Source organism: Candidatus Allofournierella excrementavium, from assembly GCF_048526665.1.
In the GTDB taxonomy this organism is placed as follows: Bacteria; Bacillota; Clostridia; order Oscillospirales; family Ruminococcaceae; genus Allofournierella_A; species Allofournierella_A excrementavium.
In genome coordinates this window covers 112,357-157,852 of record NZ_DBGFPE010000035.1, presented here as the reverse complement: position 1 = coordinate 157,852, position 45,496 = coordinate 112,357, and the positions used below count along the sequence as shown (strand labels likewise).

Genomic DNA, 45,496 nt, shown 5'->3' with positions numbered 1-45,496 from the left:
TTGGCGTCAGCCAGCAGCACCTCGCCGACGTAGCCCTGGAAGGTCTCGATCCAGGCCACCAGCGTGTCCGCAATCAGCGGACCCACCCAGACCTGCGAGATCTGAAACACCAGGAACATCACCAGCGCGAAGATGGGAATGCCCAGCCAGCGGTTGGTGAGCACCGCGTCGATGGCGTCGCCGGTGCCCTTTTCCCGGGTGAGCACCTGGCGCTTTTCCACCCTGCTCACCAGCTGGTTCACAAAGGCGAAGCGCTGCCGGTCGGCCTCTTCCACCGCCTTTTTGTCGGTCAGGTCCACCTCACCCTGCGTGTAGGGGGCCTTCTGCCCCTTGCCGTAGAGACCCGCCGCGGCGGCCACCACTTCCCGCAGGCCGGTGCCCGCGGTGGAGACGGTGGGGATGACCGGGCAGCCCAGCGCCGCCGAAAGGGCGGCGGCGTCGATGGTGGTGCCCTTTTTCTCGTTCATGTCGTTTTTGTTCAGCGCCACCACCACCGGCACCCCCAGCTCCAGCAGCTGGGTGGTGAAGAACAGGCTGCGGGAGAGGTTGGTGGCGTCCACGATGTTGATGATGGCGTCCGGGTGCTCGTGGCGCACATAGCTGCTGGTGATGCTCTCCTCCGAGGTGAAGGGCGACATGGAGTAGGCGCCGGGCAGGTCCACGGCCACCAGCTCCTCCCCGGCGGGGCAAAAGCTCTTCTTGATGGGGTGTTCCTTCTTTTCCACGGTAACGCCGGCCCAGTTGCCCACCTTCTCGCTGCGCCCGGTGAGGGCGTTGTACATGGTGGTCTTGCCGGAGTTGGGGTTTCCGGTCAGAGCGATTCTCATAAGCGGTTCCTCCTGTCATGCTCAAAGCCCCGCAGGGCGTTCTATCGCAAACGCCGGATGGTTAGCCAAGGCTAACCACGGGGCGCGGCGGTCCGTACAAATGCGCGGGAAAAGCCCCCTGCGTCAAACGCAGATGGCCCCGGCCAGCTGTTCGTCGATGGTGTAGCGCCCGTCCTTGATGGCCACCACGCAGCCCCCTTTCAGGCGGGAGACCACGGTGATGGGCTCGCCGGAAAAGCACCCCAGCGAGAACAGAAAGGCGTCCATCTCCTCGTCGTCGGTGTCGATGGCCCGGATGATGTATTCCCGGCCGGTGTCGGCGTTGTTCAAGGTCATGTTTTCACCTGCCTTCAGCGGAACACGGTGCGGCGGCACCAGTGGTTAGATGGCGCTAACTCCACCGCCGTGAAAAAGCCGGCAGAGCCGGCCGGGCGTTTCGTTAGTCAACGCTAACTTCTACCTGATGATACTCCATCGCAACGGGTTTGTCAATCCCTTTTTGCAAAAAAAGGCGGCCCGGAGCCGGGCCGCCCTGCGTGGCGCGCAAAAAATCACTTCACCTGCTGCTGGGTGATGCAGTGGATGTTGCCCCCGCCGTAGACCACCTCGCGGGTGTAAACGCCCACCACCTTCCGCTCGGGGAACATGGCCTGCACCTGCTCCAGCGCCAGCGGGTCGTTCTCGTCGCCGTACTGGGGCACGATGACGCCGCCGTTCACGATGAGGAAGTTGGCGTAGGAGGCGATGCACACGTCCCCCTCCCGGCGGGGCAGGCTGCCCTCCACCGCGTCGATGGCAAACCCCGCCCCCAGCCGCACCGGCTGTTTGGGCAGGCAGAGCTTGTGCACCTTCAGCCGGCGGCCCTTGGCGTCGGTGGCCCGGCACAGGGTCTCGTAGGCCGCCCGGGCCGGCGCGTAGAAGGGGTCGGCGGGGTCGTCGGTCCAGATGCAGGCCACCTCCCCCGGCTTCACGAAGCAGGCCACGTCGTCCACATGGCCGTTGGTCTCGCCGGGGTCGATGCCGTCCTTCAGCCAGATGACCTTGTCCACGTTCAGATATTCTTTCAGCTGTTCTTCGATCTCGTCCTTGGTCATGTGGGGGTTGCGCCCCGCGCTGAGCAGGCACATCTCGGTGGTGAGCAGGGTGCCCTCCCCGTCCACATGGATGGAGCCGCCCTCCAGCACGAAGCCGGGGGTGTGGTAGCTGTCGATGCCCTCGATCTCGCAAATCTTGCGGGCCACGGCGTTGTCGCTCGCCCAGGGGAAATAGCACCCGTCCACAAGGCCGCCCCAGGCGTTGAACTCCCAGTCGACGCCCCGCACCTCGCCCTTGTCGTTCTTCAAAAAGGTGGGGCCGCAGTCCCGGCACCAGGCGTCGTCGGTGCTCATCTCCACCACCCGCACCTCGTCGGGCAGCTGGTTGCGGGCGTTGGCGTACTGGGCGGCGGAGACCAGCATGGTCACCGGCTCGAAGGCGCTGATGGCCCGGGCTACTTCAACAAAGGCCTTCTGGGCGGGCTTTGCGCCGTCGCGCCAGGTGTCCGGCCGCTCGGGCCAGATCATCCAGATCTTCTCCTGGGGCTCGAACTCGCCGGGCATGCGAAAGCCGTCTTTTCTCGGGGTGCTGCGGATGCGCTTTGCCATGTTTTTCCGCTCCTTTCAGGGGGTCCTGCCGTTATTCTATACCAGCGCCGCGCCCGGCACAAGACCGGACCGCCGCCGGGGCAAAGTTTTTTCAAAAAGGGGCTTGCTTTTTGTGCCGCGCCGTTGTAGAATGAAAAAAATTTGCAAAGGAGGACCCCCTTCGTGAAGAAACTGATCAGTCCGCTCGATCTGACCACGCAGGAGATCGACGAGCTCCTCGCTCTCGCCGACCGAATCATCGAAGACCCCCAGGCTTTTGCTCACAAGTGTGACGGCAAGATCCTGGCCACACTGTTTTTTGAACCCAGCACCCGCACCCGTTTGAGCTTTGAATCCGCAATGCTCAGTCTCGGTGGCAAGGTGTTGGGTTTTTCTTCGGCCAATTCCAGCTCTGCCGCCAAGGGTGAGAGCGTGGCCGACACCGTGCGCACCGTGGAGTGCTATGCCGACATCATCGCCATGCGCCATCCCAAGGAGGGCGCTGCCACCGTGGCCGCTTCCAAGGTGGACTGCCCCCTCATCAACGCCGGCGACGGCGGCCACCAGCATCCCACCCAGACCCTCACCGACCTGCTGACCATCCACCGGCTGAAGGGCCATCTGAACAACCTGACCGTGGGCCTGTGCGGCGACCTCAAGTTCGGCCGCACCGTCCACAGCCTCATCCGCGCCATGATGCGCTATGAGAACATCAAGTTCGTGCTGGTCAGCCCCAAGGAGCTGCAGGTGCCCGACTATATCCGCGACGACCTGGTGCGCAGCGGCTACGAGTTCGAAGAGGTGGAGCGCCTGGAGGACGCCATCGGCAAGATGGACATCCTCTACATGACCCGCGTGCAGCGCGAGCGCTTCTTCAACGAGGAGGACTACATCCGCCTGCGGGACAGCTACATCCTGGACAACGAGAAGATGAAGCTGGCCAAAGAGGACATGATCGTCATGCATCCCCTGCCCCGCGTCAACGAGATCAGCGTGGAGGTGGACGACGACCCCCGCGCCGCCTACTTCCGTCAGGCGAAGTTCGGGCGCTTCGTGCGCATGGCCCTTATCCTGAAAATGCTGGAGGTGGAGTAAATGCTGAACATTGACAGCCTGGAAAAAGGCGTTGTGATCGACCATATCGAGTCCGGCAAGAGCATGGAGATCTACCGCGTGCTGGAACTGGACAAGCTGGACTGCAGCGTGGCCATCATCAAAAACGCCCGCAGCAAGAAGTCCGGCCGCAAGGACATCATCAAGATCGAGGACCGCATCGACATCGACCTGGACGTGCTGGGCTTCATCGACCCCAACATCACCGTCAACATCATCGACGGCGGCCACATCATCGAGAAAAAGCACCTGCAGCTGCCCGAGCGCATCGTGAACGTTGCCAAGTGCAAGAACCCCCGCTGCATCACCAGCGTGGAGCAGGAGCTGGACCATGTGTTCGTGCTCACCGACCCCGAGAAGGGCGTCTACCGCTGCATGTACTGCGAGCAGGAGTATAAGCGCGGCTGAAAGCCCGCCGCCTCTGCCGCCCCGGCAAGCCCGGCAGAGCGCTGAACGGCTCGCCCGGCCCCCGTGTTTTGAACACGGGGGCCGCTTTTTGTTGAAAACTCCCGGCCCCTTTCCTCGTTGTGTGGAACAAAGGGGCTTTTCTTCTCTCTTTTTTCACAAAAACGCCGCAGGGGATGCTATAATAATACATTAGAAACGAAACCACCCCAAGGAGGGCCCCTTTATGCAGTGGACCGACATCAAGATCACCGTTCCCAAAGCCCAGGCGGAGGACGCCGAGGCCATCGCCACCGGCGTGTCCGGCGGCGGCATCTACATCGAGGACTATTCCGACCTGGAAGAACAGGTGGAGCGCATCGCCCACGTGGACCTCATCGAGCAGGACCTGCTGGACAAGGACCGCACCCACGTGACGGTGCATCTGTATCTCTCCCCCGACGAGAACCCCGCCGAGGTGCTGGACCTGCTGCGGGGCCGGCTGGAAGCCGCCGAGCTGGACTACTCCCTCGCCGCGGACGGCGTGGAGCAGCAGGACTGGGAGACCGCCTGGAAGGCCTATTACCACGCCCTGCCCATCGGCCAGCGGCTGGCCATCGTGCCCAGCTGGGAGGAATACCCCACCGACCGCATCGTCATCCGGCTGGACCCGGGCATGGCCTTCGGCACCGGCACCCATGAGACCACCGCCCTGTGCCTTGCCGCGCTGGACGAACTGGTCAAGGGCGGCGAGCGGGTGCTGGACATCGGCACCGGCAGCGGCATCCTGGCCATCGCGGCCCTCAAGCTGGGGGCGGCCGGGGCCGAGGGCGTGGACATCGACCCCATGTGCGTGCGCACCGCCGGCGAGAACGCCCAGCTGAACGGCGTGGACGGCAAGCTGAAGGTGCTGGTGGGCGATCTGTCCGACAAGGCCACCGGCAAATACGACATCATCACCGCCAACATCGTGGCCAACGCCATCCTGCATCTGGCCCCCTGCGTGCCCGCCCTGCTGGCGAAAGGCGGCACCTTCATCGCCAGCGGCATCATCGACGCGCGGGAAGAGGAAGTGTGCGCCGGGCTTGCCGCCGCGGGCCTCAAGGTGGCCGAGGTGCGCCGCCAGGGCGGCTGGGTGGCCATCCTCTGCAAGGGCGGGGTGTGAAAAATGCCCCACCGCTATTTTGCTTCGGAAATCGATGGCGCCACCGCCGCCCTCACCGGCCCGGACGCCCATCACCTGGGAAAGGTGATGCGGGCCAAACCCGGCGACGCGGTGATTCTGTGCGACGGGGCGGGCTTTGACTACACCGCCGCCGTCACCTCCGTGACCCCCGACCGGGTGGAGTTCGCCCTGCTGGAAAAGCGCCCCACCGCCGCCGAGCCCTCGGTGGAGGTGACCCTCTTCGCCGGCTATCCCAAGCAGGATAAGCTGGAGTTCATCGTCCAGAAGGCGGTGGAGCTGGGCGCGGTGCGCGTGGTGCCCTTCTTCAGCCGCTTCTGCGTGGCCGCCCCCAAAAAAGAGGAGCAGAAGAACGCCCGCTACGCCCGCATCGCCGCCGAGGCGGCAAAACAGGCGGGCCGGGGCCTCGTGCCCGCGGTGGAGCTGCCCCTGGACGTCAAGGACCTGCCCGCCCGCTTTGACCAGTTCGACCTGGTGCTCTTTTTCTACGAGGGCGGCGGCGAGAGCCTGCGCACGCTGGTGAAGGACCAAAAGCGCATCGCCCTCATCACCGGGGCCGAGGGGGGCTTTTCCCCCGAGGAGGCGGCGGCCCTCACCGCCGCCGGCGCGGTGCCGGTGGGCCTTGGGCCCCGCATTTTGCGCTGCGAGACCGCCCCGGTGGCGGGCCTTGCCGCGGTGATGACCCTGGCGGGCCAGCTGGAATGAGACTTCGCGGCGCATAGCCGCGCGCCTTTTGTGGAACACTACGGGTGGTTTTATACCACACATCGTTCTGCAAAGGAGCATCGTTTATGAAACGCATCGTGACCGTGGCGGCGGCTCTGGCCCTGACGCTGAGCCTCGCCGGCTGCTGGGGCGGCGACAAGCCCGCCTCCAGCGCAAAACCCACCCCCACCCCTTCCATGAGCAGCAGCGCCTCGGGCGGCTCGTCCATGGAAAGCGGCATGTCCGGCAGCATGGAGGACGGCATGGACAGCTCCGCCTCCACCGGCATGTCCGGCAGCGGCAGCCTTGCCGCCAGCGAGGGCATGGGCAACAGCGCCGTCACCTCCGGCAGTGCCGGCTGACCGCATCCGCCGGCCCGGCGCCTTTGGGGCGCCGGGCCGCACTCTTTGGGAGGAGCCTATGAACAAAAGCAAAAAACAGCTTGCCTCGGCGGCGGTGCTGGTGCTGCTGTGCGCCGGGTGCGCCGCGGCGGCGGTGGCCTTCCGCCACGAGATCTGGGCCCTCATCACCAGCCAGACCGCCCGGGACGAGTTTGTGGAGTGGGTGCGCTCCCACGGGGTGTGGGGCATGCTGGTGTTCCTGGCGCTGGAGGTGTTCCAGATCGTGGTGGCCGTGGTGCCCGGCGAGCCGGTGCAGATCATGGCCGGCGCGCTCTACGGCCCGGTGGGCGGGCTTGCCCTCTGCCTTGTGGGCATCCTCCTCGGCAGCACCCTGATCTATTACTTCGTGCGGGCCCTGGGGGCCAAAGCCGTGGACCCGGCGGTGCTGCACAAATACCGCTTTCTGCAGGACGAAAAGCGGGTCCGCAGCGCCCTGTACTTACTCTTTTTCCTGCCGGGCATGCCCAAGGACCTGCTCACCTACATCGGGCCCTTCCTGCCCCTGAAGCCCCGGGAGTTCCTGTTCATCTGCACCCTGGCCCGCTTCCCCGCCCTGCTGGCCAGCACCGTGGCGGGCGACAGCCTCTTCGAGGGCAACATCGTGCTGCCCCTGGTGCTGGGGGCGGTCACCGGCACGCTGGGCCTTGCGTGCATCCGGGGCGAGCAGCGCATCGTGGACTGGCTGCACCGCCGCCGCGACAAGCTGGCGCCCAAATGAGAAAAAGCCGCCCAAGAGGCGGCTTTTTTGCCGCGGCGGCCCGTTAAAAAAACAACGGCGGGCCTTTTCAAAGCAGGCCCGAATGTGGTACAATTTCCAAAGAAGCCAAAAAAAGAGGAGTGTGTCAAAATGGCTGAATACGTATTGTTCACCGAGTCCACCGCCGATCTGACGGCGGAGCTCGTGCAGCAGCTGGGCGTGGAAGTGCTGCCCATGCTTTTTTCCCTTGACGGCAAGGAATACAACAACTACCCCGACAACCGGGAGCTGGACCCCCATGCCTTTTACGACGCGCTGCGCGCCGGCGGCATGAGCACCACCAGCCAGATCAACCAGACCACCTTCGAGGAGGCCTTCTCCCCCGTGCTGGAAGCGGGCAAGGACATCCTGTATCTGGCCTTCTCCAGCGGCCTGTCCGGCACCTACCACTCCGCCTGCCTCGCGGCGGAGGAGCTGGCGGAAAAGTATCCTGAGCGCACCGTGCGGGTGATCGACACCCTGCAGGCCAGCATGGGCGAGGGCCTGGCGGTCTACTACGCCGCCACCCTGAAGAACGAGGGCAAGAGCCTCGCGGAAGTGGCCGATTGGTTCGAGGCCAACAAGATGCGGGTGTGCGCCTGGTTCACGGTGGACGACCTGATGTTCTTGAAGCGCGGCGGCCGCCTGGGCGGCGGCGCCGCTGTGGTGGGCACCCTGCTGGGCATCAAGCCGGTGCTGCATGTGGACGACGACGGCCACCTCATCGCCATGGAGAAGGTGCGCGGCCGCCGCGCCAGCCTGGACGGTCTGGTGAAGCACTTCGCTTCCAGCGACGTGCCCCCCGCCGAGCAGGTGGTGTTCGTCAGCCACGGCGACTGCCCCGAGGACTGCCAGTATGTGGCCGACCGCTGCAAGGAACTGGGAGCGAAGGAAGTGCACATCGGCACCATCGGCCCGGTCATCGGCGCTCACTCCGGCCCCGGCACCGTGGCGCTCTTCTTCCTGGGCTCGAAGCGATAAAAAAACAGAGCAGTCCGCCGCCCCCTGCCGGGGGCGGCGTCTGTGTATCCAAAAGGAGGAGCAGGATGGGTTTTACCGAAAAAACGCAGGTGTTTCTCATCGCCGCGTGGTACAAGGAACTGAACGAGGCCTTCGGCGAGCGGGGGCAGCGGGCCTTCGTGCTGGCCGTCAAGCACTACGCCCGCCAGCGGGGCGAGCGGATGGCCCAGCGGGCCGTGCGGGACGGCCAGGAACTGAACTACGCCTCCTACTGCGCCTACTGCGAGTGGGCGCCCTCAGAAGAGACCCTGGCCGGCGGCGAGGAGTGTGTGTCCCACCTGCGCAGCACCGCGCCGGACTATGTCTATGAGGTGTACCCCTGCGTGTGGTTCACCGCCTTCACCCAGCAGAACGCCCTGGAGGCGGGCCGGCTCTACTGCCGCCATCTGGACGAGGCCATCGCCCGGGCCTTCAGCAGCTCGCTGCAGTTCTACACCGTGGAGACCCAGCACTGCGCCGACCGGTGCGTGTTCTGCATCCGGGACGCGGGCTTCGGCCCGGACACGGTGGTGCAGCGCCGCACCGAGTACGTCAAGGGCTTCGACTACCACTGCGCCCACACCTTCTACGCCTTCGCCGAGACCGCCGCCGGCGTGTTCGGCCGGCCGGGCGAGGCCCTCGCCGCCCGGGTGCTGGCGGCGTTTGAGGCGGAATACGGCCCGGAGATGCGCCGGCAGCTGGAGGCCTTCGCCTCGGAAAACTTCGACCGCGCCTGAAAAAAGCAGAAAAGCGCTCCCCCGGCCGGGGGAGCGCTTTTTGTTTTGGTTTATTCCTTTTTCATCGAGCCCAGGCAGCCGAGGATGCTCTCGGCGGCGCTGAGCTTCATGGCCTCTTTCTCCGCGAAGGCCGCGTCGGCGGCGCTCCACAGGCTGATGGACCGCTTGGTGGCCAGGATGGAGCTGGCGCTCACGCTGAACTCGTCCAGGCCCCAGGCCAGCAGCAGCGGCAGCAGCGCCGGGTCGGCGGCGGCCTCGCCGCACATGCCCACCGGGATGCCGGCCGCCTTGGCCGCGGCGATCACGCTCTTGATGCTGCGCAGCACCGCTGGGTGGAACACGGTGTAGAGCTTCGCCACCTTGGCGTTGCCCCGGTCCACCGCCAGGGTGTACTGGGTCAGGTCGTTGGTGCCGATGGAAAAGAAGTCCGCCTCCTGGGCCAGCAGGTCCGCCACCAGGGCGGCGGCGGGGGTCTCGATCATCACGCCCACCTTGATGTCCGCGTCAAAGGGCTTGCCCTCGGCGGCAAGCTCGGCCTTGGCCTTTTCCAGCAGGGCCTTGGCCGCCCGCAGTTCCTCCACGCCGGTGACCAGCGGCAGCATGATGCGCACGTTGTGCTTTTCCGCGCCCGCCCGCAAAAGGGCCCGCAGCTGGGTCATATAAAGCTCCGGGTTATCCAGGCAGTAGCGGATGGCCCGGTGCCCCAGGAAGGGGTTCTCTTCCTTGTCCATGCCCAGATACGGCACGTCCTTGTCGCCGCCCACGTCCAGGGTGCGGATGATGACCTCGCCCCCCGCGAACTGGGCCGCCACCTGCCGGTAGGCCGCCAGCTGCTCTTCCTCGGTGGGGGCCGCGTCCCGGTCCATGAAGAGGAACTCGGTGCGGAACAGGCCGATGCCCTCCGCGCCCTTTTCCAGGGCGGGGGCCGCGTCTTCCGGGCGGCCGATGTTGGCGTAGAGCGCCACCGGGCGGCCGTCGGCGGTGACGGTGGGCTTGCCCAGATACTCCTTCAGCACCGCGCGCCGGGCCTCAAAGGCCTCCCGCCGGGCTTCGTAGTCCTTCACCGTGCGCTCGTCCGGGTCCACATAGACGTGGCCCAGCTCGCCGTCCATGGCGATCTTCGCGCCGGGGGCGATGGCCTCCAGCGCCCCGGGCACGCTGAGCACCGCGGGGATCTCCAGTGCCCGGGCCAGGATGGCCGAGTGGCTGGTGGCGCCCCCCGTTTCGGTGATGATGCCGGCAATGTTCTCCCGTTTGAGGCCCACCGTCATGCTGGGGGTCAGGTCGTGGGCCACGATCACCGTGCCCGCGGGCGCGGCGGCCAGGTCCTGGTCCTCACGGCCCAGCAGGGTCTTGAGCAGCCGGTCCCGCAGGTCGGCCACGTCGGTGGCCCGCTGGCGGGTCAGTTCGTCCTCCACCGCACTGAACATGGCGATGAAGCTGCCGCACACCGCGTCCACCGCAGCCTCGGCCACCGCGCCGCCCTCGATCTGCTCGTTCATCTGGCCGATCATGAAGGGGTCGGCCAGCATCATGATCTGGCCGGAGAGGATCTCCGCCGCGTGCTCGCCCACCTGGCTGGTCATGGCCTGGGCCATGGCGGCCAGCGTGTCGCTCACCGATTTGGCCGCCGCGGCAAGGCGCGCCTTTTCCTGTTCGGCTCCGGCGTACTGCACGCCGGACCAGTCCAGCTCCTGGGTCTGCACCACCAGAGCCGTGCCCAGGCCCACGCCCGCGCAAACGCCCGTTCCCTTCAGCATGTCGAACCTCTCCTTCCCTTTTTTGTGGTTACTCGCCCAGGCCGTTTTCGATCAGGCGCACGGCCTCCAGCAGGGCGGCCTCCTCGTCGGGGCCACTGCACTGCACTTCCACCTCGGTGCCGCACTTGATGCAGGCGGCGATGAGGTTCATGATGCTCTTGGCGTTCACGGTCTTGCCGTTCGCCACCAGATTCACGTCGCTGTCGAACTTCATCATGGCGTTGGCAAACATGCCGGCGGGGCGCATATGCATGCCCATGGGGTTGCGGATAACGGTTTTAGTCGAGACCATCTTTTTCTTCTCCTTTGTCTGTTTTGATAAAGACGGGGGGCGCTTGGGCCCCCCGCAGGGTTCAAAGGGTTCAGGCTTCCTTGTTCTTCTTCAGCACCGCCAGCAGGGCCATGCCCACGACGCTGCCCGCCACCAGGCTGATAACGTAGCCCAGCACGTTGGTGACCACGGGGAAGACGAAGATGCCGCCGTGGGGAGCCATCAGGCCGCAGTCGAAGACCATGGACAGAGCGCCGGCCACCGCGCTGCCAACAACGCAGCTGGGGATGACGCGCAGGGGGTCGGCGGCGGCGAAGGGAATGGCGCCCTCAGAGATGAAGCACAGGCCCATGATGTAGTTCACCACGCCGGACTTGCGCTCGTCGGCGGTGAACTTCTTCTTGAAGAAGGTGGTGCACAGGGCGATGGCGATGGGGGGCACCATGCCGCCCACCATGACGCTGGCCATCATCTGGTACTCGATGGCGCCCTGGCCCGCGCCCGCCGCAAGGGCGGTGGCGATGGCGCCGGTGCCGGTGACGTAAGCGGCCTTGTTGAAGGGGCCGCCCATGTCGATGCTCATCATGCCGCCCAGCACAGCGCCCAGCAGGATCTTGCTGGTGCCGCCCAGGCTGGAAAGGAAGCTGGTCAGGCCGGTGTTCAGCGCGCCGACGATGGGGCCGAAGGCACACATGAACAGGCCCATGAAGAGAACGCCCACCACGGGGTAGAGCAGGATGGGTTTGATGCCCTCCAGGCTGCGGGGCAGCTTTTCGCACAGCTTTTCAAAGGCCAGCATGAAGTAGCCGCCCACAAAGCCCGCCAGCAGCGCGCCCAGGAAACCGGAGGAAACGGGGTCGGCGGTGCCGGCGATGGTGGCGAAGCTGGTGCCCGCCGCGGCCATGCTGCCGCCCACGAAGCCCACCACCAGACCCGGACGGTCGGCGATGCTCATGGCGATGTAGCCCGCCAGGATGGGCAGCATGAAGTTGAAGGCCACGCCGCCGATGGTCTTGAAGAAGGCGGCGATGGGGGTGCCCATGCCGAAGTTGGCAGCGTTGTTGGGGTCAAAGTCGTCCAGCAGGAAGGCCAGGGCGATGAGGATGCCGCCGCCGATGACGAAGGGCAGCATGTGGGAAACGCCGTTCATCAGGTCCTTGTAGGTCTTGCGGCCCAGGGATTCCTTCACGGCGGAGGCAGTCTCCACGGTCTCGGCGCCGCCCTGGTGATGGTAGACGGGAGCGGAGCCCTCCGCCGCCTTCTTCACCAGTTCCTCGGCCTTGTGGATGCCGTCGCTCACCGGCACGAAGATGACGGGCTTGCCGTCGAAGCGGGCGGTCTCCACGTTCTTGTCGGCGGCCACGATGATGCCGTCGGCCGCGGCGATCTCCTCGGCGGTCAGGGCGTTCTTCACGCCGCCGGAGCCGTTGGTCTCCACCTTCACGGTGATGTTCAGGGCCTTGCCGGCCTTCTCCAGGGCCTCGGCGGCCATGTAGGTGTGGGCGATGCCGGTGGGGCAGGCGGTGACCGCCAGCACCCGGTACTCGCCGCCCGCGTTCCTGGCGGCCTTGGCGGCGGCCTCCTCGGCGGTGTCCACCGACTCAACGCCGGGCACGCCGGTCTCGCCGTACTTGGCGGCCTCGGCCTTGTCGATCACCGCCAGAAATTCCTCGGCGGTCTTGGCGGCACGCAGGCCGGAGGTGAACTCCGGGTCCATCAGCAGCACCATCAGGCGGCTGAGGATCTCCAGATGGAGGTTGCCGTCCAGGGGGGCGGCGATCATGAAGAACAGGTCGCTGGGCTGTTTGTCCATGGCGCCGTAGTCCACGCCCTGGGAAAGGGTCATGGCCGCGAGGCCGGGGTTCGAAACAGCGTCGCTCTTGGCGTGAGGCACGGCGATGCCCGCCTCGATGGCGGTGCTGCTCTGGGCCTCGCGGGCCAGGATGGCCTCCTTGTAGGCGGCTTTGTCCGCCAGGTGGCCGCCGGCGGCCTGCAGGTCGATCAGGGTGTCGATGGCGCCCGCCTTGTCGGCGGTCTGACCGCCCAGCAGAATGCTCTGGGGTTTCAACAGGTCTGTGATGCGCATGTTGTTCCTTCCTCTCTCTATTCTAAAAGCTAAGGCTCTGCCCGCTTTGGGTCAGCGATGGAATTGCGCCGGAAAGACCCGGCGCGGGGTGAAGTGCGCCAGAGGATCGGGGGCTGCCCCCGCCGCCTCAGCGCTGCAAAAGGGACTCGATCTCGGTCCGGGTGGCAAGGGTGTCGGAGAAGGCGGTGGCGCTGCCGCAGGCGGAGCCCAGGCGCAGCGCCCAGGCGTAGTCGCCCTTTTCCAGCCAGCCGGCCACGAAGCCGGCCACCATGGAATCGCCCGCGCCCACCGAGTTCTTCACCTTACCCTTGAAGGCTTCCAGCCGGTGCACATTGCCGCCCTCGTCCAGCAGCAGCGCGCCGTCGCCCGCCATGCTCACCAGCACGTTGCGCGCGCCCTTCTGCTGCAAAAGGCGGGCGCACTCCACGATCTCCTCGTCGGTGGAAAGGGTGCGGCCGAAGATCTCGCCCAGCTCGTGGTTGTTGGGCTTGATGAGGAACGGGCGGTAGGGCAGCACCTTCACCAGCAGTTCGCCGGTGGCGTCCACCGCGCAGAGCACCCCTTTCGGGGCCAGCCGCGCCAGGATGCGCTGGTAGATGTCGCTGGGCAGGCTGGCGGGGATGCTGCCCGCCAGCACCAGCACGTCGCCGGCGGCGAGGCGCTCCAGTTTCCGGAACAGCTCTTCCAGCGCCCCGGCGGGGATGGCCGGGCCCCGGCCGTTGATCTCGGTCTCAACAGAGGCCTTGATCTTCACGTTGATGCGGGTCAGCCCCTCGGGCAGGCGGATGAAATCGGCGCTCACCCCCCGGCGGGCCAGCCCCGCCTCCACGGCCTCGCCGGTGAAGCCCGCCACGAAGCCCAGGGCCACGCTCTTGAAGCCCAGCTGGCCCAGCACGCAGGAGACGTTGATGCCCTTGCCGCCCAGCTGGATGTCCTCGCTCTCGGTGCGATTCACCGCCCCCGGCTCAAAGGCCGGCAGGCGCACCACATAGTCCAGCGCGGGGTTGAAGGTCACGGTGTAGATCATTGGTCAGGTTCGACCTCCTTGATGATGGCATGTTTTGCGTAAACTTTGTCCGGCAGGCGGTCGGTGATGATGCAGCCCCGCTCAAGGGGGGCCACCGTCACCGCCGAGACGCGGCCGAACTTGGAAGCGTCCGCCAGGATGTAGCTCACATAGGCCTGGTCCATGGCGGTGGATTTCACCAGCGCCTCCTCCGGGTCGGGGGTGGTGTAGCCCTGGCTCAGGGCGATGCCGTTCACCCCAAGGAAGGCTTTGGTGAAGTTGTAGCGGGAAAGGCCCTGCACCGCCGCGGCGCCCACGATGGCCTCGGTGCCCGGCTTGAGCATGCCCCCCAGCACATAGGCCTTGAAGCCCTTCTGCACCAGCTTCTGGGCGTGCATCACGCCGCTCGTCACGATCACCGCGCCCCCCGGCTGCAGGAAGTCCAGCATCATCAGAGTGGTGCTGCCCGCGTCCAGAAAGACCACGTCGTCCGGCTGGATCTGCTTTGCCGCATAGCGGGCGATGGCCTGCTTTTCGGCCACGTTCAGCTGCTCCTTGGCGCTCATGGCCGCTTCGCCGGAGTCGAAGGCCTCTTCCCGGGCCACCGCGCCGCCGTGCACTTTGTTTAGTTTGCCCTGCCCGGCCAGGAGTATCAGATCCCGCCGGATGGTGGACTCGGATGCGTCCAGCGCCTGGGCCAGCTCGGTGACGGTGGCCGCCCGCTTTTTGTGCAGCAGCTCCTGGATGGCCGCGAACCGCTCTTCTGCCAGCATTCCCCTCACTTCCTTTCTTCTGCCTTCACTATACCACGGCAAATAATCAAAATCAAGCAAATTCATTCACAAGAGCGCACAAATTTGGCGGCGTATTTTGGTCACTGTGCATAGTTTTGACTGATTTCTCCCGAAATGAGGGCAAATTTCTCCTTTTAAACGCGAAATCTGTCAAAAATCGCGCACGTTCGCGCACGATAGAACGCAAAAAAGGTCCCGGCACGGAATGTGCCGGGACCGGAAGGTTTGACGGGTGGGGTCAGTCCGTTTCGGGGGCGGTCAGGTCCTCCTCCAGCAGGCGGGCCTTCACCTGCAGCAGGCTGGCCGCCTCGGTGGAAAAGCAGCGCACGCCCTGCCGGGCATAGCGCACCACCTGATTGGGGCTGCCCGCGTGCACCCCGCAGATGCACACCGGCGCGCCCGTGCCGGCCGCCGCCTCGAGGACCATGCCCACCAGCCGGTGCACCGCCGGGCTGCGGGCGCTGAAAAAGTCGGAGAAGCGGCCGTCCAGCCGGTCGGCGGCGTAGGTGTACTGCACCAGGTCGTTGGTGCCCACCACCAGAAAACGGCACCCGGCGGCCAGGATGTCCCCCGCCAGCAGGGCGGCGCTGGGGGTCTCCACCATGCAGCCGAACTCCATCTCATCGTTGAACACGACGCCCCGGCGGCGCAGGGTGCGGCGGGCCTTTTCCACATGATGCATGGCCCGCTGCCAGTCCTCCGGGCAGGAGACCATGGGGATGGCCACCCGCAGCGGCCCCCGGGCCCCCGCCCGCAGCAGCGCGCACAGCTGCTCTTCGAACATCTGGGGGTGGGCAAGGCTCATCCGCAGGCCCCGCATGCCCAGGGCGGGGTTGGGGGAAGCCTCGGTGAGGCCGGGCACGCTCTTGTCCGCGCCGATGTCGAAGGTGCGCACCGTCACCGGCTTGCCGCCCGCGGCCTGCAGGCAGCTGAGGTAGAAATAATACTGCTCCTCCTCGCTGGGGATGCGCCCCGCCATGATGGAGAACTCGCTGCGCAAAAGGCCCACGCCCTCCGCGCCCGCCTGCATGGCCAGCTCCACGTCCTCGGGGCCGGAGCAGCTGGCCATCAGGGCCACATGGGCGCCGTCCTTGGTGCGGCAGGGCCCCGCCGCGCCCAGGGCCGCCAGCCGTTTTTTCAGGATGGAAGCGCCCACGATGCGCCGCTGGGCGTCCTTGCGCACGGCCTCGTCCGGCTCCAGGATGAGGCGGCCGTTGTCCGCGTCCAGCACCGCGCCGGCGGCGCAGTTCTGGCTCAAAAAGCCCGCCCCCAGCTGCACCACCGCGGGGATGCCCATGGTGCGGGCGATGATGGAGGCGTGGCTCTGTTCGCTGCCCTCGGCGCAGGCCACCCCCAGCAGCATGCCCCGCCCGATGGAGACGATGTCGCTGGGATAGATGTATTCGCTCACCAGGATGGAGGGCGTTTCCAGCCGCAGGGGGGTGCGGGGCCGCCCGTCCAGGATGTTCACCACCCGGCGGCAGGCGTCCAGCACGTCCATCGCCCGCTGGCGTATGTAGTCGTCGTCGGCGGCCTCGATGCGCCCGGCGTACAGCTGGGCCGCCCGCTCCACCGCGGGGGCCGCCCCCGCGCCGGCGGCGATGTAGGAGGCGATCTCCCGGTTGAGGCCGGGGTCGTCCAGCATCACCTGCTGGAACAGAAAGATGTCCTTGTCGGTGCCCACGGCGGCCTCTTCCAGAAGGCGAAGCTCGTCCTTCGCCAGCACCACCGCCGCGTTCAGCAGGGCCTGTTCCCGGCCGGGGGTCTGCACCACCCGTTCCAGGCCCGGCCCGCTGTGCTGCAGCCGCCGCACGGGTCCCATCACCAGACCCGGCGACGCCGTCGCGCCCTGATACATCTGCATGGATGCTCCCCCTTTCCAACGAAGGCCCTGTGAAAAACGGCCTTACTGCTCGGTGAGAACAAAGCGCACCAGCGCTGTCAAAAACTCGCCCGGCACCGCGGCGGACACCGCCGCCTCCATCGGGCGCCAGCCCGCCTCCTGCCGCAGCAGCGGGTAGAAGCGGGCGGCCGCCTCGCCGTCGCTCTTTTGCAAAAAAGCCTCGCACAGCTCGTCCGCGGTGTAAATGCCCACCGGGTCCACCCCGGCCAGCTCGGCCGCCCGCTCCAGCGGGGCCAGCGCCCGGGCCTGCTCGGTGGCGCACCAGCGCTCCATGGGGCGCAGCGCCGCGCCCTCGGTCAGCGCCAGCGAGGGGCTGCGGCTGATGGCCGAGCGCAGCAGCCGCGCATAGGGCCGCACGAACCGCTCGGCCAGCTTTTTGTCCTCCCCCGCCCGCAGGGCGTAGGCGGTGCCCGCAAGGCGGCCGAAGGCCCGGTAGCAGTCCTGATAGCCCAGGGCGATGTTCCGCTTCGCCGTGGCGGGCTCAAAGCGCAGGATGGGCCCCAGGTCCCAGTAGCTGCGCACGCAGGTGGTGGGCAGGCCGGTGAGGTTGGGCAGGGTCACGCCCACGCCGTCCACGTCCACCGCCAGCAGCTCCTCCGCGCCCATCCGGGCCGCGAGACCCAGGGGCATGTTGTCGGACCAGCCGCCGTCGATGTATTCCTCCCCGTCGATGGTGCGGGCCTGAAAGGCCGGGAAGCAGGCCGCCGAGGCCAGCATGTAGTCCGCAAGGCGGCCTTCGGGTATCTCTTCCAGCGTCAGCTTCAGGGGCCGCAGGGTGTTTTTCTGCACCGTCACAAGGCCGTAGCGCACCGGCGCCGCCCGCAGGGCCTTTTCGTCCACCACCCGGCGCACGGTGGCCTCCAGCGGGGTCACGTCCATGCCGCCGTGCTCCACCGCCGCCTGCAAAAAGTCGCCCCAGTCGGCGGGGCGGCCATCCGGGGCCGGCTCCATCACCTGCCCGTCGCCGATGGTCAGCCACATCTCCTGGGCCAGTTCCCAGTCGTCCAGGGCGAAGAGCGCCCCGTTCAGGCACCCCACCGAGGTGCCCGCAATCACGCCGGGGCGCCAGTCCAGCTCGTCCAGGGCCTTGTAGACCCCCACCTGATAGCTGCCCTTGGCGCCGCCGCCGGCCAGCACAAGACCTTTTGTCATCCCAGCGTCCTTTCCGGCCCGGGGGCCACGTGTGGTTTCTTTATTATACCATATTATACCACGGAATTATGACGGAACAAAGACTGTGGCGGCGGAGAGGGTGGCCGAATTGACAAAATACGGCGCGGATTTTGCAAGTTCCCTTGCTCTTTGCGGGAAAACAGGATATAATGAAACAGAAATAGTGCGCCGTCCGGTAGCCTGCCGCGGAATGCGGCAGGCTGTTTTACACCGGGACGCCAAAAATCTAAAGGAGGGTCTCATTTTTATGAACGCGATGTTCCTTGTGGCGGCGGGCGCGGTGCTGGCGCTGGGCTTTGCCGCCGCCATGTTCCGGCGTGTGAAGGGCCAGCCCGTGGGGACCCCGCAGATGGAGAAGATCTCCAATGCGGTGAGCAGCGGCGCCACCGCCTATCTGAAGCGGCAGTACAAGGGCGTGGCCGTCTTCTTCGCGGTGGTCTTCTGCATCCTGCTGGCCATGGCCGCCATGGGCTTTTTGAGCTACTTCACTCCCTTCGCCTTCGTCACCGGCGGCTTCTTCAGCGGTCTGGCGGGCTTCATCGGCATGAAAACGGCCACCATGGCCAACTGCCGCACCGCCAACGCGGCCTCCGAAAGCCTGAACCGCGGCCTGCGGGTGGCCTTTTCGGCGGGCAGCGTCATGGGCTTCACCGTGGTGGGCCTGGGGCTTTTGGATCTGTCGTTCTGGTATTTCTTCCTGCGCTTCTGGTACACCGCCGTTGACCCGGTGGCCAGCACCGAGCTGCTGATCCAGAACATCACCTCCAACATGCTCACCTTCGGCATGGGCGCGTCCAGCATGGCCCTGTTCGCCCGTGTGGGCGGCGGCATCTTCACCAAGGCCGCCGACGTGGGCGCCGACCTGGTGGGCAAGGTGGAGGCGGGCATCCCCGAGGATGACCCCCGCAACCCCGCCGTCATCGCCGACAACGTGGGCGACAACGTGGGCGACGTGGCCGGCATGGGCGCCGACCTGTATGAGAGCTATGTGGGCTCCATCGTCTCCACCTGCGCCCTGGCCGTGGCCGCGGGCTACGGCGCGAGCGGCGTCAGCGTGCCCATGCTGCTGGCGGCGCTGGGCGTTCTGTGCTCCATCGTGGGCAGCTTCTTCGTCAAGACCAAGGAGGGCGCCAGCCAGAAAAACCTGCTCACCGCCCTGCGCACCGGCACCTACATCGCCAGCGCCCTCATCGCGGTGTGCGCCTGGTTCGCGGTGCACTGGCTGCTGCCCGCCGAGCACGCCACCGGCGTGTTCATCGCGGTCATCAGCGGTCTGGTGGCGGGCGTTGCCATCGGCGCCATCACCGAGTACTACACCTCTGACACCTACAAGCCCACCCGGAACTTAAGCGCCTCCAGCGAGACCGGCAGCGCCACCGTCATCATCAGCGGCCTGTCCCTGGGCATGCTGAGCACCGTGGCCCCCGTGGTCATCGTGGGCGTGAGCGTTCTGCTGAGCTACTTCTGCGCCGGCGGCGTTTCCGACTTCAACATGGGCCTCTACGGCGTTGGCGTGAGCGCCGTGGGCATGCTCAGCACCCTGGGCATCACCCTGGCCACCGACGCCTACGGCCCCATCGCCGACAACGCCGGCGGCATCGCCGAGATGACCCACATGCCCGCCGAGGTGCGCCAGCGCACCGACGCGCTGGATTCCCTGGGCAACACCACCGCCGCCACCGGCAAGGGCTTTGCCATCGGCAGTGCGGCCCTCACCGCCCTGGCCCTCATCGCCAGCTACATCGACAAGGTGCATCAGATCAAGCCGGACATGGCCCTGGACCTGACCATCACCAACCCCACCACCCTCATCGGCCTGTTCATCGGCGGCATGCTGCCCTTCCTGTTCGCGGCGCTGACCATGGACGCGGTGGGCAAGGCGGCCCAGAGCATCGTGGTGGAGGTGCGCCGTCAGTTCTCCACCATCACCGGCCTGATGGAAGGCAAGGCGGAGCCTGACTACGCCCGCTGTGTGGACATGTGCACCCGCAGCGCCCAGAAGCTGATGCTGGCCCCCGCCCTCATCGCGGTGATCGTGCCCGTTGTGGTGGGCCTCATCCTGGGCGTGAACGGCGTGGCGGGCCTGCTGGCCGGCACCACCGTCACCGGCTTCGTGCTGGCCGTGATGATGGCCAACTCCGGCGGCGCGTGGGACAACGCCAAGAAGTACATCGAGAGCGGCCAGCACGGCGGCAAGGGCAGCGACTGCCACAAGGCCGCCGTGGTGGGCGACACCGTGGGCGACCCCTTCAAGGACACCTCCGGCCCCGCCATCAACATCCTCATCAAGCTGACCAGCATGGTCTCCATCGTGTTCGCCGGCCTGATCGTGGCGGTGCATCTGCTGTAAATCTCTTTCAAGCGCCAAAAGGCCCCGGGACATTACGGCGATGCCCGTAAAACAGTGAATCCTCCCTACGAATCTTTCGCAGGGAGGATTTTTTGTAATAGCAAGACAGCCTCGTATGCACTACACCGAACGGTGTATAGAAGTGCGCCCTTTTGTTTGTTCCTGGAGATTTTGCGCCGGTGCAGCTTCTCGACAAACCGGAAGTTATCCGTATCTGTTTCCTTTATTATCATAATAGTAAACACTCATGGAATACTCTTTTTCTGGATTTTTAATATAAATCAAATCCATATTGGTTGTGTCATATTTTAACGGTTCTTTTCTCACACCATTTACAGTATAGATTATTTCTGCATATTCAGTTTGAGCACCATTGAACCAAATCAAATCATACCATTCACCATTTATGATGGCTCCGCCAATAATAATATCTTCATTTTGCCTGTTTGTAGATGTCAAAAACTTATATTTTCCATTTGATGTCGGCTCAAATACCGCAATAGTTGATTTTCCATTTGCACTATAAGCACAGCTAATGATGTATTTGTCAATTTCAATTTCTTTTGAAACAGTCCAACTGTCACCTTTTGGAATTGCATTATTTAATAATTCTTCTCTGCTTTCAACTGTATTACCTTTAGGCAATGTGTTTGAGAAATGCAGTAATGCACCGATAATACATATAAGCGGTATCAGTACATACAATAAACGCTTCTTATTCAAAATAGCAGCCCCCTCAAATTTCCGATGTGCCGAAGTGTTCATCCTCAGTTTATCATGAAAAGTGAACTCCAGCAAGAACGGGCACAGCAAAAACTGCTGTGCCTGTTAACTGTTTTATGCGCACCGTACCTTTGTCCCGGGGCCTTTTTTCATTTCAGTTTTGCCAAAAGCTGCGCCGTGGTCATAAAGCCGGTGCGCTCAAAGCGCCCCAAACGGAAGAGGCACTCCGGCGAGCGGGTGAGCATGTTGGAGTACTCCTCGCTGGTCATGGTGGCCTGCATGCCCGCCGCCTTCAGCGCTTTTTCCGCGTTCGCATCCAGCGCGCCGTAGGGGTAGGCGAAGGAGGGCAGCAGCGCCACCCCCGCCACCACGAACACCACATAGGCGAAGGGCAGATGGAGCGAGGCACCCCGCACCCAGGGCACCGCCAGCGCCGCCGACACCCACAGCCACACCAGCGCGGCGGCAGCGCTGGCAAAGAATTTCCAGTGTTGTTTCATGCGTATCCCTCCCGGCCATCCTATGACGGGCGGCGGGGGCCCGTTCGGCATAGGGAGAGGCGTGTCCGGGCACACTCTTTTCAGAAAAAGAGCCGCCGGCAGAAAACCGGCGGCAGCGGGAGGCAGGCATGGAGCGTTTCAGGGAAAAAGACGGAAAAAGCCCGGCGGGGCAGAAATTTTTCGGCGGAGGGTTCTGCGGCTGGTACTTCAAGTGCCAGGGCCCCGGCGGCAGTCTGGCCCTCATCCCGGCGGTGCACGCCGGGGGCGGCTCGCTGCAGCTCATCACCGAGGGGGAGAGCCGGAACGTCCCCTTCGCCGCCGGACAGTGCGCCGTGAGCGCCGCCCGGCCCCGGGCGGCGCTGGGGCAGAACCTTTTCTGCGAAAGGGGGCTGCGCCTGGCGGTGGATGCGCCGGGCCTCGCCGCGTCGGGCGAGGTGCGCTTCGGGCCGCTCTCGCCCCCGGCCTGGGACGTGATGGGCCCCTTTTGCGCCGTGCCCTTTCTGCAGTGCCGCCACCGGGTGGCCAGCATGGCCCACTCCCTTTCCGGGCGGCTTGTGGTGAACGGGCGGGTCTTTGACTTTGACGGCGGCAGGGGCTACATCGAGGGGGACCGGGGCAGGTCCTTCCCTTCGGGCTACCTCTGGACCCAGTGCCTGTTCGAGGGCGGCTCGCTGATGCTGGCCGCGGCCCAGGTGCCCCTCGGCCCGGCGGCCTTCCGGGGAGTCATCGCCCTGGTGCGGCTGGAGGGAACGGAGTGGCGGCTGGCCAGCTATCTGGGGGCCCGGGTCACCGCCCTGGGGGGCGGCGGGGTCACGGTGCGCCAGGGGGAGCTGTGCCTTTCTGCCCGGCGGCTGGGCGGGCCGGGCCACGCGCTGCGGGCCCCCGCCGCCGGTGTGATGGAGCGCACCGTGCGGGAGAACCTTTCCTGCCCCGCCGCTTACCGGCTGACCAAGGGCGGGCGGGTGCTGATGGACCTGACGGCGGAAAACGCCTCCTTTGAATACGAGTATCCCTGAACGGCCTTCTGTTTTTGCCCCGGATGTGGTATACTGGCGCTGAAAAAACACATTTGCGGGGTGTTTTGCATGGCGGAGAAAAAAGCGGCGGAACGGGTATGGCGCGCTGCCGGCTGGGTGTGGCTGGCCGCGGCCTGGCTGGCGGGGGTGGCGCTGATGTGGCGCTTCGGCCGCTCGCTGCTGGACAGCGACATGGCCTCCGAGATGGTGCTGGCGGACCTTTTGAACCGGGAGGGGGGCGTGCTCTCCCAAAACTGGTACTACTCCACCGAGCTGCGGGTGTTCTGCCAGCAGCTGCTGTTCAAGCTGGGGCTGCTGGTCTTTCCCGGCAACTGGCACGCCGCCCGGATGCTGGCCCAGGGCCTGCTCTCGGCGCTGCTGGCTGGGTCCTATCTCTTCTTTGCCCGGGGCGCGGGGTTTTGGAAAAGCGCCCCCTGGGCGGCGGGGGCGCTGCTGTGCCCCTTCGGCTTCTGGCAGCTCTACCACGGGGTGCTGGGAGGCTTTTACTTTGTGCACATGACCTTTGTGCTGGCGAGCCTGGGCCTTGCGGTGCGGCTGGTGCGCCCGGTCTCGCGCCTTCGCACCGCCCTCACGGCGGCGGCGCTGGCGCTGGTGAGCTTTGCCGCCGGCCTTAACGGGGTGCGGCTGCTGATGAACCTCTATGTGCCGCTGGCGGCGGGGTGCGCCCTGCTGCTGTTGCTGCGCTTTTTGCAGGCGCCCCTGGGCGCGGACTGGGCGGAGCGGCCCCAGGTGCGGGCCTTTGCCGCCGTCCTGCTGGCCTGCGCCTGCTCGCTGGCGGGCTATCTGGTCAACCGCCGGGTGCTGGCCGCGGCCTACTCCTTTCAGGACCAGAGCGCCCGCAGCTGGACGGCCCTCTCCCTCACCGGCATCCTGGAGGTGTGGGGCGATTTTCTGGCCCTCTTCGGCTACCCGGCGGACCGCTGGCAGCAGGCGGCCACCGGGGCGGTGCCCCTGTTCTCCCTGCCCGGCCTGCTGGGCGCGGCGGGCATCCTGCTGGCAGGGGCGGTGGTGCTGGCGCTGGCATGGCTGCTGAAACAGGGCGGGGCGCTGCCCTTTGCCCACCGGCTGGTGGGGGTCACCCTGGCGGCCTGCCTTGTGGTGGATGGGGTGGCCTTCGCCTGCATGAACGACGGCGAGGCCATCAACGGCAGCTACTGGCTGCCGGTGGCGCCCCTTGCCATCGCGGCGGTGGCCGCGGCGGCGGAAGCCTTCCCCCTGCGGCGGCCCGCTCTGCGCCGGGCGCTGGCGGGATGCCTTGCGGCGCTGGTGGTCTGTGTCAGCACCGGGGCCACCCTGCGCTTTGCCGCCGCCCCGCCCCACGGCGGCGGGCTGGAAACGGTGGCCGGCTGGCTGAAAGACCAGGGCTACACCAGGGGCTGGGCCACCTTCTGGCAGGCGAACGTGATCACCGAACTCACCGACGGGGCCATCGAGATGTGGCAGACGGAGGACCTTGCCTCCCTGCAGATGCGCCCCTGGCTGCAAAAGACCAGCCACGCCGCGCCTCCCGAGGGCCGCGCCTTTGTGCTGGCGGCCCCCGGCGAGATAAACCAGTCTCTGCCCTGGGCGGGGCAGGCGGAAGTGGTCTGGTCCGACGAGGCCGGCCGGGTGGTCTTTGAACTGAAGCAATGAAAAAAGCGTCCCCTTTCCCAAGGGGACGCTTTTTCACATGTTCAGAGGAATTCGGGGAAAACTTCGCTCTCCAGCCCCCGCACGGCGGCCAGGGGCAGCCGCTGGCCGCCCTCAAAAAGGAGCAGGCCGGCGGCCTCGTCCACCCGGCGCAGCCGCCCGGTGAACACCCGGAACGCGCCGCCCTCCTTTTTTGCGTCCGGCTCGAACCAGGTCACCGTCACCTGGGGACGCTGGGCCAGCCGTTCGGTCAGCAGGCGCAGCTTTTCGTCCAGCGCCGCCGCCGCGTCCTCCGCCAGCTCCACCGCCGGCTCGGTGAGGCGCGCCGCCTCCCGGATGGCCGCCTCGTAGCCCGCCAGCGCCGCAAAGGGGGAAAACTGGGCCGCCCGCTCCGCGCCGGTCAGGGGCTTTGCCCGGGGCATGGCGGGGCGGGGCAGGTCCAGCATATCGTCGTAACGGCTCATTTTCCTCCCCCTCTCACGCCTTGTGACCGCCGATCTGGTCGTTGCGCAGTTTCCCGGTGGCCCCATCCTCCAGGTCCATGCCCTTGAGGATGGCGTTCTTTCCGTATTTCTTCTTGATGCCCAGCATCGCCGCCTGCATCTTCTTCTCTCTGGCCCGGCGGGCGGCGGCCTGCTGCTCTTTGGCGGCCTCGGCCCCCCAGTCGTGGAACAGGTCCAGCTGGCGGCACACCGGGGCGGCCTGGGCCTCTTCCTCGGTCAGCACCCGCCCGGCGGTGAGGGTGAGCCGCCGCACCAGCAGCGCCGGGTCGGCGATCTTTTCCATCAGCGCCTGGGCCGCCGCCACCAGTTCCCGGGCGGAGGCGGTGGGCGTTTCCAGCCGGGCGGTGGCGTGCACCGGCTTGGGGGTGCTGCGCCCGTAGTGGTCGGTCACCACCGGCCCCCGGTAGGCCGCCCGCCGTGCCGGGTCGGTGAGGTTTTCGATGTCGTAGCCCACCGCCAGGGTCAGCCGGTCGGTCACAAGGCCCTGGTCCACCAGGTCCAGCGCCAGCGCGTCCGCCATCTCCCGCACCGCCAGCGCCGCCTTTTCAAAGGGGTAGGGGCATTGCAGCACCTGCCCGCTGCCCACGCTGTGGTCGGCGGGCTCGTAGGCCTTGATGTCCGCCATGGTGCAGCTCTCAAAGCCCCAGGCGTGGTCGATGAGCAGCTCGGCGTTCACCCCGAACAGCCGGAACAGCTTTTCCTGCCCCGCGTCCGAGAGGGAAACGCGCGCCACATCCCCCATGGTGGCCATGCCGTTCTCCTCCAGCCGCCTCGCGATGCCCCGGCCCACCCGCCAGAAGTCGGTGAGGGGGCGGTGGTCCCAGTATTTCTGCCGGTAGCTGCGCTCGTCCAGCCGGGCCACCCGCACGCCGTTTTCGTCCGGCGGGCAGTGCTTTGCCTCGATGTCCATGGCCACCTTGGCCAGATACAGGTTCGGCCCGATGCCCGCCGTGGCGGTGATGCCGGTGGCCTCCAGCACCTGCCGCACCGCCTCGCGGGCAAAGGCCTCGGCGGTCACGCCGGCGCTTTTTAAATAATCCGTGGCGTCGATGAACACCTCGTCGATGGAATAGACGTGGATGTCCGCCGGGGCGGCAAAGCGCAGATACACCTGATACACCCTGGCGCTCACCTCGATGTAGTGGGCCATCCGGGGCGGAGCCACCAGAATGTCCATCTCCAGCGCCGGGTCGGCGGCGAGGGCCGTCTCGTCCCAGCTTTTGCCGGAAAACGCGCCCCCCGGCGCTTTGGCCCGCCGGCGGCGGTTGGCTTTTTCCACCGCCTGCCGCGCCTCGAACAGACGCGCCCGGCCGGGCACGCCGTAGGCTTTCAGCGCCGGCGACACCGCAAGGCAGATGGTCTTGTCGGTGCGGCTCTGGTCCGCCACCACCAGATGGGTGGTCATGGGGTCCAGGCCCCGTTCCACGCACTCCACCGAGGCGTAGAAGGATTTCAGATCAATGGCAAGATAGGTGCGCCCGCTCAAAAAAGCCCGCCCCCTTTCCCCTATATTTTACAGGGTTTTGGAGGCGGGCGCAAATCCATTTGTTTACAGGTTCACCAGTACGAGGCACACGGCGGACAAAGCCAGGCCCAGCTTTTCCCGGCGGGTGAGGGCGCGGTGAAAGACCAGCACGTCCACCGCCGTCACCGCCGCAACCGAGCCCACGCTCAGCACCGGGTAGGCCACGCCGGTGGGCACCGTTTCCAGGGCGTTCATCATCAAAAGGGAGGAAAGGGCGCTGCACGCGCCCATCGCCGCACCCAGCGCCACCCCGGCGGGGGGCAGCTTGGGCGCGCGCACAAGGCGGGGCAGGGCCAGCACCGCGCAGGCGGCAAACAGCACGAAGAGAAAGACGGGCCGGTATTCCGCCAGGGCGCATTTCTGGAACACCTTGCCGGTGAACTCCACCGCGCCCCCCAAAAGGAACACCGCCAGCGGCCCCTTTGCCGCCGCGCGCCCGCCGCCGCCCCACAAGGCGGCCATCACCGCCACCGAGGCGGCCAGACCCGCCAGCTGCACGGCCGAGGGCACCTCGCCCCACAAAAGGGCCGAGCAGAGGATGGGCACCAGGATGCCCAGCCGCTGATAGAGGGTGGTCACCCCCGCGCCCTTTTCCCGCACGCTTTTTTCCACCGTGACAAGGCACAGCAGATAGAGCCCGCCGCTCAAAAGGCCGAACCACACCGCAAAGGACATGCTGGAGGCCGGGGTCATGGCCCCGGCCAGCGCCCCGGCCAGCTGCCCCGGCGCGGGGAAAGAGAGGGCCGGGGCCTGCAGCGCGGCCATCAGCCCCGCTAGCGCCGCCGAGGCAAAATAGCTCCAGCCCAGCACCGCCCGGCCATCCCAGCCGCGGCGGCTGGCAAACGCCAGCACGATGTTCACCAGCGAGGTGCACGCCACCGCGCCCAGCAGAAAGACCATGGAAATCCCTTCTTTTTCAGCCGCCCGCGGCGGTGAGCGCCGCTTCGATGGAACGGCGGCGCGCCAGCCAGTAGACAAGGCCCACCGCGTCCGCCAGCAGCCAGCCGATGGGCACCGACCACCAGATGCCCGCCACCCCGAACACCGGCAGGGCGGACAGGCCGTAGGCCAGCGCCACCCGGGTGCCCAGGGAGATGACCGTGAGCACCATGCTCATGAAGGGGATGCCCACCGCACGGTAGAGCCCGTAGAAGAGGAACAGGCAGCCGATGGCGGGGTAAAAGGCCCCCTCGATGCGCAGGTACTGCACGCCGATGTCCAGAATTTCCGTTTCAGAAGCTTCCACAAAAATGCCCATCAGCGGCCGGGCGAAGAGGAACACCACCGCGCTGACCGCGGCGGAAAAGCCCGCCGCGCAGCCCACCGCCGCGGCCATGCCCCGGCGGATGCGGTCGGGCTTGCCCGCGCCGTAGTTCTGGGCCACAAAGGTGGAAAAGGCGTTGCCGAAATCCTGCACCGGCATGTAGGCAAAGGCGTCGATCTTGACCCCCGCGGCAAAGGCGGCCATCACCGCCGGGCCGAAGGAGTTCACCCGCCCCTGCACCATCAGGATGCCGAAGTTCATCACCGACTGCTGGGCGCAGGTGAGCAGCGAAAACCGGGCGATGCGGGCCAGGTTCTCCCGTCCCAGCCGCCACTGCCGCCGCCCGGGCAGCAGCCGGGGCCAGCGCAGGGCGGTGTAGGCCGCCATGGCGACGCCGGAGAGGTACTGGGCGATGACGGTGGCCGCCGCCGCGCCCTCCACCCCGAGGCCCAGGCCCACCACGAACCACAGGTCCAGCGCGATGTTCACCGCCGCCGAAAGGCCCAGGAACACCAGCGGGGCCGCCGAGTCCCCCACCGCCCGCACAAGGCAGGCGAAGAAGTTGTAGAGGAAGGTGGCGGGGATGCCCAGAAAGATGACCCACAGATAGGCCCGCATCAGGGCGTAGTTTTCCGCCGGCACCTGCAGAAAGCGCAGGATGCCGTCCAGAAAAGCGAAGGAAAAGGCGGTGAGCGCCGCCGTGATGAGGGCGATGAGGCAGAAGGAGGAGAACACGCTGCGGCGCAGCTCTTCCAGGTCCTGCCGGCCCCACTCCACCGAGAACACCGCCCCGCTGCCCAGGGCCAGGCCCAGCAGGATGGAGGTGAGAAAGGTCATCAGAGTGTAGGCCGAGCCCACCGCCCCCAGGGCCGCCGCGCCCAGGAAGCGCCCCACGATGAGGGTGTCCGCCACATTATAAAGCTGCTGCAGCATGTCCCCCGCGATGAGGGGCAGGCTGAACAGAAGCATGGTCTTTGCCACTGGGCCCGCCGTCAGATCCCGGCGCATAGGCTTCGCCTCCCGCAATTGTCAGGTCGGGCCCGCCGTCGGGCGGGCCGCCTTTCTATCATATACCCCGGCGGCAAAAAGCACAAGCGGGCAAAACAGACCGGCGGCGAAGCTTTTGCAAAAGCTTCGCCGCCGTCATGGTTTTTTCAAAGGCCCCCGCAGCCCCCGCAGCCGGTGCAGCCCGCGCCGTCGGCGGGCCGGCCGAACACCTGCTCGTAGAGCCGGCGGGCGGTGGGGGTGGCGGCAAGGCCGCCCTCGGCGGTCTCCTTGAGGGCGGGAGACATGGCGTCCCCCACCTTCTTCATGGCCACGATGACCTCGTCGGCGGGGATGGCGCTTTCGATGCCCGCCAGCGCCAGCTCGGCAGCCACAAAGGCCCCCGCCACGCCGGAGGCGTTGCGCTTGATGCAGGGGATCTCCACAAGGCCCGCCACCGGGTCGCACACAAGGCCCAGGATGTTCTTCAAAGCGATGGCCACCGCGCCGGCGGCCTGCCGGGGGCTGCCCCCCGCCAGCTCCACGATGGCGGCGGCGGCCATGGCCGCCGCGCTGCCGCACTCGGCCTGGCAGCCGCCCTGGGCTCCGGCCACGCTGGCGTTGGCGGTGATGACCATGCCCACCGCGCTGGCGGTGAACAGCGCCATCACGCAGTCGCGCTCGGCGCAGCCCCGCTCCTGCTGCATGGTCAGCACCGCCGCGGGCAGGATGCCGCAGCTGCCGGCGGTGGGGGCCGCCACCACCCGGCCCATGGCAGCGTTCAGCTCGCTCACCGCCAGCGCCCGGTAGAGCGCGCCCCCCAGCACGCCTCCGGTGAGGTTCTTGCCGCTTTCCACCGCCCGGCGCATCTTGAAGGCGTCGCCGCCGGAGAGGCCGCTGGCCGAGCGCAGGTCCTCCTCACAGCCCGGGCCGATGCAGGCGGCCATCACGGCGTAGGTGTCCCGCATCTGGGCGAACACCTCGGCCTCGGTCTTTTCCAGCTGCCGCGCCTGCTGGCGCAGCACCAGCGCCGAGATGGGCTCGCCCGCCGCCTTGGCGGCGGCCACGAGACCGGCGATGGAATCGTATTTCAGTTCGTCCGTCATGTCCTGTTTCCCCCTCCGATGGGCTGCAGCATGGTGGAGGAGAGGATGTTGGGCAGAGCCTCCACCTCCCGGTTCAGCGCGCTGTCGAAGCTGCCGTCCATTTCAATGGTCATCACGGCCTCGCCCCCCTTTTCCTGGCGGGCCAGCCGGAAGTTGCAGATGTTCACCCCGTGGGCCGCCAGCACGTCGGTGACGGCGGCGATGGTGCCCGGGGTGTCCCGGTGGAGCACGATGAGGGAGGTGTACTGGCCGGTGATCTGCACCTCCATGCCGTTCACCGCGGTGATGAGGATGTTGCCCCCGCCCACGCTGGCCCCCTGCACCGTCACCGACCGGCCGGACGCGTCCCACAGAAGGATGCGGGCGGTGTTGGGGTGGGCGCCGTCCAGCTCCACCGTCTCGATGGAGACGGCAAGGCCTGCCGCCTCGGCCAGCTCCGGGGCGCGGCGGATGCGCTCGTCGTCCGGGGCCATGCCCATGATGCCGGCGATGATGGCCTTGTCGGTGCCGTGGCCCTTGTAGGTCTTGGCAAAGCTGCCGTGCAGCTGAATGACCGCCTTCACCGGCTCGGCGGCCAGCACCGCCCGGGCAACGCCCCCGATGCGGGCCGCGCCTGCGGTGTGGCTGCTGGAAGGCCCGATCATCACCGGGCCCAGGATGTCGAATACATTCATAGCCATGTTCCTCCTGATGAATGTTGAGGTCAGCGGCGGCTGATGCGCCACAGCGCCGCCAGCACCGCCGCAAAGGCGGCGGCCAGCACGCCCATGGCCGCCAGCAGAATGCCCGGCTGCCGCTGCACCGCGGCCCAGAGACCCTCCACCTCTTCGGGGACCGGGGTGGCTTCGGGCGGCGCGGTCTCCTGCCCGGCGGCGCTGCTGCCGCTGTCCGGCGCGGGCGTGGCGGCGGGCGGGTCCACCACCGCGCCGTCCAGGTCCGCCGCCAGCCGGTCCGCCACCAGCATGCAGGCGGCCTCAAGGGGGGCCTGCATGTCCGCGTTGATGGCGGTCTGGTTCTCGTCGTTCACACCGGCGTACTCGTTGGCCAGCAGATACAGCTGCACCCCCGCGTCGGTGAAGAAGGTGTCCCACACCAGCGCGCGGAAGGTCTCGGCGTCGCCGGTGTCCGCGCCGCCGAACTGCAGCGCCACGAATTCTTCCGAGCGCACCGCCGCCGGGTCCGCGGCCTCGGCCAGCGCGGCGTAGTAGCCCTCCATCGCGTCGGAGAGCGCCTCGCCCGCCAGCAGCCGCTGGCCCAGGGCCACCCCGTCCAGGTCCGCCAGCCAGTCGCTCAGCGGAAAGTAGCCGGTGCCGTCGGCGGCGGCAAAGCTGGCCGAAAGGGCCTCGTAGCAGGCCGCCGCGTCCTGGGACATGCCCCGCACCGAGGCCGCCAGCTGCACGCAGTCGCCGCCCCAGGTGCAGATGATCTGGGGGATGCCGTAGCCATAGCCTGCCCCGGCGGCGGCCACAAGATGCAGAAAGTCCACCGTCTCCCCGGTGGGCAGGGTCACGTTTTTCAGGCTGCGCAGCGACGCGAGGGAGCTGTCGCTCTGCTCCGCCCAGTCGTTGAACTCCTGGTTTTCGCCGCCCAGCACCAGGCTCCACAGCGGGTCGTCGTACCGCGCGCCGCACAGGTAGTTCACCACCAGCTCCACCGGGTCGCTGGACGGGTGCTCGCCGGCCCAGTCCTCGGCCAGCGCCTCCAGCCGGCGCACGTCGTCCAGGATATCCTCCAGCGTGGGCGCGTCGGCCCGGGCGGCGAAAGGCCCTGCCGCCAGCAAAACGAAAAACAGCGCCAGCAGCGCGGCGGCAAAGCGGGAAAAAACAGAACGGCTCACGGCGTTTGGGCCCCCTTTCAAACGGAAAACAAGGCGGCCCGGGCCGCCTTTTCATCGCAGTATTATCATACCCTATCCCGCCCGGGCCGTCAAATCGGCAGTGCGCCCCTTGCGGCGGGCGTGCGCGAAGGTGTAGACTGAAAGCAGAGAGACACGGCGAAGGAGGGCGGCCGGCATGAAAAAGGAAAAACTGGGCGCTTTGGTGTTCTGGGCCAGCCTGCTGGTCCTGGCGGTGTGCGCCTTCCTGGTGGCGGGCCGCACCACGCTCATCCCCACCGGCATCCCGGGTGATGCGGTGGCCTTCGGCATGGGAGCGGAGGAGGTCACGCAGACCGCCGGCCCGCCGGACGGGACCCGCTCGGAGAACGGTGTGCGCACAGGCTTTTTTCTGTATTATTACCAGCGAGAGGTGCTGGGCTGCCCCGCCACCGTGAGCTATACCTTCCATGGCCGGCAGGAGAACCCCCGCGCCTGTGTGGCCGAGGCGGCTGTGGACATGGAGTTTGCGACCCAGGCGGAGTGCGACCGGATGCTGGAGGCGCTGTGCGCCCACTTCCGGGAGCTGATGGAGGGCGAGCCCCGCTTTGACGAATACGGCAGCGAGGGCCCGGTGCGGGCCTGGGACCCGCCGGAGCTTCTGCAGTCCCGCAGCATCACCAGCGCCCGGCGCAGTGTGTTCATCTCCCAGTTCCCCTGCCGCATCTTCCTGGAGGTGCGGGGGAACGGGTGACGGAGAAGGAGGAATGACGGAGCGGTACGAGAAAAGCCCGGTCAAAAGACCGGGCTTTTTGAATGGAGCGAAGTCCATGGACCGCCCGCCAGGGCGGCAGGGCCCCCGCGAAAGTTTGCGAAGCAAAATTTTGTGGGGAGAAGGAGGAGCAAGGGAGCGGGCGGATGGCGTTTTTTGTAAAAAACAAAAAGCGCCGGAGCAAAGCGAACTTTGGAGTGGCCGCCCCTCGGGCGGCGGGGCCCCCGGGGAAATTTGCGCAAGCAAAGTTTCACGGGGAGAAGGAGGAATGACGGAGCGGTATGAGAAAAGCCCGGTCAAAAGACCGGGCTTTTTGAATGGAGCGAAGTCCATTCCGACGTGGTGGGCCAGGCAGGGTTCGAACCCGCGACCAATCGGTTATGAGCCGACAGCTCTGACCAGCTGAGCTACTGGCCCGTTTTGTACCCGTCCATTATACCAGCCGCGGCCCGAAAAGGCAAGGCGAAGGCCGGCGCAAAAGGGCGGGCGAAAGCGCGAGGGGCGCGGCGGGGCCTCAGGGCTCCCCCGCGGGCTGCTGCCGGGGCGCGGCGGCCAGCTTTTTGAAAAGAAAAGCGTCCAGCAGCTCCCTCGGGAACACCGGCTCCCGATAGCCGAAGGCCTCCCGCAGGAAGTGCAGCGTCACCACCGTCTGCTTGCCCGCATCCAGCCGCAGGGCGAACAGGGTGTCCACCGGCTGGCCGGTGGGCTTGTGCAGCGTAAAGTGCAAAAGAAAGCTGCCGTCCGGCTGGCGGGCGCAGTCGTATTCGAACTCGTCCTGGTCGGTGCGGGCGGCCAGCGCGTCCAGGCACTCGTCGAAGGCGAGGGCGGTGCGGTATTCCAGGCACCCCTCGTCCCCGGCGGCCCTTTTGCGGCGCTTTGCCTCCAGCTGCTTTGCCATCCGCCAGCACAGCACGGCTGCGGCGGCGATGAGCAGGACGGAAAGAATGGCGGGCATGGCGTTTCCTCCTCAGTCTGCGGGGCGGTTCAGCGTGCGCTTGTAGAACAAAAGGAAAATGGTCAGGGTGGTGGCGCTGGCGATGAAGTCCGACGCGGGCTCCGCCAGATAGATGGCGAAGGGGTCGCCGCCCAGCACCATGGGCAGAACGATGGCCAGCGGGATGAGCAGGATGACCTTGCGCAGCAGCGCCAGGAACAGGCTCACCTTCGCCTGGCCCAGGCCCATGAAGGCCGCCTGGCAGCTCATCTGCGCGCCGAAGGCCCAGATGCCGCCGAAGAACACCGGCATGGCCTTCACCGTCAGGTCGATGAGCGCCGCGTCGGAGGTGAACATGCGGGACAGCGGCCATGCCAGCAGGCAGACCAGGGCAAAGGCGCTGATGGTGTAGGTCATGCTGATGAGGAACACCCGTTTGAAGGTGGCGCGCACCCGGTCCAGGTTCTTTGCGCCGTAGTTGTAGCTGATGATGGGCTGGGTGCCCTGGGTCAGCCCCTGCAGCGGCAGCACGATCAGCTGCATCACGCTCTGCAGGATGGTGATGGTGCCCATGTAGAGCTCGCCGCCGTATTGGGCCATGCCCCGGTTCAGGGTGATGGTCACAAGGCTCTCGGTGCTCTGCATGATGAAGGGCGAAACCCCCAGCGCGGCCACGCTGGCCAGGACCGGGGCGGAAAACCGCAGGTTCTTTCTGCGGATGCGCAGGGTGCTGCGGCCCGACAGCAGAAAGGCCAGCACCCACACGGCGCTCACCGTCTGGCTGAGCACGGTGGCGATGGCCGCGCCCTTGACCCCCATGTCAAACACAAAGATGAAAAGGGGGTCCAGTACGATGTTCAGCACCGCGCCGATGGCCACGCTGAGCATGGCGGTGCCGCTGCGGCCCTGGGCGCTGATGAAGGTGTTGAGGCCCAGCGCCAGCTGCACGCTCACCGTGCCCCACAGGTAGATGGTGATGTAGTCCTCGGCGTAGGGCAGAAGGTCGCTCGTCGCGCCGAAGGCGGTGAGAATGGGGGTGCGGAACAGCTGGAATGCCGCCGTCAGCGCCACGCTCAGCACCAGCAGCAGCGAGAAGCAGTTGCCCAGGATCTGCTCGGCGCCGTCCTTGTCCCCCGCGCCCAGGCGGATGCCCGCCAGGGGCGCGCCGCCCATGCCCGCGAAGGCCGCGAAGGCGGACACGATCATCAGCACCGGGAAGGTCACCCCCACGCCGGTGAGGGCGGTGGCGCCGATGTCCGGGATGTTGCCGATGTACATCCGGTCCACTACGTTGTAGAGCACGTTGATGAGCTGCGCGGCCACCGCCGGCAGCGAGAGTTTCAGGATGAGGCTGCCGATGGGCGCCTGCCCCAGCAGGCGGTCGCTGTCGGACGCGGCAGAAACGGGTTGGGTATCAGACAAGATGAAGGTCTCCTTTCCCGGCCCGGCGCTCCGCCCCGGGTTGCGGCGGGCGCGACGGGTGTGGTATAATGGCCCAAAACGCGCCATATCGATTCAACAGGGGCCCGCGCGGCGCGGCGCGGGCTTCTTTTCATTATAGCACGCCCGCCGCCCGAAGAAAAGGGCGGCCGCGGAAAGGAGCCGCCGTGAACGTCCGTCTCACCCTGTCCAAGAAGACCTACTACGCGCTGGGCATGCTCAGCGCCGCGCTGACCATGGCCGCCGCGCTGGGAGCCGCCGTGCGCTTTCCCATGGCGCTGGCGGAGAATCTGGCCACCCTGCTCACGCTGCTGATGCTGGGCTTTCTGGCCAGCGTGAAGGGCACCACCAAGCAGGACAAAAAGGCCCTGGTGGGCTGCATCCTGCTGCAGGTGCTGGCGCTGGCCCTGCCGGCGGCGCTTTTGCAGCATCTGCTGCTGGCGCTGGTGTGGCCCTGCTTCGCCGGCTGGGAAAAGGCCGCCGACCCCCGCCTTGCCCCCCAGTTCCGCACGCTGGCCGCCGCCGAGGCGCTGTGGTTCGCGGCCCGGGTGCTGGTGCTGCTGGGCGGCGCCGAGGTGCTGGGCCTTTTCATGAACCTCTGCGGCCTTGCCGCCGGCGCGGCCCGGGGCTGGCTGACCCTCACCCTCTACCGCCGCCAGCGGGACGAGGGCTGAACCGCCTTCACACTTTCGCCCCTTTGGGGCTTTGAACAATGGAGAAAACGCCATGAAACATCTTCGAATGAAAGCCGCGGCGCTGGCCGCCGCCATCGCCCTGCTCTGCGCCGGCTGCGGCGCGCCCGCCGCCTCCGCCCCCTCTTCCTCCGGCGGAGCCTCCTCCCTGCCCGCCTCTTCCGCCCCCGCCCCCTCCGCCGCACCGGCCCAGGAGGCCGACGCCCTGGGGGAATACCGGGCCATGTGGGTGAGCTATCTGGAATGGGAGAGCTTTGATTTTTCCAGCGAGGCGGCCTTCACCGCCGACGCGGACGAGATGATGCAGAACTGCGCCGACATGGGCCTGAACGTGGTCATCGCCCAGGTGCGGCCCTTTGCCGACGCGCTCTATCCCAGCGAGCTGTTCCCCTGGAGCCACCTGTGCACCGGCACCCAGGGCCAGGACCCGGGCTTTGACCCGCTGGCCATCCTGCTGGAATCGGCCCACAGCCACGGCCTGCAGCTGGAGGCCTGGCTCAACCCCTACCGGGTGCGGCTGAACGCCACCCGCCCGGCGGGCGAGCTGGCCGCCACGAACCCCGCGGTGGAGCACCCCGAGTGGGTCAAGACCGTGGGCGACGGGGTCTACTTCGACCCCTCCCTGCCCGCGGTGCGCCAGCTCATCACCGACGGCGTGGTGGAGCTGCTGCAGAACTATCCCGAGCTGGACGGCATCCACTTCGACGACTACTTCTACCCCACCACCGACCCCTCCTTTGACGAGGCGGAATACGCCGCCTCGTCCAGCGGCCTGTCGCTGGAGGAGTGGCGGCGGGAGAACGTGAACCTGCTGATGCGCCAGGTCTACGACGCGGTGAAGGCCCAGGACCCCACGGTGCGGTTCGGCGTGAGTCCCCAGGGGAATATGGACAACAATTATAACTCTCAGTACAGCGACGTTGCCCTGTGGATGTCCGAGGGCGGCTATGTGGACTATGTGCTGCCCCAGCTTTACTGGGGCTACGGCTACACCACCGCCTCCGGCAGCACCCGCTACGCCTTCGAGAACATCAGCGCCGAGTGGGCGGCGCTGGAGCGCGCCCCCAGCGTGGCACTCTACTTCGGCCTGGGGGCCTACCGCATCGGCGACGGCGACGGCGGCAACTACGACGCGGCCCAGACCGGCTGGCAGACCGGCCACACCCTGGCGGACATGGTGCAGGACGGCCGCGCCGCGGGGGCGGACGGCTACGTGCTCTACCGTTACGACTTCCTGTTCAAAAACGGCGCCTGGGCGGACCTGGCGGCCCAGGAAGTGGAGAACATCAAAGCGGCCAACGCGGAATGAACGATGGCAACGAGGGCCCGGCGTTTCAGCCGGGCCCTTTTTGCGCAAAGCAGGAAGGCTGACGGCCGGAACAACAAAGCGCCGGACGGGAATTTTCCCGTCCGGCGCTTTCATGTATCCAAAGGCGTCAGTTCTTTTCGAATTTGTCGCGCAGGTTCTTGAAGAAGCCCTTGCGCTGTTCGTAGTTGTCGTCCTTGAGGCTCTGCTCAAAGGCGGCCAGCGCGTCCCGCTGGGCGCGGGTGAGCTTTTTGGGGATCTCCACCATCACCTTGACGTACTGGTCGCCGCGGCCGCGGCCGCCCAGGTACTGGATGCCCTTGCCCCGCAGCCGGAAGGTGGTGCCGCTCTGGGTGCCTTCCGGCACGTTGTACTCCACCTTGCCGTCCACGGTGGGCACCACGATGGAGGCGCCCAGCACCGCCTGGCTGTAGGTGATGGGCACGGTGACCCACACGTCGTAGCCGTCCCGCTCGAACATGGGGTCCGGCCGCACGGTGACGATGACGATCACGTCGCCGGCCGGGCCGCCGTTCGCGCCGGTGTCGCCCTGGCCCCGCAGCGCGATGCTCTGGTCGTCGCCGATGCCCGCGGGAATTTTTACCTCCAGCGACTTCTTCACGGCCACCTTGCCGGTGCCGTGGCAGTGGGTGCAGGGGGTCTTGACGATCTTGCCCTTGCCGCCGCAGCGCTGGCAGGGCTGGCGCTGCTGCATCACCATGCCGCCCATGCGCAGGTTGCGGTTCACATAGCCCGCGCCGCCGCAGTCCGGGCAGGTCTCGGGGCTGGTGCCCTTGGCCGCGCCGGAGCCGCCGCACTCGGGGCAGGTGTCCTGCTTGGTGATGGTGATGGTCTTGGTGCAGCCGTGAGCCGCCTCCATGAAGCCCAGCACCAGGCTCACCCGCACGTCCGCGCCCTTGCGGGGGGCGTTGGGGTTGGCGCGCTGGCCTCCGCCGAAGCCGAAGCCGCCGCCCATCCCGCCGAACAGGTCGCCGAAGATGTCGTTCAGGTCCACGCCGCCCATGCCGCCAAAGCCGCCGAAGCCGCCCGCGCCCGGGCCGCCGGCCCCCGCGCCGTAGCTGGGGTCCACGCCGGCAAAGCCGAACTGGTCGTAGCGGGCCCGCTTTTCCTTGTCGCTGAGCACCTCATAGGCCTCGTTCACCTCTTTGAACTTCGCCTCGGCCTCCTTGTCGCCGGGGTTCAGATCCGGGTGATATTTTTTCGCCTGCTTGCGATACGCCTTTTTCAGGTCCTCTTCGCTGGCGTTTTTCGCCACGCCCAGGACCTCATAGTAATCGCGTTTGTCTGCCATACCTTATCCACCTGTGTCTGCCCGCCGGGCGGGCTCTCTTTCCGTAAAAATCGAGGGGCGCGTTTAGCCCAGAAGGCCTCCCCTTGATGGCAAGGGGAGGCTTGAAACGGGTTTATACTTCCTTGAAGTCCGCGTCCACCACGCCGTCGTCGGGCTTGCCGGTGCTGCCGGCATTGCCCGCGTCCGCGCCGGAAGCGCCGGCCGCGCCGGAGCCTTGAGCGTTCTTGTAGAGCTCCTCGCTGATGGCGTAGAAGGCCTTCTGGACCTCCTCCTGCTTTGCCTTGATGGCCTCGACGTCGGTGCCCTTCAGAGCCTCTTTCAGCTCGCTGAGCTTGGCCTCGACCTCGGCCTTCTTGGAAGCGTCCACCTTGTCGCCCAGCTCGTTCAGGGTCTTTTCGGTCTGGAACACCATCTGGTCGGCGCCGTTGCGCACGTCCACTTCCTCACGGCGCTTCTTGTCCTCGGCAGCGAACTGCTCGGCCTCGCGCACGGATTTCTCGATGTCCTCCTTGCTCATGTTGGTGGAGGCGGTGATGGTGATGCTCTGCTCCTTGCCGCTGCCCAGGTCCTTGGCGCTCACGTGCACGATGCCGTTGGCGTCGATGTCAAAGGTGACCTCGATCTGAGGCACGCCGCGGGGAGCGGCGGGGATGCCGTCCAGCTTGAACATGCCCAGGCTCTTGTTGTCGCGGGCAAACTCACGCTCGCCCTGCAGCACGTTGACTTCCACGCTGGGCTGGTTGTCGGCGGCGGTGGAGAAGATCTGGCTCTTCTTGGTGGGGATGGTGGTGTTGCGCTCGATGATCTTGGTGCAGACGCCGCCCAGGGTCTCGATGCCCAGGCTCAGGGGGGTGACGTCCAGCAGCAGGATGCCGCCCACTTCCTTGTTCAGCACGCCGCCCTGGATGGCAGCGCCGATGGAAACGCACTCGTCGGGGTTGATGCCCTTGAAGGGCTCGACGCCCATCTCCTTCTTGACGGCCTCCTGCACGGCGGGGATACGGGTGGAACCGCCCACCAGCAGCACCTTGCCCAGGTCAGAGGGCTTCAGGCCGGCGTCGGCCATGGCCTTGCGGACGGGGCCCATGGTGCGCTCCACCAGGTCGGCGGTCAGCGCGTCAAACTGGGCGCGGGTGAGGGTGGTGTCCAGATGCTTGGGGCCGGTGGCGTCGGCGGTGATGAAGGGCAGGTTGATGGCGGTGCTGGTCACGCCGGACAGCTCGATCTTCGCCTTCTCGGCGGCCTCCTTCAGGCGCTGCGCGGCCATCTTGTCCTGACGCAGGTCGATGCCGTTCTCCTTCTGGAAGTTGTCGGCCAGCCAGTCGATGATGCGCTGGTCAAAGTCGTCGCCGCCCAGGTGGGTGTCGCCGTTGGTGGCCAGAACTTCGGTCACGCCGTCGCCCATCTCGATGATGGACACATCGAAGGTGCCGCCGCCCAGGTCGTAGACCATGATCTTCTGGTCGGCGCCCTTGTCCGCGCCGTAGGCCAGAGCCGCGGCGGTGGGCTCGTTGATGATGCGGCGCACGTTCAGGCCGGCGATGGTGCCGGCGTCCTTGGTGGCCTGACGCTGGCTGTCGTTGAAGTAGGCGGGCACGGTGATGACCGCGTCGGTGACCTTCTCGCCCAGGTAAGCCTCGGCGTCCGCCTTCAGCTTGGCCAGGATCATGGCGCTGATCTGCTGGGGGTTATAGTCCTTGCCGTCGATGGTCACCTTGTAGTCGGTGCCCATGTGGCGCTTGATGCTGCTCACGGTGCGGTCGGGGTTGGTGATGGCCTGACGCTTTGCCACCTGGCCCACCAGACGCTCGCCGGTCTTGGTGAAGCCCACCACGCTGGGGGTGGTGCGGGCGCCTTCGGCGTTGGCGATGACGACGGGCTCGCCGCCCTCGATCACGGAAACACAGCTGTTGGTAGTGCCAAGGTCGATGCCAATGATTTTACTCATAGTATATCTCTCCTAAATTTTACTCAAATGGAATGGAATGTTTTGATATGGGAAGGGGCCTTAAGCCCTTTCGGCGAACTATTCGGCCACGATGACCGTGGCGTGGCGGATGACCTTGTCACCCAGTTTGTAGCCCTTCTGGAACACCTGCAGAACGGTGCCGCTCTCCTCGCCGTTCTCGGCCGCCTTCTGCATCACGGCGTTGTGCACCGCGGGGTCGAAGGGCTGGCCCAGAGCGGGGATCTCCTCCACCTTGAGGGCTTCAAAGGCGGCCTTGGCTTTTTCCAGCGTCAGGGTCACGCCCTTTTTGAAGTTCTCGTCGGCGGTGGGGGCGGCTTCGGCCATCTCCAGCGTGTCCAGGATGGAAAGGATCTGGCTCACCGCGTGGGCCACGCCGTTGCCGAAGGCGGCGTCCTGCTCCCGGGCCGAGCGCTTGCGGAAGTTGTCGTACTCGGCGGCGGTGCGCAGCAGCCGGTCCTTGGCGGCGTCCGCCTCGGCGCGGGCCTTTTCGGCCTCGGCCTTGGCGGCGGCCAGCTGGCTCTCCAGTTCCTTTTTGGTCTCTTTCTTTTCCTTTTCGGGGGCTTTTTCCGCCGCGGGCTGTTCAGCCTCGGGGGCGGCGGCCTCCTGCGCCGCTTCGGCCTTGGGGGCCGTTTCGGCTGCGGCCTCTTCGGGCCGGATGTTGGTCTCGTCCATCATTGCGGGTCCTCCTGCGCCTTGCCGGCCATGCACTCGCCGAGCTTCAAGGCAAAATAGTCAAGAACGGGCACCAGCTGCTCAAAGGGCATCCGGGTGGGCCCCAGCAGGGCGATGGCCCCGGTGAGGCCGCCGCCGGCCAGATACCGCTTGCTCATGAAGCAAAGCCCCGGCAGCGGGCGCTGCAGGTCCTCGCCCAGCAGCACGGTGGTGCGGCCGGTGCGGGGAGTGATGAGCCTGCCGGCCCGTTCGTCGTCGGTGAAAAGTTCCAGCACCCTGGGCAGAAGGCCGGTCAGCTCCGGCCAGCGCATCAGGTACTGCAGGCCCTGGGGATAGGTGCGGGCCTGGGCTGCCTGCCGCAGCAGCGCCGCCGCCGCGTTCAGCACCGGGTAGAGGTCGTTCCCCCGCTCGCCCAGCTGGGCGGCCAGGTTCGCCAGCACGGCGCCCGTCAGGTCCGCCGGGGCCACGAAGGTCAGCCCCCGGTTCAGCACTTCGGCCAGCAGCGCCGCGTCCTCCGCGGTGAGGTCAGTGTCCAGCCGGGCCACGCGGGTGCGCACGCCGCCGGCGCTGGTCACTGCCAGCACCGCCGCGGTGCAGCGGCCCACCTGCACCACCTCGTAGTGGGCGATGCAAAGGTCGTCCGCCCGGGGGGTGGTGGCCGCCACCATGTAGCCGGAATAATCCGCCAGGGCCTTGGCCGCCCCCGCCGCCAATCGTTCCGGCTCGTAGTCGAGGCCGGCGAAGATGCGGTCGATCTCGGTCTTCTGCCGGGCGGAAAGGCCCGGCGCGGGATGCATCAGGTTGTCCAGATAATAGCGGTAACCCTTGGCGCTGGGCACCCGGCCCGCGCTGGTGTGGGGCTGCTCCAGAAGGCCCAGCTTTGTCAGCGCGGCCATCTCGTTGCGCAAGGTCGCGCTGGACACAGCCATGTCGAAATACTGGCAAAGAAGCCCCGAGCCCACCGGCTCGCCGCCCTGGGTGTAAAGGGCCACAATGGCCTCCAGCACCCGCTGCTTTCTGTCGTCCATGGCCATGCGCCCCACCTCTTTTCTGTGATTTTAGCACTCATTACCTCCGAGTGCTAAATTTATTGTACTCCATTTTATTCGTCTGTCAAGGGGGTGGTGTGAAAAATTTAAAAGTTTCATGGAACGTTCACAATGCCGCCGCCTTTCGGGGCACAAAAAGGGCCCGCGCCTGCTCTTTCGGGGCGGCGCGGGCGGGGCGGAACAGCGCTTCAGCTCTCCATCTGCTTTGCAAGAAAGGCGGCGGCAATGGCCAGGGCCTTCTGCTCTTCAGGGGTGGGGGCGGCGGTCTTTTCGTCGCTCAGAAGGGCCACCGCCCCCGCCACGTCGCCGGCGGCGATGATGGGCACGGCGATGTGGATGTGGCGCGCCGCGCCCTCGCAGGGGAACTGGCAGTCCTCGGCGCGGCCGGTGTGCAGATAGACGCGGCGGGCGTGCATCAGCTTTTCCAGCGGGATGCTCACCCGCTTTTCCAGGCACTCCTTGCGGGCGGCGCCGGCGGCGGCGATGACGCTGTCCCGGTCGCAGACGATGGCGGTGCGGGAAAGGTTCTTTTGCAGCACCTCGGCGTACTGGGCGGCGAAGGCGGCCATCTCCCCGATGGGCGAATACTTTTTGAAGATGACCTCGCCGTCGCCGGTGGTGAAAATTTCCAGCGGGTCCCCCTGGCGGATGCGCTGGGTGCGGCGTATCTCCTTGGGGATGACCACCCGCCCCAGTTCGTCGATGCGGCGCACGATGCCGGTTGCTTTCATGGCGTGTACCTCCTGTGAAGGCGGCAAAAAATGCCGCCGCTTGTGCTCTGTGTTTCTTAGTATCTGCCAGTGCAGGCAAATTATACAAGCGCCGGTCCCCCGCCGTCCTTTTCGGGGCGGGGGCGGTTCTGGTATAATAAGGTAAAAGAACGCCCCGCAAGGAGGGAACGAACATGGCGCCACTGATCCTGATCGCCGAGGACAACCCCGAGATACGCGGCCTTTTGCGCCTTTATCTGGAAGGAGAGGGCCTGCGGGTGCTGGAGGCGGAAAACGGCGACGAGGCACTGGCCAAGGCCCGCGCCGAAACCCCGGACCTGGCCATTCTGGACGTGATGATGCCCGGGCTCTCGGGCTATGAGGTGACGCGGGCCCTGCGGCGCTTCAGCGAGATGCCCATCCTCATCCTCTCGGCCAAAAGCGAGGACAACGACAAGATCCTCGGCCTGAACCTCGGGGCGGACGACTATGTCACCAAGCCCTTCAACCCGGTGGAGGTGGTGGCGCGGGTGAAGGCTCAGCTGCGCCGGGCCGCCCGGGCCGGGGGCGAGGTGCTGCGGGGCGGTGAGCTGGCGCTGGACCTGGCCAGCATGCGGCTGGAAAAGGCGGGCCGCCCGGTGCCCCTCACCCCCATGGAGGCGAAGATACTGGCCATTCTGATGCGCTCGCCGGGGCGGGTGTTCACCAAGGCCCAGCTCTACGAGGGGGCCGCCGGCGACTATTTTGAAGGGGACGAGAACGCCATGATGGTGCACATCTCCAAGCTGCGGGACAAAATCGAGGACGACCCCCGCTCTCCCCGCTACATCCGCACGATAAGGGGGCTGGGGTACCGTTTTGAAGCGTGAAAAGAGCGCCGGCGGCCTGTTCGGCCTGCTGGCAAGGCAGTATCTGCTGTTCACCCTGGCGCTGCTGACCATCGCGGCGGCGGTGCTCGCCCTGTGGGTGCTCTACACCGCCCGGCTCTACCGCGTGCCGGACTGGGACAGCCTTCTGGCGGACCCGGCCCTGGCCGAGGGAAAGTGGGATACGCTGCGCCGCCACCTGACCCCCGGCAGCGGCTTTGCGGTCTACGACGAAAAGGGCGCGCTGGTGTTCGCCGCCGGCGAGGGCTTCGACCCTGCCCTCACCGAAGGGGAGCTGGCCTGCGTGCCCGCCTGGAACGAATGGGTGCAGATCGACGCCTATGAACTGAGCGGCGACGGAGCGGCCCGCCATCTGGTGGTGGCCCACACGCCGGACGGCGAAGGGGGCGAGGCCACCCGCACCGCCGTGCTGGACGAAAACTACCGGGTGCTGCTGGGCGGCCTGGAGGAAAGCCGCGCCGCCTACACGCCCGAAGAATACCGCTATCTCACCGGGGCCCGGTTCGAGAACAGCTACCTCGCCCGGGCGGAGGCCACCGGCCCGCAGGGCGGGCGCTATGCCCTGCTTTTGCGGGAGACCTACCCCACCGACGCCCAGTACCGTCAGGTGCTGGGGGGCAGCGTGTGGGTGGCGGCGCTGTTCCTGCCGCTGTTTCTGGCCACGGCGGGGCTGTTCATCTGGCGGCTGCGGCGGCGCATCGCCCGGCCCCTGGCGGCGCTGAACGCCGCGGTGGACGCCCAGAGCCGGGGCGAGGACCTGCGGGTGGGCAACTGCGGCGGCCCAAGGGAGATACGCCGCATCGGCGAGAGCTTTGACAACTTTGCCGCCCGGCTGGCCGAGAGCGAGGCCGAGCGAAAGCGGCTGGACGAGGGCCGCCAGAAGCTCATTGCGGACATCTCCCACGACATCAAGACCCCGGTCACGGTCATCTGCGGCGCGGCGGACGCATTGTGCGACGGCAAGGTGCCCGAGGAAGAACGCCAGCGCACCCTGCGGATGATACAGAGCAAGGCGGCGGACCTGGCCCGCCTCACCGACGCGTTCCATGAGTACAGCAAGACCCAGCACCCCCGCTTTGAGCTGCACACCCGGCGGGTGGATGTGTGCGAGTTTTTCCGGGCCTGGCTGGCGGCGTGCTACGACGAGATCGACCTGGCGGGCTTTTCGTTGGAGCCCTCCATCCCTGAAGCGCCCGCCTTCTGCATGGTGGACGAACTGCAGCTGCGCCGTGCGCTGGATAACCTCCTCTCCAACGCCCTGCGCCACAACCGGCTGGGCACCATGCTCTTTGTGGAGGTGGAGCCGGGGCCGCAGAAGGTGACGGTGCGCATCGCGGACAACGGCGCGGGCATCCCCCCCGAGCGGCGCAAGACCATCTTCGAGCCCTTCGTCACCGGCAGCGCTGCCCGCACCGGCGCGGGCAGCGGGCTGGGCCTTGCCATCACCCGCCGCATCCTGGAAAAGCACGGCGGCGCCATCCGGCTGAACGAAAAGCCCGCCCCCGGCCGCGCCACCGAGTTTCTGCTCACCCTGCCCCGGGCGGAAGAATAAAAAATCAGGCAGCGCCGCGCATGCCCCCTGTCCGGGGCGTGCGCGGCGCTGCCGCTTTTCCCGGCATGGCCGGGACTATGGGAGGAAAAGGCCGGGCCTGCCGTGCAAATGGGGGAGGAAACACGGGGCCCGCGGCCTTCTGGCAAAGGGAATGGGTCAGTCGCTCTTGATGGCTTCCAGGGCCGGGATGCGCACCGCCTTGTTGGCGGGGTAGTAGCCGGAGCCCAGGCCGATGAGCACCGAGAAGGCGATGGCGAAGAGCAAAAGCCACGGGGGCGTCACGCAGACCCGGGCGGGGCCGTCGCCGCCCAGAAGGGCGATGCGCAGGTTTTCGGCGGTCGGCCCGCCCAAGGTCACGATGTTGGCGATGAAGGCGGCCACAAAGCTGATGACGCAGCTCACGATGCCGCCCATCAGGCCGATGCAGCCCGCCTCGGCGAGGAAGAGGGCGCGGATGTCCCGCACATAGCAGCCCAGGGCCTTCATCACACCGATCTCCTTGGTGCGCTCGGAGATGGACATGACCATGGTGTTGGTGATGCCGATGGCCGCCACCACAAGGCTGATGGCGCCAAGGCCGCCCAGCATCATCTGCTTTTGCCGGGCCTCTTTTTCCATGGGCTCGCGGATGCTCTCCATGGATTCGGTGGCGCAGCCCAGGGCGCGGATGCGCTTTTCCAGCGCCGCCACCTGGGAGATGCTGTTCGCTTTCACCAGCACCGACTGGTAGGGCGACGCGCCCTTTTTGACCAGATGCAGCTTTTCGGTGAGGACTTTCAGGTCCTTCAGGTCCATCAGCACCCCCTCGCCGGTCTCCATGCCCTTGGAGTAGTCCTCCTTGGCAAGGGCCACCGGCTTGAGGGTGAGGCTGGTCTTGTATTCGCCGTTCTCCGCCTCCAGCACCAGCGGCTCCTTCAGCGGGTCAAAGTAGGCGGGGGGCGGGTCGTTCAGCTTGCCGGTGTCCTCGTTCCACCCGGCGGACCAGCGGTCCACCATGTTGGAGCCCTCGGGGCGCAGGGTGTCCCGGAAGTTGTAGGCCGCGTACTGGCCCAGCACCACCTCGCCGG

General features: G+C 66.7%; 43 protein-coding genes and 1 tRNA gene (1 of these 44 cut by a window edge). 16 read left to right on the top strand and 28 right to left on the bottom strand.

All coding sequences use genetic code 11. The annotated features are described in order from the left end of the window. From ACMI1Q_RS08990 to aguA, 3 genes are all read right to left on the bottom strand, one after another. Positions 1 to 827 (bottom strand): FeoB small GTPase domain-containing protein (locus tag ACMI1Q_RS08990; RefSeq protein ID WP_419503539.1); only part of this gene is annotated, 827 nt, incomplete at its 3' end. 123 nt (positions 828 to 950) lie between these two features. Then, the gene (locus tag ACMI1Q_RS08985) at positions 951 to 1,163 is read right to left on the bottom strand and encodes a FeoA family protein (protein ID WP_177522411.1); all 213 of its coding nucleotides are present in this window, start codon (positions 1,161 to 1,163) and stop codon (positions 951 to 953) included. 215 nt (positions 1,164 to 1,378) lie between these two features. Beyond that, a complete protein-coding gene (gene aguA / locus ACMI1Q_RS08980) occupies positions 1,379 to 2,470 on the bottom strand; it encodes an agmatine deiminase (RefSeq protein WP_419503538.1) in 1,092 nt (363 codons plus the stop codon). 162 nt (positions 2,471 to 2,632) lie between these two features. Here aguA and pyrB point away from each other — a divergent pair, with 162 nt between their 5' ends. The 8 genes from pyrB (at position 2,633) to ACMI1Q_RS08940 (ending at position 8,707) form a co-directional block, all read left to right on the top strand. Next, positions 2,633 to 3,544, top strand: coding sequence for an aspartate carbamoyltransferase (pyrB, locus tag ACMI1Q_RS08975; RefSeq protein ID WP_177522413.1), 912 nt, complete (start codon positions 2,633 to 2,635; stop codon positions 3,542 to 3,544). Continuing rightward, complete coding sequence (locus tag ACMI1Q_RS08970) at positions 3,545 to 3,970, top strand: aspartate carbamoyltransferase regulatory subunit (RefSeq protein WP_177522414.1); 426 nt, start codon at positions 3,545 to 3,547, stop codon at positions 3,968 to 3,970. A 223-nt stretch (positions 3,971 to 4,193) separates the two neighbouring features. Continuing rightward, positions 4,194 to 5,111, top strand: a complete 918-nt coding sequence (gene prmA / locus ACMI1Q_RS08965; RefSeq protein WP_419503537.1) for a 50S ribosomal protein L11 methyltransferase — start codon at positions 4,194 to 4,196, stop codon at positions 5,109 to 5,111. 3 nt (positions 5,112 to 5,114) lie between these two features. After that, on the top strand, positions 5,115 to 5,834 hold the full coding sequence (locus ACMI1Q_RS08960) for an RsmE family RNA methyltransferase (RefSeq protein ID WP_417026301.1): 720 nt from the start codon (positions 5,115 to 5,117) through the stop codon (positions 5,832 to 5,834). Positions 5,835 to 5,920: 86 nt separating this feature from the next. Beyond that, the gene (locus tag ACMI1Q_RS08955) at positions 5,921 to 6,196 is read left to right on the top strand and encodes a hypothetical protein (protein WP_419503536.1); all 276 of its coding nucleotides are present in this window, start codon (positions 5,921 to 5,923) and stop codon (positions 6,194 to 6,196) included. A 58-nt stretch (positions 6,197 to 6,254) separates the two neighbouring features. Then, positions 6,255 to 6,953 carry a TVP38/TMEM64 family protein gene (locus ACMI1Q_RS08950; protein WP_419503535.1) on the top strand — a complete coding sequence of 233 codons (699 nt, stop codon included), beginning with the start codon at positions 6,255 to 6,257 and terminating at the stop codon, positions 6,951 to 6,953. 129 nt (positions 6,954 to 7,082) lie between these two features. Next, on the top strand, positions 7,083 to 7,952 hold the full coding sequence (locus tag ACMI1Q_RS08945) for a DegV family protein (RefSeq protein ID WP_419503534.1): 870 nt from the start codon (positions 7,083 to 7,085) through the stop codon (positions 7,950 to 7,952). Between the two features lie 65 nt (positions 7,953 to 8,017). Next, complete coding sequence (locus ACMI1Q_RS08940) at positions 8,018 to 8,707, top strand: L-2-amino-thiazoline-4-carboxylic acid hydrolase (RefSeq protein ID WP_419503533.1); 690 nt, start codon at positions 8,018 to 8,020, stop codon at positions 8,705 to 8,707. A 50-nt stretch (positions 8,708 to 8,757) separates the two neighbouring features. Here ACMI1Q_RS08940 and ptsP read toward each other — a convergent pair whose 3' ends face one another. The 7 genes from ptsP to ACMI1Q_RS08905 form a co-directional block, all read right to left on the bottom strand. Next, on the bottom strand, positions 8,758 to 10,467 hold the full coding sequence (gene ptsP / locus ACMI1Q_RS08935) for a phosphoenolpyruvate--protein phosphotransferase (RefSeq protein WP_419503532.1): 1,710 nt from the start codon (positions 10,465 to 10,467) through the stop codon (positions 8,758 to 8,760). Positions 10,468 to 10,495: 28 nt separating this feature from the next. Next, complete coding sequence (locus ACMI1Q_RS08930) at positions 10,496 to 10,759, bottom strand: HPr family phosphocarrier protein (RefSeq protein ID WP_177522792.1); 264 nt, start codon at positions 10,757 to 10,759, stop codon at positions 10,496 to 10,498. A 70-nt stretch (positions 10,760 to 10,829) separates the two neighbouring features. Then, entirely contained in the window at positions 10,830 to 12,824 is a 1,995-nt protein-coding gene (locus tag ACMI1Q_RS08925) for a PTS fructose transporter subunit IIABC (protein ID WP_419503531.1), read from the bottom strand. A 127-nt stretch (positions 12,825 to 12,951) separates the two neighbouring features. Then, positions 12,952 to 13,851 (bottom strand): 1-phosphofructokinase, encoded by a 900-nt coding sequence (gene pfkB, locus ACMI1Q_RS08920; RefSeq protein WP_419503530.1) that lies wholly within the window; start codon positions 13,849 to 13,851, stop codon positions 12,952 to 12,954. Continuing rightward, complete coding sequence (locus tag ACMI1Q_RS08915; RefSeq protein ID WP_330055835.1) at positions 13,848 to 14,603, bottom strand: DeoR/GlpR family DNA-binding transcription regulator; 756 nt, start codon at positions 14,601 to 14,603, stop codon at positions 13,848 to 13,850. Before ACMI1Q_RS08915 ends, pfkB begins: the two co-directional genes overlap by 4 nt. A gap of 259 nt (positions 14,604 to 14,862) precedes the next feature. Next, on the bottom strand, positions 14,863 to 16,488 hold the full coding sequence (locus ACMI1Q_RS08910) for a phosphoenolpyruvate--protein phosphotransferase (protein WP_419503529.1): 1,626 nt from the start codon (positions 16,486 to 16,488) through the stop codon (positions 14,863 to 14,865). Between the two features lie 42 nt (positions 16,489 to 16,530). After that, a complete protein-coding gene (locus ACMI1Q_RS08905) occupies positions 16,531 to 17,679 on the bottom strand; it encodes a patatin-like phospholipase family protein (RefSeq protein WP_419503528.1) in 1,149 nt (382 codons plus the stop codon). A 268-nt stretch (positions 17,680 to 17,947) separates the two neighbouring features. On the opposite strand from ACMI1Q_RS08905, the gene ACMI1Q_RS08900 reads away from it, so the two are divergent. Next, the gene (locus ACMI1Q_RS08900) at positions 17,948 to 20,050 is read left to right on the top strand and encodes a sodium-translocating pyrophosphatase (RefSeq protein ID WP_419503527.1); all 2,103 of its coding nucleotides are present in this window, start codon (positions 17,948 to 17,950) and stop codon (positions 20,048 to 20,050) included. Positions 20,051 to 20,254: 204 nt separating this feature from the next. Here the strand turns inward: ACMI1Q_RS08900 and ACMI1Q_RS08895 are convergent, their stop codons facing one another. Next, on the bottom strand, positions 20,255 to 20,815 hold the full coding sequence (locus ACMI1Q_RS08895) for a hypothetical protein (RefSeq protein WP_177522799.1): 561 nt from the start codon (positions 20,813 to 20,815) through the stop codon (positions 20,255 to 20,257). Positions 20,816 to 20,922: 107 nt separating this feature from the next. Then, positions 20,923 to 21,273, bottom strand: a complete 351-nt coding sequence (locus ACMI1Q_RS08890; protein ID WP_419503526.1) for a hypothetical protein — start codon at positions 21,271 to 21,273, stop codon at positions 20,923 to 20,925. A 128-nt stretch (positions 21,274 to 21,401) separates the two neighbouring features. Here ACMI1Q_RS08890 and ACMI1Q_RS08885 point away from each other — a divergent pair, with 128 nt between their 5' ends. Then, positions 21,402 to 22,289, top strand: coding sequence for a hypothetical protein (locus ACMI1Q_RS08885; RefSeq protein WP_330055823.1), 888 nt, complete (start codon positions 21,402 to 21,404; stop codon positions 22,287 to 22,289). A gap of 69 nt (positions 22,290 to 22,358) precedes the next feature. Then, positions 22,359 to 23,942, top strand: a complete 1,584-nt coding sequence (locus tag ACMI1Q_RS08880) for a hypothetical protein (RefSeq protein ID WP_419503525.1) — start codon at positions 22,359 to 22,361, stop codon at positions 23,940 to 23,942. Positions 23,943 to 23,983: 41 nt separating this feature from the next. Here the strand turns inward: ACMI1Q_RS08880 and ACMI1Q_RS08875 are convergent, their stop codons facing one another. The 7 genes from ACMI1Q_RS08875 to ACMI1Q_RS08845 form a co-directional block, all read right to left on the bottom strand. After that, positions 23,984 to 24,403, bottom strand: coding sequence for a hypothetical protein (locus ACMI1Q_RS08875; RefSeq protein ID WP_177522855.1), 420 nt, complete (start codon positions 24,401 to 24,403; stop codon positions 23,984 to 23,986). Between the two features lie 13 nt (positions 24,404 to 24,416). Continuing rightward, on the bottom strand, positions 24,417 to 25,928 hold the full coding sequence (locus tag ACMI1Q_RS08870; RefSeq protein ID WP_419503524.1) for a DNA methylase: 1,512 nt from the start codon (positions 25,926 to 25,928) through the stop codon (positions 24,417 to 24,419). 63 nt (positions 25,929 to 25,991) lie between these two features. After that, positions 25,992 to 26,867 carry a hypothetical protein gene (locus ACMI1Q_RS08865; RefSeq protein WP_419503523.1) on the bottom strand — a complete coding sequence of 292 codons (876 nt, stop codon included), beginning with the start codon at positions 26,865 to 26,867 and terminating at the stop codon, positions 25,992 to 25,994. A 16-nt stretch (positions 26,868 to 26,883) separates the two neighbouring features. Continuing rightward, entirely contained in the window at positions 26,884 to 28,239 is a 1,356-nt protein-coding gene (locus ACMI1Q_RS08860) for an MATE family efflux transporter (RefSeq protein ID WP_419503522.1), read from the bottom strand. A gap of 146 nt (positions 28,240 to 28,385) precedes the next feature. Beyond that, the gene (gene sdaAA / locus ACMI1Q_RS08855; protein WP_419503521.1) at positions 28,386 to 29,321 is read right to left on the bottom strand and encodes an L-serine ammonia-lyase, iron-sulfur-dependent, subunit alpha; all 936 of its coding nucleotides are present in this window, start codon (positions 29,319 to 29,321) and stop codon (positions 28,386 to 28,388) included. Then, positions 29,318 to 29,995, bottom strand: coding sequence for an L-serine ammonia-lyase, iron-sulfur-dependent subunit beta (sdaAB, locus tag ACMI1Q_RS08850; RefSeq protein WP_419503520.1), 678 nt, complete (start codon positions 29,993 to 29,995; stop codon positions 29,318 to 29,320). The genes sdaAA and sdaAB overlap by 4 nt, the downstream gene beginning before the upstream one ends. A 29-nt stretch (positions 29,996 to 30,024) precedes the next feature. Beyond that, the gene (locus tag ACMI1Q_RS08845; protein WP_419503519.1) at positions 30,025 to 31,158 is read right to left on the bottom strand and encodes a hypothetical protein; all 1,134 of its coding nucleotides are present in this window, start codon (positions 31,156 to 31,158) and stop codon (positions 30,025 to 30,027) included. Between the two features lie 175 nt (positions 31,159 to 31,333). On the opposite strand from ACMI1Q_RS08845, the gene ACMI1Q_RS08840 reads away from it, so the two are divergent. After that, positions 31,334 to 31,888 carry a hypothetical protein gene (locus ACMI1Q_RS08840; protein WP_419503518.1) on the top strand — a complete coding sequence of 185 codons (555 nt, stop codon included), beginning with the start codon at positions 31,334 to 31,336 and terminating at the stop codon, positions 31,886 to 31,888. Between the two features lie 358 nt (positions 31,889 to 32,246). On the opposite strand, the gene ACMI1Q_RS08835 is transcribed toward ACMI1Q_RS08840, so the two are convergent. From ACMI1Q_RS08835 to ACMI1Q_RS08825, 3 genes are all read right to left on the bottom strand, one after another. Further along, positions 32,247 to 32,323: transfer RNA gene (locus tag ACMI1Q_RS08835), tRNA-Ile, on the bottom strand. A 97-nt stretch (positions 32,324 to 32,420) separates the two neighbouring features. After that, positions 32,421 to 32,861: a hypothetical protein gene (locus ACMI1Q_RS08830; protein WP_419503517.1), complete on the bottom strand. Its 441-nt coding sequence runs from the start codon at positions 32,859 to 32,861 to the stop codon at positions 32,421 to 32,423. A 12-nt stretch (positions 32,862 to 32,873) separates the two neighbouring features. Further along, positions 32,874 to 34,262 (bottom strand): MATE family efflux transporter, encoded by a 1,389-nt coding sequence (locus ACMI1Q_RS08825; protein WP_419503516.1) that lies wholly within the window; start codon positions 34,260 to 34,262, stop codon positions 32,874 to 32,876. Positions 34,263 to 34,447: 185 nt separating this feature from the next. Here ACMI1Q_RS08825 and ACMI1Q_RS08820 point away from each other — a divergent pair, with 185 nt between their 5' ends. Both ACMI1Q_RS08820 and ACMI1Q_RS08815 read left to right on the top strand, forming a co-directional pair. Further along, positions 34,448 to 34,954, top strand: coding sequence for a hypothetical protein (locus tag ACMI1Q_RS08820; RefSeq protein ID WP_417025172.1), 507 nt, complete (start codon positions 34,448 to 34,450; stop codon positions 34,952 to 34,954). 52 nt (positions 34,955 to 35,006) lie between these two features. Beyond that, a complete protein-coding gene (locus ACMI1Q_RS08815) occupies positions 35,007 to 36,281 on the top strand; it encodes a glycoside hydrolase family 10 protein (protein ID WP_419503515.1) in 1,275 nt (424 codons plus the stop codon). A gap of 127 nt (positions 36,282 to 36,408) precedes the next feature. Here ACMI1Q_RS08815 and dnaJ read toward each other — a convergent pair whose 3' ends face one another. The 5 genes from dnaJ to ACMI1Q_RS08790 all read right to left on the bottom strand — a co-directional run bounded on the left by dnaJ (position 36,409) and on the right by ACMI1Q_RS08790 (position 42,011). Then, positions 36,409 to 37,590: a molecular chaperone DnaJ gene (gene dnaJ, locus ACMI1Q_RS08810; RefSeq protein ID WP_419503514.1), complete on the bottom strand. Its 1,182-nt coding sequence runs from the start codon at positions 37,588 to 37,590 to the stop codon at positions 36,409 to 36,411. Positions 37,591 to 37,702: 112 nt separating this feature from the next. Beyond that, positions 37,703 to 39,538, bottom strand: a complete 1,836-nt coding sequence (gene dnaK, locus ACMI1Q_RS08805; protein ID WP_419503513.1) for a molecular chaperone DnaK — start codon at positions 39,536 to 39,538, stop codon at positions 37,703 to 37,705. A 78-nt stretch (positions 39,539 to 39,616) separates the two neighbouring features. Then, positions 39,617 to 40,234, bottom strand: a complete 618-nt coding sequence (locus ACMI1Q_RS08800; protein ID WP_177521433.1) for a nucleotide exchange factor GrpE — start codon at positions 40,232 to 40,234, stop codon at positions 39,617 to 39,619. Continuing rightward, on the bottom strand, positions 40,231 to 41,265 hold the full coding sequence (gene hrcA, locus ACMI1Q_RS08795) for a heat-inducible transcriptional repressor HrcA (protein ID WP_419503512.1): 1,035 nt from the start codon (positions 41,263 to 41,265) through the stop codon (positions 40,231 to 40,233). The genes ACMI1Q_RS08800 and hrcA overlap by 4 nt, the downstream gene beginning before the upstream one ends. A 203-nt stretch (positions 41,266 to 41,468) precedes the next feature. Further along, a complete protein-coding gene (locus ACMI1Q_RS08790) occupies positions 41,469 to 42,011 on the bottom strand; it encodes a stage V sporulation T C-terminal domain-containing protein (protein ID WP_419503511.1) in 543 nt (180 codons plus the stop codon). Positions 42,012 to 42,184: 173 nt separating this feature from the next. On the opposite strand from ACMI1Q_RS08790, the gene ACMI1Q_RS08785 reads away from it, so the two are divergent. After that, positions 42,185 to 42,859 carry a response regulator transcription factor gene (locus ACMI1Q_RS08785; protein WP_394980596.1) on the top strand — a complete coding sequence of 225 codons (675 nt, stop codon included), beginning with the start codon at positions 42,185 to 42,187 and terminating at the stop codon, positions 42,857 to 42,859. Continuing rightward, positions 42,849 to 44,429 carry a HAMP domain-containing sensor histidine kinase gene (locus ACMI1Q_RS08780; RefSeq protein ID WP_419503510.1) on the top strand — a complete coding sequence of 527 codons (1,581 nt, stop codon included), beginning with the start codon at positions 42,849 to 42,851 and terminating at the stop codon, positions 44,427 to 44,429. Before ACMI1Q_RS08785 ends, ACMI1Q_RS08780 begins: the two co-directional genes overlap by 11 nt. 156 nt (positions 44,430 to 44,585) lie before the next feature. On the opposite strand, the gene ACMI1Q_RS08775 is transcribed toward ACMI1Q_RS08780, so the two are convergent. After that, a protein-coding gene (locus ACMI1Q_RS08775) for an ABC transporter permease (RefSeq protein ID WP_417025043.1) crosses the window boundary here: on the bottom strand, positions 44,586 to 45,496 show its 3' portion. 433 nt of this gene lie beyond the right edge of the window; 911 of the gene's 1,344 nt are visible here — the last part of the coding sequence; its start codon lies beyond the right edge, outside the window — the gene reads right to left on this strand; its stop codon occupies positions 44,586 to 44,588.

Bases quoted from the DNA above. Each gene is read 5' to 3' on its own strand.
- ACMI1Q_RS08985 (WP_177522411.1), bottom strand. From the start codon at position 1,163: ATGACCTTGAACAACGCCGACACCGGCCGGGAATACATCATCCGGGCC.
- aguA (WP_419503538.1), bottom strand. From the start codon at position 2,470: ATGGCAAAGCGCATCCGCAGCACCCCGAGAAAAGACGGCTTTCGCATG.
- ACMI1Q_RS08970 (WP_177522414.1), top strand. From the start codon at position 3,545: ATGCTGAACATTGACAGCCTGGAAAAAGGCGTTGTGATCGACCATATC.
- prmA (WP_419503537.1), top strand. From the start codon at position 4,194: ATGCAGTGGACCGACATCAAGATCACCGTTCCCAAAGCCCAGGCGGAG.
- ACMI1Q_RS08960 (WP_417026301.1), top strand. From the start codon at position 5,115: ATGCCCCACCGCTATTTTGCTTCGGAAATCGATGGCGCCACCGCCGCC.
- ACMI1Q_RS08955 (WP_419503536.1), top strand. From the start codon at position 5,921: ATGAAACGCATCGTGACCGTGGCGGCGGCTCTGGCCCTGACGCTGAGC.
- ACMI1Q_RS08950 (WP_419503535.1), top strand. From the start codon at position 6,255: ATGAACAAAAGCAAAAAACAGCTTGCCTCGGCGGCGGTGCTGGTGCTG.
- ACMI1Q_RS08945 (WP_419503534.1), top strand. From the start codon at position 7,083: ATGGCTGAATACGTATTGTTCACCGAGTCCACCGCCGATCTGACGGCG.
- ACMI1Q_RS08940 (WP_419503533.1), top strand. From the start codon at position 8,018: ATGGGTTTTACCGAAAAAACGCAGGTGTTTCTCATCGCCGCGTGGTAC.
- ptsP (WP_419503532.1), bottom strand. From the start codon at position 10,467: ATGCTGAAGGGAACGGGCGTTTGCGCGGGCGTGGGCCTGGGCACGGCT.
- ACMI1Q_RS08930 (WP_177522792.1), bottom strand. From the start codon at position 10,759: ATGGTCTCGACTAAAACCGTTATCCGCAACCCCATGGGCATGCATATG.
- ACMI1Q_RS08925 (WP_419503531.1), bottom strand. From the start codon at position 12,824: ATGCGCATCACAGACCTGTTGAAACCCCAGAGCATTCTGCTGGGCGGT.
- pfkB (WP_419503530.1), bottom strand. From the start codon at position 13,851: ATGATCTACACCGTGACCTTCAACCCCGCGCTGGACTATGTGGTGCGC.
- ACMI1Q_RS08915 (WP_330055835.1), bottom strand. From the start codon at position 14,603: ATGCTGGCAGAAGAGCGGTTCGCGGCCATCCAGGAGCTGCTGCACAAA.
- ACMI1Q_RS08910 (WP_419503529.1), bottom strand. From the start codon at position 16,488: ATGCAGATGTATCAGGGCGCGACGGCGTCGCCGGGTCTGGTGATGGGA.
- ACMI1Q_RS08905 (WP_419503528.1), bottom strand. From the start codon at position 17,679: ATGACAAAAGGTCTTGTGCTGGCCGGCGGCGGCGCCAAGGGCAGCTAT.
- ACMI1Q_RS08900 (WP_419503527.1), top strand. From the start codon at position 17,948: ATGAACGCGATGTTCCTTGTGGCGGCGGGCGCGGTGCTGGCGCTGGGC.
- ACMI1Q_RS08895 (WP_177522799.1), bottom strand. From the start codon at position 20,815: ATGAACACTTCGGCACATCGGAAATTTGAGGGGGCTGCTATTTTGAAT.
- ACMI1Q_RS08890 (WP_419503526.1), bottom strand. From the start codon at position 21,273: ATGAAACAACACTGGAAATTCTTTGCCAGCGCTGCCGCCGCGCTGGTG.
- ACMI1Q_RS08885 (WP_330055823.1), top strand. From the start codon at position 21,402: ATGGAGCGTTTCAGGGAAAAAGACGGAAAAAGCCCGGCGGGGCAGAAA.
- ACMI1Q_RS08880 (WP_419503525.1), top strand. From the start codon at position 22,359: ATGGCGGAGAAAAAAGCGGCGGAACGGGTATGGCGCGCTGCCGGCTGG.
- ACMI1Q_RS08875 (WP_177522855.1), bottom strand. From the start codon at position 24,403: ATGAGCCGTTACGACGATATGCTGGACCTGCCCCGCCCCGCCATGCCC.
- ACMI1Q_RS08865 (WP_419503523.1), bottom strand. From the start codon at position 26,867: ATGGTCTTTCTGCTGGGCGCGGTGGCGTGCACCTCGCTGGTGAACATC.
- ACMI1Q_RS08860 (WP_419503522.1), bottom strand. From the start codon at position 28,239: ATGCGCCGGGATCTGACGGCGGGCCCAGTGGCAAAGACCATGCTTCTG.
- sdaAA (WP_419503521.1), bottom strand. From the start codon at position 29,321: ATGACGGACGAACTGAAATACGATTCCATCGCCGGTCTCGTGGCCGCC.
- sdaAB (WP_419503520.1), bottom strand. From the start codon at position 29,995: ATGAATGTATTCGACATCCTGGGCCCGGTGATGATCGGGCCTTCCAGC.
- ACMI1Q_RS08840 (WP_419503518.1), top strand. From the start codon at position 31,334: ATGAAAAAGGAAAAACTGGGCGCTTTGGTGTTCTGGGCCAGCCTGCTG.
- ACMI1Q_RS08830 (WP_419503517.1), bottom strand. From the start codon at position 32,861: ATGCCCGCCATTCTTTCCGTCCTGCTCATCGCCGCCGCAGCCGTGCTG.
- ACMI1Q_RS08815 (WP_419503515.1), top strand. From the start codon at position 35,007: ATGAAACATCTTCGAATGAAAGCCGCGGCGCTGGCCGCCGCCATCGCC.
- dnaJ (WP_419503514.1), bottom strand. From the start codon at position 37,590: ATGGCAGACAAACGCGATTACTATGAGGTCCTGGGCGTGGCGAAAAAC.
- dnaK (WP_419503513.1), bottom strand. From the start codon at position 39,538: ATGAGTAAAATCATTGGCATCGACCTTGGCACTACCAACAGCTGTGTT.
- ACMI1Q_RS08800 (WP_177521433.1), bottom strand. From the start codon at position 40,234: ATGATGGACGAGACCAACATCCGGCCCGAAGAGGCCGCAGCCGAAACG.
- hrcA (WP_419503512.1), bottom strand. From the start codon at position 41,265: ATGGCCATGGACGACAGAAAGCAGCGGGTGCTGGAGGCCATTGTGGCC.
- ACMI1Q_RS08790 (WP_419503511.1), bottom strand. From the start codon at position 42,011: ATGAAAGCAACCGGCATCGTGCGCCGCATCGACGAACTGGGGCGGGTG.
- ACMI1Q_RS08785 (WP_394980596.1), top strand. From the start codon at position 42,185: ATGGCGCCACTGATCCTGATCGCCGAGGACAACCCCGAGATACGCGGC.